The sequence below is a fragment of the Pseudomonas psychrophila HA-4 genome (assembly GCF_000282975.1).
GTDB lineage: Bacteria > Pseudomonadota > Gammaproteobacteria > Pseudomonadales > Pseudomonadaceae > Aquipseudomonas > Aquipseudomonas psychrophila_A.
Window position 1 is genome coordinate 1 of sequence record NZ_ALJC01000052.1, and the last position, 50,843, is coordinate 50,843.

At 50.6% G+C, this 50,843-nt stretch carries 32 protein-coding genes; 10 read left to right on the forward strand and 22 right to left on the reverse strand.

The genetic code is table 11. The annotated features are described in order from the left end of the window. Nucleotides 1-191 precede the first annotated feature (191 nt). The 9 genes from sucD to sdhC form a co-directional block, all read right to left on the reverse strand. The gene (gene sucD / locus B347_RS0106690) at nucleotides 192-1,073 is read right to left on the reverse strand and encodes a succinate--CoA ligase subunit alpha (RefSeq protein ID WP_019408932.1); all 882 of its coding nucleotides are present in this window, start codon (nucleotides 1,071-1,073) and stop codon (nucleotides 192-194) included. Next, nucleotides 1,073-2,239: an ADP-forming succinate--CoA ligase subunit beta gene (gene sucC, locus B347_RS0106695; protein WP_019408933.1), complete on the reverse strand. Its 1,167-nt coding sequence runs from the start codon at nucleotides 2,237-2,239 to the stop codon at nucleotides 1,073-1,075. The genes sucD and sucC overlap by 1 nt, the downstream gene beginning before the upstream one ends. Nucleotides 2,240-2,463: 224 nt before the next feature. Further along, on the reverse strand, nucleotides 2,464-3,900 hold the full coding sequence (gene lpdA, locus B347_RS0106700) for a dihydrolipoyl dehydrogenase (protein WP_019408934.1): 1,437 nt from the start codon (nucleotides 3,898-3,900) through the stop codon (nucleotides 2,464-2,466). 173 nt (nucleotides 3,901-4,073) lie between these two features. Continuing rightward, nucleotides 4,074-5,291 (reverse strand): 2-oxoglutarate dehydrogenase complex dihydrolipoyllysine-residue succinyltransferase, encoded by a 1,218-nt coding sequence (gene odhB, locus B347_RS0106705; RefSeq protein WP_019408935.1) that lies wholly within the window; start codon nucleotides 5,289-5,291, stop codon nucleotides 4,074-4,076. Between the two features lie 41 nt (nucleotides 5,292-5,332). Next, a complete protein-coding gene (locus B347_RS0106710; protein WP_019408936.1) occupies nucleotides 5,333-8,164 on the reverse strand; it encodes a 2-oxoglutarate dehydrogenase E1 component in 2,832 nt (943 codons plus the stop codon). A 260-nt stretch (nucleotides 8,165-8,424) separates the two neighbouring features. Then, nucleotides 8,425-9,129, reverse strand: a complete 705-nt coding sequence (locus tag B347_RS0106715; protein WP_019408937.1) for a succinate dehydrogenase iron-sulfur subunit — start codon at nucleotides 9,127-9,129, stop codon at nucleotides 8,425-8,427. An 11-nt stretch (nucleotides 9,130-9,140) separates the two neighbouring features. After that, nucleotides 9,141-10,916: a succinate dehydrogenase flavoprotein subunit gene (gene sdhA, locus B347_RS0106720; protein WP_019408938.1), complete on the reverse strand. Its 1,776-nt coding sequence runs from the start codon at nucleotides 10,914-10,916 to the stop codon at nucleotides 9,141-9,143. 3 nt (nucleotides 10,917-10,919) lie between these two features. Continuing rightward, the gene (sdhD, locus tag B347_RS0106725) at nucleotides 10,920-11,288 is read right to left on the reverse strand and encodes a succinate dehydrogenase, hydrophobic membrane anchor protein (protein ID WP_003446906.1); all 369 of its coding nucleotides are present in this window, start codon (nucleotides 11,286-11,288) and stop codon (nucleotides 10,920-10,922) included. Next, nucleotides 11,282-11,668 (reverse strand): succinate dehydrogenase, cytochrome b556 subunit, encoded by a 387-nt coding sequence (gene sdhC, locus B347_RS0106730; RefSeq protein ID WP_019408939.1) that lies wholly within the window; start codon nucleotides 11,666-11,668, stop codon nucleotides 11,282-11,284. The genes sdhD and sdhC overlap by 7 nt, the downstream gene beginning before the upstream one ends. Nucleotides 11,669-12,019: 351 nt before the next feature. Between sdhC and gltA the strand changes: the two genes are divergently transcribed. Next, complete coding sequence (gltA, locus tag B347_RS0106735; protein WP_019408940.1) at nucleotides 12,020-13,309, forward strand: citrate synthase; 1,290 nt, start codon at nucleotides 12,020-12,022, stop codon at nucleotides 13,307-13,309. A 215-nt stretch (nucleotides 13,310-13,524) separates the two neighbouring features. Here the strand turns inward: gltA and B347_RS0106740 are convergent, their stop codons facing one another. The 3 genes from B347_RS0106740 to B347_RS0106750 all read right to left on the reverse strand — a co-directional run bounded on the left by B347_RS0106740 (nucleotide 13,525) and on the right by B347_RS0106750 (nucleotide 16,569). Next, a complete protein-coding gene (locus tag B347_RS0106740; RefSeq protein WP_019408941.1) occupies nucleotides 13,525-15,183 on the reverse strand; it encodes a cation acetate symporter in 1,659 nt (552 codons plus the stop codon). Beyond that, nucleotides 15,180-15,491 carry a DUF485 domain-containing protein gene (locus B347_RS0106745; protein ID WP_019408942.1) on the reverse strand — a complete coding sequence of 104 codons (312 nt, stop codon included), beginning with the start codon at nucleotides 15,489-15,491 and terminating at the stop codon, nucleotides 15,180-15,182. The genes B347_RS0106740 and B347_RS0106745 overlap by 4 nt, the downstream gene beginning before the upstream one ends. Nucleotides 15,492-15,714: 223 nt before the next feature. After that, on the reverse strand, nucleotides 15,715-16,569 hold the full coding sequence (locus tag B347_RS0106750) for a glycine betaine ABC transporter substrate-binding protein (RefSeq protein WP_019408943.1): 855 nt from the start codon (nucleotides 16,567-16,569) through the stop codon (nucleotides 15,715-15,717). Nucleotides 16,570-16,850: 281 nt separating this feature from the next. Between B347_RS0106750 and B347_RS0106755 the strand changes: the two genes are divergently transcribed. Beyond that, nucleotides 16,851-18,407: a beta-1,6-glucan synthase gene (locus tag B347_RS0106755; protein ID WP_033387327.1), complete on the forward strand. Its 1,557-nt coding sequence runs from the start codon at nucleotides 16,851-16,853 to the stop codon at nucleotides 18,405-18,407. Between the two features lie 78 nt (nucleotides 18,408-18,485). Here the strand turns inward: B347_RS0106755 and B347_RS0106760 are convergent, their stop codons facing one another. Then, a complete protein-coding gene (locus B347_RS0106760; RefSeq protein ID WP_019408945.1) occupies nucleotides 18,486-18,851 on the reverse strand; it encodes a hypothetical protein in 366 nt (121 codons plus the stop codon). 234 nt (nucleotides 18,852-19,085) lie between these two features. Here B347_RS0106760 and B347_RS0106765 point away from each other — a divergent pair, with 234 nt between their 5' ends. The 3 genes from B347_RS0106765 (at nucleotide 19,086) to B347_RS24710 (ending at nucleotide 22,042) form a co-directional block, all read left to right on the forward strand. Further along, on the forward strand, nucleotides 19,086-20,384 hold the full coding sequence (locus B347_RS0106765) for a serine protein kinase PrkA (protein WP_019408946.1): 1,299 nt from the start codon (nucleotides 19,086-19,088) through the stop codon (nucleotides 20,382-20,384). Further along, a complete protein-coding gene (locus tag B347_RS0106770) occupies nucleotides 20,377-21,165 on the forward strand; it encodes an MlaA family lipoprotein (protein ID WP_019408947.1) in 789 nt (262 codons plus the stop codon). The genes B347_RS0106765 and B347_RS0106770 overlap by 8 nt, the downstream gene beginning before the upstream one ends. Nucleotides 21,166-21,421: 256 nt before the next feature. Beyond that, entirely contained in the window at nucleotides 21,422-22,042 is a 621-nt protein-coding gene (locus B347_RS24710; protein WP_019408948.1) for a response regulator, read from the forward strand. Nucleotides 22,043-22,146: 104 nt separating this feature from the next. On the opposite strand, the gene B347_RS24715 is transcribed toward B347_RS24710, so the two are convergent. The 5 genes from B347_RS24715 to B347_RS0106800 all read right to left on the reverse strand — a co-directional run bounded on the left by B347_RS24715 (nucleotide 22,147) and on the right by B347_RS0106800 (nucleotide 33,653). Continuing rightward, nucleotides 22,147-25,818 carry an RHS repeat domain-containing protein gene (locus B347_RS24715; protein ID WP_019408949.1) on the reverse strand — a complete coding sequence of 1,224 codons (3,672 nt, stop codon included), beginning with the start codon at nucleotides 25,816-25,818 and terminating at the stop codon, nucleotides 22,147-22,149. A gap of 149 nt (nucleotides 25,819-25,967) precedes the next feature. Continuing rightward, a complete protein-coding gene (locus tag B347_RS0106785; RefSeq protein ID WP_019408950.1) occupies nucleotides 25,968-26,444 on the reverse strand; it encodes a hypothetical protein in 477 nt (158 codons plus the stop codon). A gap of 45 nt (nucleotides 26,445-26,489) precedes the next feature. Beyond that, entirely contained in the window at nucleotides 26,490-29,474 is a 2,985-nt protein-coding gene (locus B347_RS0106790) for a hypothetical protein (protein WP_019408951.1), read from the reverse strand. A 63-nt stretch (nucleotides 29,475-29,537) separates the two neighbouring features. Next, nucleotides 29,538-31,832 carry a hypothetical protein gene (locus B347_RS0106795; RefSeq protein WP_019408952.1) on the reverse strand — a complete coding sequence of 765 codons (2,295 nt, stop codon included), beginning with the start codon at nucleotides 31,830-31,832 and terminating at the stop codon, nucleotides 29,538-29,540. A gap of 33 nt (nucleotides 31,833-31,865) precedes the next feature. Further along, nucleotides 31,866-33,653, reverse strand: a complete 1,788-nt coding sequence (locus B347_RS0106800; RefSeq protein ID WP_019408953.1) for a hypothetical protein — start codon at nucleotides 33,651-33,653, stop codon at nucleotides 31,866-31,868. 283 nt (nucleotides 33,654-33,936) lie between these two features. Between B347_RS0106800 and B347_RS24720 the strand changes: the two genes are divergently transcribed. From B347_RS24720 to B347_RS0106825, 5 genes are all read left to right on the forward strand, one after another. Then, complete coding sequence (locus B347_RS24720; RefSeq protein WP_019408954.1) at nucleotides 33,937-38,919, forward strand: RHS repeat domain-containing protein; 4,983 nt, start codon at nucleotides 33,937-33,939, stop codon at nucleotides 38,917-38,919. 239 nt (nucleotides 38,920-39,158) lie between these two features. After that, nucleotides 39,159-39,713, forward strand: a complete 555-nt coding sequence (locus tag B347_RS0106810; protein ID WP_019408955.1) for a fimbrial protein — start codon at nucleotides 39,159-39,161, stop codon at nucleotides 39,711-39,713. A gap of 83 nt (nucleotides 39,714-39,796) precedes the next feature. Then, on the forward strand, nucleotides 39,797-40,552 hold the full coding sequence (locus B347_RS0106815) for a fimbria/pilus periplasmic chaperone (RefSeq protein WP_081498264.1): 756 nt from the start codon (nucleotides 39,797-39,799) through the stop codon (nucleotides 40,550-40,552). Between the two features lie 35 nt (nucleotides 40,553-40,587). Next, nucleotides 40,588-43,098: a fimbria/pilus outer membrane usher protein gene (locus tag B347_RS0106820; protein ID WP_019408957.1), complete on the forward strand. Its 2,511-nt coding sequence runs from the start codon at nucleotides 40,588-40,590 to the stop codon at nucleotides 43,096-43,098. A 58-nt stretch (nucleotides 43,099-43,156) separates the two neighbouring features. Continuing rightward, nucleotides 43,157-44,254 (forward strand): fimbrial protein, encoded by a 1,098-nt coding sequence (locus B347_RS0106825; protein ID WP_019408958.1) that lies wholly within the window; start codon nucleotides 43,157-43,159, stop codon nucleotides 44,252-44,254. A gap of 48 nt (nucleotides 44,255-44,302) precedes the next feature. Here the strand turns inward: B347_RS0106825 and B347_RS0106830 are convergent, their stop codons facing one another. The 4 genes from B347_RS0106830 to B347_RS26855 form a co-directional block, all read right to left on the reverse strand. Then, nucleotides 44,303-45,829, reverse strand: coding sequence for a hypothetical protein (locus B347_RS0106830; protein WP_019408959.1), 1,527 nt, complete (start codon nucleotides 45,827-45,829; stop codon nucleotides 44,303-44,305). 175 nt (nucleotides 45,830-46,004) lie between these two features. Next, a complete protein-coding gene (locus B347_RS0106835) occupies nucleotides 46,005-48,212 on the reverse strand; it encodes an autotransporter outer membrane beta-barrel domain-containing protein (RefSeq protein ID WP_081498265.1) in 2,208 nt (735 codons plus the stop codon). A 177-nt stretch (nucleotides 48,213-48,389) separates the two neighbouring features. Further along, the gene (locus B347_RS0106840) at nucleotides 48,390-50,399 is read right to left on the reverse strand and encodes a hypothetical protein (RefSeq protein WP_019408961.1); all 2,010 of its coding nucleotides are present in this window, start codon (nucleotides 50,397-50,399) and stop codon (nucleotides 48,390-48,392) included. A 256-nt stretch (nucleotides 50,400-50,655) separates the two neighbouring features. After that, nucleotides 50,656-50,843: hypothetical protein (locus tag B347_RS26855; RefSeq protein WP_237719104.1), on the reverse strand; the 188-nt coding region annotated here is incomplete at its 5' end.

Below are 50,843 nucleotides of genomic sequence, written 5' to 3' on the forward strand. Positions count from 1 at the left end.
CCCAAAAAGTTGGATGGGTGTCCAACTTTTTGGGGGCAGTTCATCGCTGTAGGAGAGAGCTTGTCTCGCGATCTTTTTAAGATCAAAAGATCGCGAGCAAGCTCCTACCGTTGGTTTTATATATCGCAGAATGCACAAAGGCCACCCGAAGGTGGCCTTTGCTTGGTGTAGCGATCAGTTAAGCGCGAGGCTTATTTGATTGCCCAGCCAGTCAGCTCGGACAGAGCCTTGCCGATGTCTGCCAGCGAACGCACGGTTTTAACGCCTGCGTCTTCCAGAGCAGCAAACTTCTCGTCTGCAGTGCCCTTGCCGCCAGAGATGATTGCGCCCGCATGGCCCATGCGCTTGCCCGCAGGGGCAGTCACACCAGCGATGTAGGAAACAACTGGCTTAGTCACGTGTGCCTTGATGTAGGCAGCCGCTTCTTCTTCAGCCGAACCGCCGATCTCACCGATCATGACGATCGCTTCGGTCTTCGGGTCTTCCTGGAACAACTTCAGGATGTCGATGAAGTTAGAACCCGGGATCGGGTCACCACCGATACCTACGCACGTCGACTGACCAAAACCAGCGTCAGTAGTCTGCTTCACAGCTTCATAAGTCAGGGTGCCGGAACGCGACACGATGCCTACTTTGCCTGGCAAGTGAATGTGGCCTGGCATGATGCCGATCTTGCATTCGCCTGGCGTGATAACGCCTGGGCAGTTAGGGCCGATCAGGGTAACACCCAGCTCGTCGCACTTAACTTTAGCGTCCAGCATGTCCAGGGTAGGAATGCCTTCAGTGATGCAAACGATCAGCTTGATGCCGCCGAACGCTGCTTCAAGGATCGAGTCCTTGCAGAAAGGAGCCGGTACGTAGATGACGCTGGCAGTTGCGCCAGTGGCCGCTACGGCTTCTTTCACGGTGTTGAAAACAGGCAGGTCCAGGTGAGTGGTGCCGCCTTTGCCCGGAGTAACGCCACCGACCATCTTGGTGCCGTATTCAATAGCTTGCTGGGTGTGGAAGCTACCCTGCGAGCCGGTGATGCCTTGGCAGATAACTTTGGTGTCTTTATTGATCAGGACGCTCATTACTTGCCCTCCGCAGCTTTAACTACTTGTTGAGCAGCGTCGGTCAAGCTGGTAGCAGCGATGATGTTCAAGCCGCTTTCTGCCAGTACTTTAGCGCCCAGTTCAGCGTTGTTGCCTTCAAGGCGCACAACCACCGGGATTTTAACGCCGACTTCTTTCACTGCACCGATGATGCCTTCGGCAATCATGTCGCAACGAACGATGCCGCCGAAGATGTTGACCAATACTGCAGCGACATTGCTGTCGGACAGGATGATCTTGAACGCTTCGGTAACGCGTTCTTTGGTAGCACCGCCGCCAACGTCTAGGAAGTTGGCTGGCTTGCCGCCATGCAGGTTAACGATGTCCATGGTGCCCATGGCCAGACCAGCGCCGTTCACCATGCAGCCGATGTTGCCTTCCAGAGCTACGTAGTTCAGTTCGAACTTGGCAGCGTGCGCTTCGCGCGGATCGTCTTGCGACGGATCGTGGAAAGTTTTCAGCTTAGGCTGACGGTACATGGCGTTTGCGTCGATGTTGATTTTCGCATCGAGGCAGTGCAGATCGCCGTCAGTCTTGATAACCAGCGGGTTTACTTCCAACAGGGCCAGGTCGTGGTCCTGGAACAGTTTGGCCAGACCAACGAAGATCTTGGCGAACTGGGAAACTTGCTTGCCTTCCAGACCCAACTGGAAAGCCAACTCGCGACCCTGGAATGGCTGAGCGCCTACCAATGGATCGATCGTTGCTTTCAGAATTTTTTCTGGTGTGTCGTGTGCGATCTTCTCGATGTCCACGCCACCTTCGGTGGAAGCCATGAACACGATACGACGGCTGGAACGGTCAACGACAGCGCCCAGGTACAGCTCTTTAGCGATATCAGTGCACGATTCAACCAGGATCTTGGTGACCGGCTGACCATTGGCATCAGTCTGGTAAGTCACCAGACGCTTGCCCAACCACTGTTGTGCAAAGGCTTTAGCGTCTTCTTTGCTGCGAACCAGCTTAACGCCGCCCGCTTTACCGCGACCGCCTGCGTGAACCTGGGCTTTTACAACCCATTCGGTCCCGCCGATTTTGTCGCAAGCTTCTGCCGCCGCTTCCGGGGTGTCTACTGCATAACCCTGGGATACTGGCAGGCCGTACTCAGCGAACAGCTGCTTACCCTGATACTCGTGAAGATTCATGCTTTTTACCGTCTTCGTTAGGTACTGCGCATTCGGCGCTGCACTTTTATTAGTGCCGCACCACCTGTGACTGCTGCTTGTGCTGCTTTGACAAACCCGATTCGCACGCAGCGACTCGGGCATGGTTCAAACAAGACAAGACTGCGTCCGGCGGAAGTTCCGCGGTGAGGCTTGCTAGCAAGGCTCACGACGGGCAAACCGCCGTGGTTTCTTATTGTCTGGTCTTAACGTTTCTTACGGTTGGCGATGTGAATGGCGCCGCCATTCACTGCCAGCGCTGCTTCATGCAACGCTTCGGACAGGGTTGGATGGGAGAAAACCATCATGCCCAGATCCTCGGCACTGGTGCCGAATTCCATACCGATTGCGCCTTGCTGTACCAGCTCTGCTGCGCTCGGGCCAATCACGTGGACGCCCAGTACGCGGTCAGTTTTGGCATCAGCAATGACTTTTACAAAGCCACCGGTATCGTTTGCTGCCATGGCACGGCCACTGGCTGCGAACGGGAAGGTGCCGACGTTAACTTCAACGCCTTCAGCTTTCAAGGCCTGTTCGGTTTTACCGACCCACGCGATCTCTGGGTGAGTGTAAATAACCGATGGAATCAGGTCGTAGTTCATCTCGGTCTTGTGACCTTTGATGCGCTCGACAACCATGATGCCTTCTTCCGAAGCCTTGTGAGCCAGCATCATGCCACGTACCACGTCACCGATCGCGAAAACGCCCGGCACGCTCGTCGCGCAATGATCGTCAACAAACACGAAACCGCGCTCGTCGATGTTCACGCCGCTGTCAGCTGCCAGCAGTTCGGTGGTGACTGGACGACGACCGACTGCGACGATCAGCTTGTCGAAAGTAATGGTCTGTTCGCCATTGGCGTCGGTGTAGGTCACAACGACTTCTTCGCCGTTAACCTTGGAACCGGTCACGCGAGCGCCCAGCTTGATGTCCAAGCCTTGTTTAGTCAGGGTTTTGTAGGCTTCTTTGGACACGGCAGCGTCAGCAGCCATCAGGAACGTGTCCAGTGCTTCCAGAACAGTTACCTGAGCGCCCAGACGGGACCATACCGAACCCAGTTCCAGACCGATAACGCCTGCGCCGATAACACCCAGACGCTTAGGTACGGATTGGAATTCCAGTGCGCCGGTCGAATCAACGATCACGTTGTTATCAACTGGAGCCGGTGGAATGTCGATCGGACGCGAACCCGAAGCCAGAATCACGTTTTCGGCTTCGATGATTTCAACGCTGCCGTCTGGCTTGGTCAGCTCAACACGCTTGCCGGCCAGCAGTTTGCCGTGGCCTTGCAGGGAAGTGACGCCGTTGGCTTTAAACAGGGTCGCAACGCCAGAGGTCAGGCCTTTAACGATGTTGGCTTTACGGCCAACCATCGCAGGCACGTCCATGTTCACTTCACCGGTGGTGATGCCGTGGATAGCGAATGCATCTTTGGCTTCGTGATACTTCCAGGAGCTGTCCAGCAGCGCCTTGGATGGAATGCAACCAACGTTCAGGCAAGTACCGCCCAATGCCAGTTTGCCTTCCTTGTCGGTGTATTTTTCGATGCATGCAGTCGAAAGGCCCAGTTGCGCGGCCTTGATGGCGGCAACGTAGCCGCCAGGGCCGGCACCAATCACTACAACGTCAAATTTCTGAGACATGGGGAAAGAATCCTCTTTAGCTACAAGCTTTGAGCTGCAAGCCGCGAGTTAAAAACAAAACCACATCAATGGCAGATTTCAACTCACAGCTTGTCGCTGTTTCCTATGAAGTGAGTCTCAAGTCAAGCTGCTACAACGTGCAGCTTGTAGCTTGAAACTCGCAGCTGCTTCTCTTAAATATCCAGAAGCAAGCGTGCTGGGTCTTCCAGCAGGTTTTTGATTGCTACCAGGAAACTTACAGCTTCTTTGCCGTCGATCAAGCGGTGATCGTAAGACAGAGCCAAATACATCATCGGACGGATGACTACCTGACCGTTGATTGCCATTGGACGCTGAAGGATGTTGTGCATGCCCAGAATCGCGGCTTGCGGCGGGTTAACGATCGGGGTCGACATCATCGAACCGAACGTACCACCGTTGGTGATGGTGAATGTGCCGCCGGTCATTTCGTCGATGGACAGTTTGCCGTCGCGGGCTTTTTTGCCGTAGGCAGCGATGCCGCCTTCGATTTCAGCCAGGCTCATCAGCTCAGCGTTACGCAGGACTGGAACCACCAAGCCACGATCGCTGGACACTGCAACACCGATGTCGGCGTAGCCGTGGTAAACGATGTCGGTGCCGTCGATCGACGCGTTCACAGCCGGGAAGCGCTTCAGCGATTCGGTAGCAGCTTTAACGAAGAACGACATGAAGCCCAGGCGTACGCCGTTGTGGGACTTCTCGAACTGATCCTTGTACTTCGAACGCAGTGCCATGATTTCGGTCATGTCGACTTCGTTGAACGTGGTCAGCATCGCCATGTTCGACTGAGCTTCTACCAGACGCTTGGCCACGGTAGCGCGAACACGGGTCATCGGAACGCGTTTTTCAACACGGTCGCCAGCAGCGAACACCGGTGCCGCTGCTGCTGGAGCAGCAGCCTTGGCAGGTGCAGCAGCCGGAGCGGCTTTCTTGGCAGCAACAGCAGCTACCACGTCTTCTTTAGTCACACGGCCGCCTTTGCCAGTACCGGCAACGGAAGCAATGTTGATACCGTTTTCTTCAGCGATCTTGCGAGCAGCAGGCGCCGCCACTGGATCATCTTCGCCATCAGCAGCCGGGGCAGCAGCTTGAGCAGCCGGTGCAGCAGCGGCCGGAGCGGCAGCAGCAGCGCCACCTTCAACGATGGAGCCCAGCACTTCGTCGGACAGAACAGTGTCGCCTTCGTTCTTGACGATAGCGCCCAGTACGCCGTCAGCAGTTGCCAGAACTTCCAGCACTACTTTGTCGGTTTCGATGTCAACGATCAGGTCGTCACGCTTTACAGCGTCGCCTGGTTGCTTGTGCCAGGTGGCAACGGTGCCATCGGCAACCGACTCCGGAAATGTTGGGGCTTTGATCTCGATAGCCATGTTCTTTGGTTCCTTAAATTCGGTTTCAGTGCGCGAAGGCGTTAAACAGTGAACGCGTCTTGCAACAGTTTTGCCTGTTGCTCAGCGTGCATCGATGCGTAACCACAAGCAGGTGCAGCAGAAGCGTCACGGCCCGCGTACTCAAGTACGAGAGATTTATCGTGACCGCTAATAATGCGGCGCATGTGATGCTGGCTGCAGTACCAGGCACCCTGGTTCATCGGCTCTTCCTGACACCAGACAATATGCTTGGCGTTTTTGTACGGAGCCAGGACTTCAATCAAGTCGTCCTCAGGGAATGGGTACAGCTGCTCAAGACGCACGATGGCGATGTCATCACGACCTTCGGCACGGCGTTTTTCCAACAGATCGTAGTAGACCTTGCCGCTACACAGCACGATACGACCGACGTTGGCCGGATCTTGTGCATCGATTTCTGGAATAACGGTCTGGAACGAACCTTCGGCCAGATCTTCCAGTGTGGAGACTGCCAATTTGTGACGCAGCAACGACTTCGGTGTCAGGACGACCAGCGGCTTGCGCAGCGGGCGGATGACCTGACGGCGCAGCAGGTGGTAGATCTGCGCTGGAGTGGTTGGTACGCACACCTGAATGTTGTGCTCGGCACACAGTTGCAGGTAACGCTCAAGACGTGCAGAGGAGTGCTCTGGGCCCTGACCTTCGTAGCCGTGTGGCAACAGCATGGTCAGACCGCACAGGCGACCCCACTTGTGCTCGCCGCTGGTGATGAACTGGTCGATAACAACCTGAGCACCGTTAGCGAAGTCGCCGAACTGGGCTTCCCAAATAACCAGAGCATCCGGCGTGGTGGTCGAATAACCATATTCGAACGCCAATACCGCTTCTTCCGACAGCAGCGAGTCGTACAGGTCAAAGCGAGGCTGACCTTCGAACAGGTGCTTCAGAGGAATGTAGGTGCCAGCATCTTTCTGGTTGTGCAACACCGCATGACGGTGCGAGAACGTACCGCGACCGATGTCTTGACCGGTCATGCGAATCGGGTGACCTTCGAACGCTAGGGTCGCGTATGCCATGGTTTCGGCATAACCCCAGTTGATCGGCAGTCCGCCGGCTTGCATTTTTTGACGGTCTTCGTAAATCTTCGCTACCTGACGCTGAACCACGAAGCCTTCTGGAATTTCCAGCAGCTTGGCCGACAGTTCTTGCAGGGTTTTGAGATCGAAACGCGTGTCATGGCGCGCAGTCCAGGCGTGGCCCAGGTACGGACGCCAGTCAACGAACAGCTCTTTGTTCGGCTCTTTGACCAGACTTTTCACAACATGCAGACCATTGTCCAGCGCGTTGCGGTATTCGTCGATCTTGGACTGAACGCGCTCTGCGTCAACCACGTTTTCTTGCGTCAGACGCTCGGCATACAGCTCACGGGTGGTGCGCTGCTTGGCGATTTGCTGATACATCAACGGCTGAGTACCGTTTGGCTCGTCAGCCTCGTTGTGACCGCGACGGCGGTAGCAGAACAGATCGATAACCACGTCACGCTTGAACTGCATGCGGTAATCAATTGCCAACTGAGTCACGAACAATACGGCTTCCGGATCATCACCATTTACATGGAGGATCGGCGCCTGGATCATTTTCGCGACATCGGTGCAGTACTCGGTCGAACGAGAGTCTTCCGGGTTGCTGATGGTGAAACCAACTTGGTTGTTGATCACCAAGTGAACGGTACCGCCAGTCTTGAAGCCGCGGGTTTGCGACATCTGGAAAGTTTCCATGACCACGCCCTGACCTGCGAATGCAGCGTCACCGTGGATGGAAATAGGCAGTACTTTTTCGCCAGTAGTGTCGTTACGACGGTCTTGGCGCGCACGTACCGACCCTTCAACCACTGGAGAAACGATTTCCAGGTGGGAAGGGTTAAACGCCATCGCGAGGTGAACTTCGCCACCCGAGGTCATGACGTTGGAGGAGAAGCCCTGGTGGTATTTAACGTCACCGGAACCCAGCTCGATCTTTTTCTTGCCTTCGAACTCGTCGAACAGGTCGCGCGGGTTTTTACCGAAGGTGTTGACCAGTACGTTCAGACGACCACGGTGGGCCATACCGATAACGATTTCTTTGGTGCCGTAGTTGCCCGAACGCTGGATCAATTCGTCCAGCAAAGGAATCAGGCTCTCGCCGCCTTCCAGACCGAAACGTTTGGTGCCCGGGTACTTGGTGCCCAGGTACTTCTCCAGACCTTCAGCCGCAGTAACGCGCTCAAGCAGATGGCTTTTGATTTCGGCTGAGTAGCTCGGACGGCCACGTACGCTTTCGAGACGCTGTTCAAACCAGTGGCGCTGCTCGGAATCGACGATGTGCGTGAACTCGGCGCCGATGGTGCGGCAATATGTCTGCTGCAACGCTTCGAGAATTTCGCGTAGGCTCGCTTCCTCTTTGCCGATATACAGGTCGCCGGCACGGAAGGTCGTATCAAGATCGGCATTGGTCAAGCCGTAATGATTGATCGACAGGTCTGCAGGTGCAGGACGCTGCCACAGCCCCAGCGGGTCAAGCTGGGCTGCTTGGTGGCCACGCATCCGATAGGCCTGGATCAATCGCAGCACTTCAACCTGCTTCTTCTCATGCTCACTGCTCACGCTCCCGGCAGATACCGGTTGAGCGCGGCGCTGGTTCTTTGCCAGCAGCACGAAATGGTCGCGGATCGTGGAGTGCGAAACATCGTTGGCAGAGTTGCCGTCAGTAGGCAACGTCTGAAATTTGGTGCGCCATTCTTCTGGCACAGCGTTAGGGTCGTGCAGGTAGAGCTCATAGAGCTCTTCCACATAGGCAGCGTTACCACCTGAAAGATAGCCGCTGTTCCACATGCGCTGCATCACGCTTTCTTGCATGCTTGGTCACCCTCGGTTAGGGGACACCATCGGCGAAAACACCACAGCACGCTTGAGAAAGTCCGAATACAGCGACTAAAACAAGCCACTTAGGATCACGCTGATAGTCCGGGTACCAGCCCGGATGCCCCTGCTGGTCTCATTTCTTCAAAATAAGAGCCGCAACTTTGTGAGCTGCTGCTCAGGTTATAACTACGGCGCCGGTTGAAGCCTGCGCCGTAGCATCTACGGGTATAACGGTGTTGCGTTACAGCTTTGAATCACACGCCGCTATGCAGCAGCATGCTACGCACGTGACCGATGGCCTTAGTCGGGTTCAAGCCCTTCGGACACACGTTTACGCAGTTCATGATCCCGCGGCAGCGGAATACGCTGAACGGATCATCCAGTGAAGCCAGACGCTCGCTGGTCTTGGTGTCACGGCTGTCAGCCAAGAAACGGTAGGCTTGCAGCAGTGCAGCAGGGCCCAGGAACTTGTCCGGGTTCCACCAGAAGGACGGGCACGAAGTCGAGCAGCAAGCGCACAGGATGCACTCGTACAGACCGTCGAGCTTTTCACGCTCTTCTGGCGATTGCAGACGCTCAATGGCCGGGGCCGGAGTATCGTTCTGCAGGAACGGCTTCACCTTCTCGTATTGCTTGTAGAAGATGCTCATATCGACGACCAAGTCACGGATAACCGGCAAACCTGGAAGAGGACGAACGATCAACTTGTTACCTTTGACAACGGAGGACAGCGGCGTTACGCACGCCAAGCCGTTTTTACCGTTGATGTTCATGCCGTCGGAGCCGCAAACACCCTCACGGCAAGAGCGACGATAGGAGAAACCTTCGTCCTGCTCTTTGATCAGGGCCAGTACGTCCAACACCATCAGGTCTTTACCGTGGGTATTGACCTGAAACTCTTGCATGAACGGCGCGGAGTCTTGATCCGGGTTGTAGCGATAAACACTGACTTTCAACATATCGGCCACCCTTAGTAAGTCCGAATCATAGGTTCAAAGGTCGGAACGGTTTTCGGCGAGAAGTTCACCGCACGCTTGGCTACGCGCTTGTCACCCGGGAAGTACAGGGTGTGGCACAGCCAGTTAACGTCGTCACGATCTTCGAAGTCTTCACGGGCGTGAGCCCCGCGCGATTCTTTACGCACTTCAGCAGCGATTGCAGTCGCCTCAGCCACTTCGAGCAGGTTTTGCAGCTCAAGGGCTTCGATACGGGCCGTGTTGAACGCTTGGCTCTTATCGTTGATTTTTACGTTGGCGATGCGCTTGCGCAGATCAGCCAACTGGGCAATACCCTTCTGCATGTATTCGCCAGTACGGAACACACCGAAGTAGTTCTGCATGCAGCTTTGCAGCTCTTTACGCAGAGTCGCCACGTCTTCGCCATCAGTACGTGAGTTCAGGCCATCCAGACGTGCGAGGGCAGCGTCGATGTCGGACTGACGTGGGCGCGCGTAATCAACACCTGCTTTCAGCGTCTGCTCTAGGAAGAGGCCTGCGGCACGACCGAATACCACCAGGTCGAGCAACGAGTTACCGCCCAAGCGGTTAGCACCGTGAACCGATACGCACGCCACTTCACCTACTGCGAACAGGCCAGGGATGATCTGGTCGTTGCCGTCGGCGTCCTGAGTGATTGCCTGGCCATGAATGTTGGTGGCAACGCCGCCCATCATATAGTGGCAAGTTGGAACAACCGGGATCGGCGCCAAGGCTGGATCGACGTGAGCGAAGGTCTTGGACAACTCCATGATGCCTGGTAGACGGCTGTGCAGAACTTCTTCACCTAGGTGATCAAGTTTCAGCATTACGTGGTCGCCATCTGGACCGCAACCGTTGCCCGCGATGATTTCTTTAACCATCGAGCGCGCAACTACGTCACGACCTGCAAGGTCTTTAGCGTTCGGAGCGTAACGCTCCATGAAACGCTCGCCGTGCTTGTTGATCAGGTATCCACCTTCACCACGGCAACCTTCTGTAACCAGTACACCTGCGCCGGCAATACCGGTTGGGTGGAACTGCCACATTTCGATGTCTTGGACCGGTACGCCTGCGCGCAGGGCCATGCCGATACCATCACCCGTGTTGATCAGGGCGTTGGTAGTCGAGGAGTAGATACGGCCTGCACCGCCAGTCGCCAATACGGTGGCGTTAGCGCGAACGTACGAAGTCTCGCCGGTTTCGATGCAGATAACGATCATGCCGACAAAATCGCCAGCTTCGTTTTTAACCAGATCGACACCGTAGTATTCGTTGAGGAATACAGTGCCAGCTTTGAGGTTGGCTTGGTACAAGGTGTGCAGCAGGGCATGACCAGTACGGTCAGCAGCAGCGCACGTACGCGCAGCCTGACCACCTTTACCGAAGTCCTTAGACTGACCGCCGAAAGGACGCTGATAGATACGGCCTTGCTCGGTGCGGGAGAACGGCAGACCCATGTGCTCAAGCTCAAACACGGCTTCCGGGCCTACAGAACACATGTATTCGATAGCGTCCTGGTCACCGATATAGTCGGAACCCTTGACGGTATCGTACATGTGCCAGCGCCAATCATCGTTTGGATCCGCAGACGCGATCGCGCAGGTAATACCACCCTGAGCCGATACGGTGTGGGAACGAGTAGGGAAAACCTTAGTGATTACAGCAGTCTTATGACCGCCCTGAGCCAGCTGCAACGCAGCACGCATGCCTGCACCGCCGCCGCCAATGATGATGGCGTCGAACGAAAGTGTATTAACTGTGTTAGCCATGAATCAGATACCCCAAAGAATCTGCACACCCCAGACGAAGTAAGCGAACATTGCAACGCCGCAGACTGCCTGGAAGAGGAAACGTACTGCTGTCGCGGACTTGCCCAGCGCCATTGGCGTCAGGTAGTCAGTCGCGATGGTCCACATGCCGACCCAGGCGTGAGCGCCCAGAGCAACCAGGGCCAGCAGACTGAAGATACGCATCCAGTTGCTTGCGAACAGTTCGTGCCATTGGGCGTAGCCAATGCCAGGGTTCGCAACGAGGTATCCGATCAGGAAAATGAAATAAGCCGCTAGAACGACCGCAGACACACGCTGTGCCATCCAGTCATAGAGGCCCGAACGCGATAGGTTCGTAACGCTGGTTACCATATCCAAACTCCTGCCAGAACAATCATCACTACGGAAATGACGATTACGATTTTCGAGCCCAGCTTGCCGCCTTCCAGCGTCTCACCGATGCCCATATCCATGATCAAGTGGCGCACACCGGCAACCAAGTGATACAGCAAGGCAGATAGCAGGCCCCATGCAATGAATTTGGCCAGCGGGCTGGTCAAGCATGCCTTCACCTCAGCAAAACCTTCTTCTGAACCCAGGGATTTGCTCAATGCATAAAGCATGAAGCCCAGGCCGAGAAAAAGAATGATGCCCGATACGCGGTGCAGAAACGACGTAACGCCGGTGATGGGGAGTTTGATGGTCCTTAGGTCTAGGTTTACAGGTCGTTGGCTATTCACGGCTTTTTTCACACTGAAGAGCCCCTAACAATCAGGGCAAGTTTGTTGGGATGCGCACTGGTCAGGTACCCACCACCCGGGAGTGACGACCCCCATCTAAACAGGCCCAAAAGCCTCTGGCGGTCGGCTGCCGAGTATAGACAGTTAGGTCGCTAATGACAACGCAATCACCTCCCCCCTAATAGCTCATTGCGCTTGCGCTATAAAAGGCGTAAACGGCAGAGATATTCGCGGAAAATGACTCCCCAAAGCCTTGTACAGCAAGACTTTAGGCAAATTGACATTCAAATTTATCTCACTATAGTGGTGCGGGCCCTGCGTGGGGGGTCTGTCTGATGATTTCAAGCATAAATAGGAGGCCACATGGCTGACAAAAAAGCGCAGTTGATCATCGAGGGCGCTGCCCCCGTCGAGCTGCCCATTTTAACTGGCACCGTTGGTCCCGATGTAATCGATGTGCGAGGCCTGACGGCCACGGGCCGGTTTACATTTGACCCAGGCTTCATGTCGACCGCGTCCTGCGAGTCGAAGATCACCTATATTGATGGTGACAACGGTATCCTGCTGCATCGCGGCTACCCGATCGAACAACTGGCCGAACACTCTGACTACCTTGAAACGGCCTATCTGCTACTGAACGGCGAACTGCCGACCGTAGAACAGAAGGCTCAGTTTGTCAGCACCGTGAAGAACCACACCATGGTTCACGAGCAGTTGAAGACGTTCTTCAACGGCTTCCGTCGTGACGCCCACCCGATGGCGGTCATGTGCGGTGTAGTCGGTGCACTCTCGGCCTTCTACCACGACTCCCTGGACATCAATAACCCGCAGCATCGCGAAATTTCTGCGATCCGTCTGGTTGCCAAGATGCCAACCCTAGCAGCGATGGTTTACAAGTACTCCATGGGTCAACCCATGATGTACCCGCGTAACGACCTGAGCTACGCCGAAAACTTCCTGCATATGATGTTCAACACACCGTGCGAGATCAAACCGATCAGCCCGGTGCTGGCAAAGGCTATGGATAAGATCTTTATCCTGCACGCCGACCACGAACAGAATGCCTCGACGTCCACCGTTCGCTTGGCAGGCTCTTCGGGCGCCAATCCGTTCGCCTGCATCGCTGCGGGCATCGCTGCACTGTGGGGCCCTGCCCACGGCGGTGCCAACGAAGCGGTTCTGACCATGCTCGACGAAATTGGCGATGTATCCAACATCGACACGTTCATCGCCAAGGCCAAGGACAAGAACGATCCATTCAAACTGATGGGCTTTGGTCACCGCGTTTATAAAAACCGCGACCCACGCGCCACAGTAATGAAAAAGACCTGCGACGAAGTGCTTAAAGAGCTAGGGATCAAAAATGATCCGCAACTCGAACTGGCCATGCGCCTGGAAGAGATCGCTCTGACCGACCCGTACTTCATCGAGCGCTCGCTGTATCCGAACGTCGACTTCTACTCGGGGATCATCCTCAAGGCGATTGGCATTCCGACCAGCATGTTCACCGTAATCTTCGCTCTAGCGCGGACAGTCGGTTGGATCTCACACTGGAAAGAAATGCTCTCCAGCCCGTACAAGATTGGCCGCCCACGCCAGCTGTACACCGGCTACGAGTCGCGTGACATCACCAAGCTTGAAGACCGCAAGTAAGACCAGTCATTCCACGATAGCGTCTTAGCTGCACCGAATACGGCCTCTATCTAATAGAGGCCGTATTTTTTTGTGCCCACAAAAACCAAACCAATTTCGTAGAAGTTGCCATAAATGTCGCCGTAAATAAAAAATCCCCCTGCCTCACGACAGGGGGATCTCATTAAACAGACCGCTACTAACTTGCAGCTTGCAGCTAAAAACTCTCCGCTGCTTTAGTGATCAACCGCCCCGCTTGCCCCAAGACCGGTTTGCGAACGCACAAACTGCGGGAAGAACAACGCACGCTCTTTCTCTGCCGACTTTGACTTATCGGTAATAGAGAAGAACCAGATACCCGTAAACGCAATGATCATGGAGAACAGTGCTGGGTATTCATAAGGGAAGATCGCTTTTTCATGATGCAGGATCTGTACCCAGATGGTTGGGCCCAGGATCATCAAGCCAACAGCACTTATCAGACCCAACCAGCCACCAATCATGGCGCCGCGCGTGGTCAGGTTTTTCCAGTACATCGAAAGCAGCAGCACTGGGAAGTTACAGCTCGCCGCGATGGAGAATGCCAGACCCACCATAAACGCGATGTTTTGGCTTTCAAACAAAATGCCCAGGCCAATCGCCAGCACACCAAGAGCAACGGTGGTGATTTTGGAGACGCGAATTTCTTCTTTGTCGTTAGCCTTGCCCTTCTTGATCACACTGGCATACAGGTCATGAGAAACCGCCGATGCACCCGCCAGTGTCAGACCCGCAACCACCGCCAGAATCGTGGCGAAGGCTACTGCCGAGATAAAGCCCAAGAAGATGCTGCCACCCACCGCGTCCGCCAAATGCACGGCCGCCATGTTGTTACCACCCAACAAAGCACCTGCTGCATCTTTGAAGGCCGGGTTGGTGCTCACCAGAATGATCGCGCCGAAACCGATGATGAACGTCAGGATGTAGAAGTACCCGATAAAGCCAGTGGCATAGAACACGCTCTTACGGGCTTCTTTCGCATCACTCACGGTGAAGAAGCGCATCAGAATGTGCGGCAGACCAGCAGTACCAAACATCAGCGCCAAACCGAGGGAGAATGCCGAAATCGGATCCTTCACCAAACCACCCGGGCTCATGATCGCCTCACCTTTAGGGTGAATTTTTACCGCTTCAGCAAACAACGAGTTGAAATCAAAGTTAACGTGTTTCATCACCATCACGGCCATGAACGTCGCGCCGGAAAGCAGCAACACCGCTTTGATGATCTGCACCCACGTGGTTGCCAGCATGCCGCCGAACAACACATACAGGCACATCAGGATGCCCACCAAAATCACCGCAACGTGGTAATCCAGGCCGAACAGCAGTTGAATGAGCTTGCCCGCCCCTACCATTTGCGCGATCAGGTAAAACGCCACCACCACCAGCGAACCGCAAGCAGACAGCGAGCGGATCTGGGTTTGACCCAAGCGGTACGAGGCAACGTCAGCAAAGGTGTACTTGCCCAAGTTACGCAGGCGTTCTGCAATCAAGAACAAGATGATTGGCCAGCCGACCAAGAAGCCGATCGAATAGATCAGACCATCGTAGCCAGAGGTGTAAACCAGCGCGGAAATACCCAAGAAGGACGCTGCAGACATATAGTCGCCGGCAATCGCCAGGCCGTTCTGAAAGCCCGTGATCTTGCCGCCCGCTGCATAGTAGTCCGCTGCCGACTTATTACGCTTCGATGCCCAGTAAGTGATGCAAAGGGTCGCGCCAACAAACACGACGAACATGATGATCGCCGAGATATTAAGCGGTTGTTTTTGCACTTCGCCCGTCAGGGCATCAGCTGCCCAGACCGCCGGTGCAAAGGCAGCAATGCCCAGTGTTGCTAATAGACGCCCGATCATTGCCCCGCCTCCTTGAGAATCGCCTTGTTCAGCTCATCAAACTCGCCATTGGCCCGACGGACATAGATACCGGTCAGAATAAAGGCCGAAAGAATCAGCCCAACACCGATCGGAATACCCCAGGTAATAGACGACGTAGGGCTCAACTTAGCCCCCATGATGTGCGACCCATAAGCAATTAACAGGATAAAGGCGGCATACAACCCAAGCATGATTGCCGAGAGAATCCAGGCGAATCGTTCTCTTTTTTTGACCAGCTCTTTAAAACGCGGGCTGTTTTGAATCGAGAGGTAGATGCTGTCGTTCATTATTTTTGTCCTCGCAGCACAGATGAGATGGAACGGTTTCACTATTAGGGGGCTTGAAAATCTAAGCCAGACGACTTTAGTAGTAGAACCCCAAACTCTCTGTAGCCCTCGTATTCTCTAGTCTGCGTGGACGTTGACATCATTGCGCCAGCGTTAGACACAAAAAAACCGCCTGTTAAAAAAACCAGGCGGTTCTGTGTACTGCGAGCTAGACGCTTCGCGATTATTTAGCGGTCCACTCAGCGACGCGCTCAGGGTGTTTAGCAACCCAGTCTTTAGCGGCGGCTTCGGGCTTCGCGCCCTCTTGAATGGCCAGCATTACTTCACCAATTTCGTCTTTTGAATCCCAAGAAAAATTCTTCAAGAAAGCGGCCACTTCAGGGGCTTTTTTATTCAGCCCTTCACTGCCAATACTATTAACCGTTTCCGCGGCTCCAAAAACACCTTTAGGGTCGTCCAAGAAGCGCAACTTCCACTTAGCAAACATCCAGTGCGGCACCCATCCAGTGACAACAACGGGTTCTTTTTTAGCATAAGCACGCCCAAGCTCAGACGTCATTGCAGCTCCGGAACTCGCCTGCAACTTGTAACCCAAGCCATAGTCCTTGATAGCCTCGTCAGCTTTCAACATCACACCTGAACCGGCGTCAATCCCGACAATCTTATTTTTATAGCCTTTATCGTCTTTCAAATCGGCAATCGATTTGGCTTCAACATACTCCGGCACGATCAAACCAATTTTTGCGTCTTTAAAGTTGGGACCGTAATCAACCACTTTGTCTTTATTCTTGGCCCAATATTCGCCGTGCGTCACGGGTAGCCAAGCCGACAACATCGCATCAAGCTTGCCGGTAGCAACGCCCTGCCACATGATTCCGGTGGCAACCGGCATCAGTTTCACTTCATATCCCAACTTCTGCTTAATAACCTCTGCTGCCACAAACGTCGTGGCAACGCTGTCAGACCAGCCGTCCACATAACCAATATTGAGGGTAGGCTTGCTCTCGGCACTTGCCAAACCTGCACTCATCGCCAGCACCAAGGCAGCTCCCGCGCTCAAAAGTCGTCGCATCTTCATCTATGATTCCCCACAGTGCTGGGCCCGACGAGTGCCGGACCACTTCAGGATTTAAGGGTTATATCGGCACACCGACATAACATGCACCTTGATCATCAACCTCGCCCGCTTACCGTCCTGCTCTCACGACGACGCTTAGGCAGCCACGAGCGACATCACCAGCAACTCCCTGCACGTTGCTCGCACGCCCGACTGAACTTTGCATGTCAAAATTATACGGAGCCGCTCCCCTTCGCTGATTGCAGGTAAGATGCGCGGCTTTGTTCTTATACGGCCTGACCATGTCTGCGACTGCCCGATTTGCTGTGCTGCCTTATCTATTTGCCTGCTTGCTGGGTGTGTTTGCCATTGCCGGTTTTTGGTATGGGCTGGGTCAGCCAGTAATATTGCCCGATGCCGCCACCCCCACCCATAAGCTGCAATGTGCGTCCTATACACCGTTTGATAAGGACCAATCCCCGTTCGACCAGCCATTCGTGCCACGCATCGAACGCATGGATGCCGATCTGGCGTTGCTCGCTACGCGTTTTGAGTGCATTCGTACTTACTCGCAGACCGGCCTCGAAGCCTTGCCTGATCTGGCCCGTAAACATGGCTTGAAAATCATGAGCGGCATCTGGGTTAACGGAAATGAGGCTGACACTCAAAAAGAAATCAGCGCCCTAGTCGCATCCGCCAACGCCAACTCAGATGTCGTCAGCGCTGTGATCGTCGGCAACGAGACCCTGCTGCGCAAAGAAATCACGGCTTCGAAGCTGGTCAAATTGATCGAGCAAGTTAAAAGCCAGGTCAAACAACCTGTGACCTACGCCGATGTTTGGGAGTTCTGGTTGCAATACCCGGAGGTCGCACCAGCGGTGGACTTCCTGACCATTCACCTGCTGCCTTATTGGGAAGATGATCCTGCAGGTATCGAGCAGGCCATCAACCATGTCGCAGAAATTCGCCAAGTGTTTGGCAATAAATTCGCGCCCAAAGACATTCTTATCGGCGAAACTGGCTGGCCAAGCGAAGGACGCCAGCGCGAAACCGCCCTGCCGAGCAGAGTCAATGAAGCCAAGTTCATTCGCGGCTTTGTCACCCTCGCCGAACAAAACGGCTGGAAGTACAACCTGATCGAAGCCTTCGACCAACCCTGGAAACGTACCAGTGAAGGCGCTGTAGGCGGTTACTGGGGATTGTTCGATGCCGACCGCCAAGACAAAGGTATTCTTGCCGGCCCCGTCACCAACCTGCCGCACTGGCCGGCCTGGCTGGGCTTGGGCATAACCCTGTTTCTCGGCACCTTGATCATCGGCGGGCGTGCGCGTACCACTCGCTCAGCCCTGCTGCTGCCCGCTTTAGGCGCCGTGGCAGGATGCAGCATCGTGGGTTGGGCCGAATTAGCCTCGGTTACCAGCCGCTTCGTAGGGGAATGGACATGGGCCGGTGCGTTGATAGCGCTTAATCTGATCGTACTTGCCCACGGCGCTTTGGCACTAGGGCAAAAAGAGGGTTGGCGGGGGCGCCTGTTTAACCTGCTGGAACGCCATGGTGGCTGGTGGCTGGCTGCGGCGGGCTTCGCCGGCGCGGTCATGATGCTGGGCCTGGTATTCGAACCGCGTTATCGCAGCTTCCCAAGTGCCGCACTTATCTTGCCAGCACTGGTCTACCTGCTGCGACCCGTGACAGGACCGCGCCGAGAATTCGGTCTACTGGCGTTTATTATTGGTGCGGGCATCCCACTGCAACTGTACCGCGAAGGTTTGAATAATGAACAAGCCTGGGGCTGGGCACTGGTGTGCGTATTGATGGTTATCGCACTGTGGAGTAGCTTGCGCACGCCATCCCCGACATAAACCTGTGTAAGAGCGAGCTTGCCTCGCGATCTTTTGATCGTCTAAAGATCGCGAGCAGCGCCTGCTCCGACTCAATGTTTAAACCTTTGCCACCCGAACCAGACGCAACCCTGCAATCACAACTGCAAATACCGCCAAGCTGGCGTTGTACAACGCCAATGCCGGAAAGCCGAACAGCAAGGCCAGCACCGCCAACCCACTGCCAAAACGTCCGCGCACAAAAAAAGCAATGACTGACGTTACCAGCGCCGCCCAGCCCATGACCCTGAAATGAATCAACCAGCCCAGGCTCGAACGCAACTGGCATTCCCAGCGCATAGCCTCGGCAACACACGCCCCCACCCATTGAGGGTCTTCCATAAAGCCGTAACGCAGGCCATAACTGGCCGCTAGCCAAACAGGCAAGGCGATTAGCAGCAAGATCAACGGCAAACGAGGACGCATATAAAACTCCAATAGACAAAAAGCGGCGCCCAGCTTAATCGCCCCTATTGGGTATGCAACCCTTGCAAACAGATAACTGTTCACTAAAGTCATTCAACGTGTATCTTCAGCTAGCTATTTGCCTGCTAGGTACAGTCTTGGGGATATATTTAGTGTCAGATCATGGCACTTCGACTGTAGCCCTGCGGTCATAGCCTGCGAATCTTCTCCGCTCCTTCTCTAGGGATAGTCGTCATGCTTCGTTCTCTGCCCCTCGCCGCCTTGCTCTGCGGCCTTATTTTGAGTGCGTCCGCACAGGCGGTCGATGTCGACCCCGCAACGTATGGCTACCCCCTTAAAAATCCATTTGAGGCCACGATTGCCACTACTCCGCCGGAGATGCGCCCGCTGCTTCCGAGTGTAGATGACATCCGGCAGTCGGATTACACCCTGCAGTTACGCCCGGAGCGCGAGTTCACGCTGCCAGCCAACTTCTGGGCAGTTAAAAAGCTCACATACCGGATGGCCAAGCAAAACCACCCTGCACCCTTGATGTTTCTAATTGCAGGCACTGGCGCACCCTACGACAGCAGCCTCAACGAATACCTGAAAAAACTCTTCTATCAAGCTGGCTACCATGTGGTGCAACTGTCATCACCCACCAGCTATGACTTCATGAGCTCGGCCTCACGCTTTGCCACGCCGGGTATCAGCCAATATGACGCTGAGGACCTGTACCACGTGATGCAAGCCGTACGTGCGCAACAGGCCAACGTTCCGGTTACCGAGTATTACCTTGCCGGTTATAGTCTAGGCGCCCTAGACGCAGCCTTCGTCAGCCACCTTGATGAAACACGTAAAAGCTTCAACTTCAAAAAAGTTCTGATGCTCAATCCCCCGGTCAACCTCTACACCTCTATTAGCAACCTCGACAAACTGGTACAGACCGAAGTTAAAGGCATCAATAACAGCACCACGTTCTACGAGTTGGTGCTGAAAAAACTCACGGAGTACTTCAAACAAAAAGGTTACGTCGACATTAATGCCGCGCTGGTCTATGACCTGCAGAACTCCAAAGAACGCCTAACCAACGAACAGATGGCGATGCTAATCGGTACCATGTTCCGCTTCTCCTCGGCCGACATTGTGTTCACCTCGGACTTGATTAACCGCCGCGGCCTAATCACACCGCCCAACTACCCGATTACCGAAGGCACTAGCCTGACGCCGTTTCTCAAGCGCTCGCTGCAGTGCGACTTCGATTGCTACCTGACTGAGCAAGTGATCCCTATGTGGCGTGCCCGGACCGACGGCGGCAGCTTGTTGCAACTGATCGATCAAGTCAGCCTGTATGCCCTGCAGGACTATCTGAAAAACAGCCCAAAAATTGCCGTGATGCACAATGCTGACGACATCATCCTAGGCCCTGGCGATCTTGGATTTCTGCGTAAGACATTCGGCAACCGCTTGACCGTCTACCCGTACGGGGGTCACTGCGGCAACCTCAACTACCGCGTTAACGCCGACGATATGCTGGAGTTCTTCCGTGGCTAAACATCTTTTGCTTCTCGCCGCCTTACTCAGCGCCGGCTATGCCCAAGCAGATAACAGCAAGGCCAATACCGAACCAACCCATGATGTGGACGGCTTTACGCAGCCGTTAAAATTGTTGAAGTTCAACCCCGGTCTAGATCAGCGTGAGTTTGAGCGCGCAACCCTGAATGCGCTGAACGTCTACGACCCACTGGAATCGATAAATCGCCGTATTTATCATTTCAACTACCGCTTCGATCAATGGGTATTCCTGCCCGTAGTGGACGGCTATCGCTATGTTACACCGAGCTTTCTGCGTACCGGTGTGAGTAACTTCTTCAACAACCTTGGCGATGTGCCAAACCTGTTTAACAGCTTGCTGCAACTCAAGGGCCAGCGCTCGATGCAAACGACCGGGCGCTTGCTGCTGAACACAACCTTGGGAATTGGAGGACTGTGGGACCCCGCTACCGCCATGGGCTTACCACGCCAGAGCGAAGACTTCGGGCAAACACTAGGGTTTTATGGCGTGCCAGGAGGTGCGTACTTGATGCTGCCGATCTTGGGCCCGTCAAATCTGCGTGACACCACAGGACTGGTGGTCGACTATGGCGCCAATCAAGAAATCAACTTCCTGAACGTACCCCACGAGAGCACCCGGCATCCTGAAATCTGGGTGTTACAAGCCATCGATAAACGCTACAACACCAGCTTCCGTTATGGCCAATTCGATTCGCCATTTGAATATGACAAGTTACGTTACATCTATACTGAAGCACGAAAGTTGCAGATCGCTGAGTAACGCATAAAAAAATTTAGGCAGGCAAACACACTACCCCCCTGCCTAAAACCCCTCACAACGTCAAAGGAGCTAATGGCGCATCAACCTTTAAAATTAAAAACACAATAAAGGCAAAATCGCCATTTGCTTGTAGAAAAGGCTTACATAGACTTATAAATTTATTTGCTAAGGTGCACGCGATCATTTACTTATAGAACGAACTTTAAACGTGACTTTATCTCGAACACACGAAAGGTTTAGTCATAAGACTACACGGGTGATTATTGCCGATGATCACCCTGTTGTATTAATTGGCATGCGCATGACCCTAAGTACGCTGGCCAACCCGACTATCTGCATCACCGGCGAAGCGTCAACCCCTGAGGCATTGATCCTACTGCTCGAGCGCCAATCCTGCGATTTGCTTATCACCGATTTCTTTATGCCCTCCGACAAATATCCGGATGGATTGGCCCTGATAAGTTTTATACAACGCAATTTCCCCGGCATAAAAGTATTGGTCATGACCATGGTGAATAATCTCTTAATACTCAGACAGCTGCTCAAGCTGAAGGTAAACGGTCTAATCGATAAAAACTCCACACCTGTGGAATTAAGAAGTGCTGTTCGCTTGTCGCTCAAAGGTGACCGCTACGTGAGCCCAAGCTTCGGCCTATTATTGGAAAGCGCCAAAAAAGGTGAAATCACCCATAGCAATCTTTCCCCGAAAGAACTTGAAGTGGTGCGGCTCTTTGGCCAAGAACTTGCTGGCCGCGAAATTGCAAGACGCCTTAATCGCAGCGAAAAAACCATCAGTCGCCAAAAACGGAGCGCAATGAAAAAGCTGTCTATCAAAAGCAACGGCCAACTTGCTGTCTTTGGCCAGAGCTTTTTATAAATACTCCGCAGCACGCCATTTCCAGAACCTTTAAAAAGGCGCCAATCGCAGAGAATGGCGCCCTTATCAGCAAGCGAAGATCTATTTATTAAAAGCCCCGCAGGTTAATGCGCCGTATCACTGACAGACGTCAATCGGTTTAAGTCGTCATAACTCAGTATTCTGCCACGTTCGTCCAGGATCAAATTTCCATTCAAATCATACTTAAGTACGATTATTAACGGATCGACTGAAGCATGATTATTAGTGACACTCGTCAGTTGAACGGGATCTACCCCATCGTAAGCGTAGATGGCTGTATTAGACTCATCCCCAAAATCGGTTCTCACACGCGTGATATTATCCAGCGCATCAAATCTAAATATCTGCTGATCAATATAATTACCATAAGGATCAACAGGTTTTTGACTACCCGAGCATGAGTACTTGGTTAGCCGAGCTCGTGCATCGTATTCATAAGCCTCATCACGCAAGACTTCAATGACGTCGCCATTTTCATCCAAGGCACTCAACACACGCTGTACAAGATTATCGATAGTGTTATAACGCTGAACCAATTTTTGCTTAACACCATTCAAATCGAACGATCGCTCAATTTCACGACCAAATTCATCATATTGCAAACTAATCGTAACTGCCTGCGGATTAGCCGCATCTGTCGTATCGATGGTAGCGATTTCACAGGTTTGACCCAACTCGTCGTACGAGAAAGATGATTCGGTAGTACCCAATTTAGTCGAAGATAATCGGCCACCACGTTCAAAGTCATAAACATAGCTTTGAGTATTACCCAGCACGTCGGTATAGCCCAATATCAGCCCCTGCAGGCTGTAATTGTAAATCATCGTATACTCACCTTGAGACTCGGAATTTAGCTGTCCGGTGCTGAAATATGAACGACTCAAGGTAAGCCCTGCTTCAGTGCATTCATTGAGACGCGCATTTTTCGGGTCGTACGTATAGGTTGCCAACACTCCGTTTACCGTTCTCTTCGCAGGTTCTTCGCCTAAGAGCGGGTCATATTCATACTCAATAATTTGCCCACCGGCTGTGGTGACTTTATTGGGCTGTATTTGTCCAGGAGCATAATCGTAAGACTGGCTACGCCCTCCCGTGACAGAAGAAGACATTCGCCCTAATCCGTCAAAAGATTGAGTGCCTAACTCCGTACCGTCAATACTAATTAATACGGGTAAGTCCTCAGTACTGTGTGGCGCGTATGCACGTACTACCACAGCACCGCCTGGTAATATCGTTTGTGTCATCCGATCAAATGCATCATACCTATAGAGGGTAGTGTTAGATAATGCATCGATTTCTTTGGCAGTGCGTCCAAGGCCGTCATATTCATAAAAATGAGTACTGACTAACGTATTATTCAAGTCCCAGCGCTGTTCCTGCACGGGCTTTTCAAATAAATTCATCAGCGTCACGGTTTTACCCGTAGTCTTGGTCACTTGAGACGTGGTATTTGAACTTTGCTGCCAACGAGTCACCACAACACCCTCAGCCCACTGCGAAGTGCCTCGCGGGTCAGTAACTTCATATACTTCAACGCTATCCGGCGCGACCGTGCAGTACTGCTGCCCCCAGTCGTCATAACGGAAATAGGTGGTCATTTCCCGGTCTGCGTCATCTTCCCAATCAACGACTGTTTCGTTGACTAATTGACCCAGCGCATCATACGAGGCCGAGTAAGTAGGTCTAAACAGATCAGCCGCAAGTTTACTGTCAGCATTGATACGTGCTTCACCCACAGCACGGTTAAGTCCATCCATATAGGTTACGGTTTTGACGCCTTTCACATTAATCGATGTTTGTGTTGCCTGATCCCCAGCCTGTGCACACAAAACATAACTATATTGCCGCGTCGCTTCAGAAACTTTACCAGGCGCAACCGTCTCACTGACTACCCGCTGCAAGGCATCATACACATAACGAATTTCCACCCCGTTATCATCACGGGTCAGCAGCGCTTGCCCATTAAACAACGACGTTTCATTGGTCACCGATTTAGTATGTGCATCCAGGTCCGAACTCACCACCACCACAGTGCTTAGATATTCACATGCCGGCGCCTTACCCGGTGTCGGTACGGGGCCTAAATCATATTGATAAGACGTCGTCAGCGAATGTCCATTAAGCGTGACTACGTCACTGGCAACCCGGCCGTGTCGCAGGTTATCTGCTACGTCGTCAATATAATGATACTGGGTACTTTGCAAGATCCCTGAAACGCCCTCAACCTCTTCTTGCAATAGCTCTGTATCCACAACATGCCATGCGTGACTGACTGAATCGAAAGGGGCTAATGTCTTGTACTTATAGGTCGTGCTAAGTGATGGCGCACGATGTAAAGCAGTAGTGACAGGCGTAATGGTTTTATTTTTGAGGTGGCGTATAAAACCGGCAGGATCAGGCGGGCAATCATCCCCATCACCCGTAACGGGATAATAAGTAGAGGTTTCAGTTAAACCATTAGCCTGTTTAAGCAGCGTTAGGTTGCCCTGATTGTCATATTCGTTGTAGACCGTTTCGCTACGGATCAGCGCTTCATCGTCAAGGCGCCAACGCGTTATGACATTTTTAGGCAGTTGGCAATAAGGCAGTTGCTGAAGGAAGGGCACATCAGGATCAACGTAATACTCGGTAATAACTTCCTGATGATTTTTACCCTGAGTTGTTAATTCACTGATGAGCAAGTGAAAGCAGTTGAATGTGCGCGTAGTCACGCGAACGGCTTTGCCATCAACCAAGGAGGACTCTAACGTTTCGTACACGTAATCTGGAGCCGCCTGATACAGGTTGTCGACACCTGAACTGTCCCAGGTAATTGCACTGTCACCTGCACCTAGAAAGTTTTTAGTCGAATAACTGTATTCAGTCTCCAGCGTTGCCTGGCCAAAGCCCGGAACACTCGTGTGTTTAGACACCCGCGGAAGGGTAGATGGCGAAGCTCCAGCGGGCAATTGATGCCCTGTCCAGTCATAGGTAACTGACTCACTTCCCCCAACAGGCGAATGGGCTTGTGTGATAAACATCAGCCCCGTATTGGTGTCCTTTTGATAGGTGAAGCGCCAGGAAGCACGCTCGATAGTGGGCAGTACGACAGCGTCCACCACCCCATTAGCGCCCAACGTCAGTTCAAACTTCGCAAGTGGCGTACCCTGTTCACCTGCAAAGGGTTGTAGTAACACTTCAATATTAGTATTGGCATTACGTTTGACACTAAACAGTGTATTACCAAGCTCATCCTCAATACGTGTCAACATCAGTGGGAACGTAGGGGCCTCATAAAAAAACGAGACACTACGCCCACTAATTGCATATAACCGGATAGGCAACGCCATACGCGACGCCGAGCTACCCATGACTTGCAGCTCTTCAACGTCTCCAGACTTATGTACAATCCGATAGCGCTCACCACCTTCATCGTACAATTTAAAACCCAGGAGTTTCTGCTCCTCCATTGTGCAAAGCCCATCAGCATCAATGGCTGTAACTTTAAACGTCTCACCCGACCCCAAGGACACAATAGAGCGTTTCGGATCATATTCAGATCGCGGCAGGCTCCACCCTAGCCCCCAGCCGGCATCCTGTGTATTGAGCGGATTAAAATTCAGCCCTAATGATACGTCAGGGCCAGTAATATTATTCACCGCAATCGAAGGCAAACTGATTGCGACAGTATATTGACCTGTACGAGGGTCTACACCGCTTTGTAGATAACTCATGAAGTTGAACGCGTTGGAATGCACTGCCGTAGAGGTAGCCATTATAATCTCCAGAGAAATAACTGCCATGTTTATGGTAGTTATTAACGAACCGATTAAAAAACTGAAAGTTAATTTATTTGACATGTCAGCTTAAGACACAATACAAAATCTCAAGCGTATTCCATTAGATACAGCTAAAGGATTGACTATTATTCAGAGCGTATAATCTCCACACACGACAATTTCCCCCCAATTTTTTCGCCATTCCAAATTTTCTTGACCAAGCGCAATCCTGGCGCCACAACAGCACCTTCCTCAAAGGTGGGGATATTATTCAATTCAATTAACGGAACACTCGTTTCATACTTGATCGTTTTGAATTCAAAGTAAAAGTTTTCATTTTTACCGCACTCACCGGAATCCGCCATGATTATAGTGGCGGCAGATGGAACACTGTGCAGCATAAAACTGTATACCACATCATTCTCACACTCATTACCTTGCTGCAGCCTATATTTCTTTGTTATAAAATCAAGCGTGCAATTATTATTGTTTTGTCTATTGAAAAGCTCAATAGTGCCATTTTCTGCTAGTGGTTTTATAACAGATGCTATGGGCTCGCCCCCTACAGCTGCAGCGCCTACTGCCGACAATAAAATAAAACTTATCACAGAAAAAATATTCATTTTCAAGCCCTCAATTTAATTAACAAACAAGCCTAATTCATACCATCATTCGATAAATCTTAACTGCAACTGTTCGCGATCATGCAAATCTACCGGCGGAAAACCAACTTCTATCTTAAACCAACATCCATACTGATCCATTACCTGAGCGTAAACGTTATGTTGCAAGCCGTCGCGCGCAGTGATTTGATCTGGACTAACAGCATCACCAAAACGTACATCATCAGTTCGATGCATACTGAATATGACATTACCTGGCACTAAGACTCTGTTGACAGGCACCGTCAACCCGCCCTCTTTAACCACTAACAAATCTAGACTTTGACCAAACTGCAACAAGCTGCTTTCAATTTCACCAGACGGTATACCTTCTAATGAGAAAGGTTTCCACGCGTACCCTGAGAAACTGAACATAGTCTCTTCCTTTAGTAGAGACTCCCAGCGAACAGTTGATTTATAAGCAAAATTAAAACCCGCGCCTACACCTTCGGAGTAGAACTTTAAACTCACTATTTTTCGGGAAACAAGGGCGAGTTCATAATAGTCCAGCGTTACTAATTTAAGGTCATAATCTGTACCGGGCTCTGGATCTTGAGCTTTAACTTCAGCAGCTATTGTTGTACGGGCGTTCTTACCAGAAAGTGAATGAACTGGCGCCTTTAGCGTACCATCCGAAATAGCTGTCTTTAAAAAGGTATAATCGTTCACCGTCAAAGTAGGGTTATTCACGGCTGTCAAGTTCACCTTGCCCGTTTCTTCATTTAGGTCATCGGAGTAAAAGGTCTTATCATTAGAACCTCCCCTGAATGTCAAACGAAAGGTATCATTCGTTCTTGGCAGTGCAGTGGTATGAACATAAAACTCTAAATTTACCGTACTTTCTTCGTCAAGGGGCTCGGGTACAAACGTATCGGAAACAGCAATATTAGTCGCTGGATACAAATAAATTGAGTTGGCTAAGGTGTGCGTTGCCCACATAGGTGGAGCGTCGGGGCCAATGCCTGACTGTTCGGGCAGCAGTGGCTCTACGATGGAACCATTGCTGTGCAAAAGTCTAAGCGTTTGTAACTCTTCTGCCGAAGGGCGAACCGAAACTTCGCCTACTTTCTTAGTCTCAATTTCAACAGCCAGTTTTATTTGTTGTAATCCATTTCTATAAGCGAACCCCGTCGATGCTAGACTTCCGCCAGTATCACGCACCCTGACAGTGAAAGAATTCAACGCTGCCCATGAGGGTTCGTCTTCAAAACGATCAAATTCTACAGTGCTATAAAACGATCGAGTCGAACCTTGGTAAGTCCAAACACATTTTACGACAGTCACAGTCTCTGTAATTACATCGGGGGCGGTAAACACACCCACTAAAGGATCCTTAAACTGACCTGTACCGCTAATGACACTCCACACTTTCACCCCCACCGGGGCGTCGTCATTTATTTCAAAATTTAGTGTTTTTGAGCGCTTAATATGACGCGTATGCGCGGGTTCAACTTTATTAAGAGGATAGTCATTGAATAACAAAACTGTGCTTTCAACGTATTGATCCGTGAGCGCATCATGCACCCTGATTTTTTGTACGTTTTCGAACTCCGTTTGTTCCTGAATGGGTGGCGTATAAAGTGCAGTGTTCCCAGAGCACTCGAGTGTGCCCATATCAGGCAACGACAACGACCACGTTAATTGTGAACTCGCTGTGGTGGTAACACTCAGCATGACCGGCTGAGGCTTGATTTGGATAATTCGACTACTGAGTTGAGGTGCAATAACCATACCGTCAGTAGAAACAGTGACTCCCGCTGATACGGTGAACGTTTTACCTGCTTGAATCACCTTTCCTGTTACGACAACCCGTACTGAGTCAAACCCAATGTGCTCTTCAGCGGCAGCGGTATAAACACCGCTTGCACTGATGGTGCCATCGCCCGCCCGCGTACGGCTGTTTAAGTTTTTTGCTGTCCAGACGACACCCGAAACAGGTGCTCCTTTAGCATCCAAGACCCTGAAAGCCTCAGACTCGCCAGCCTGTAGCCTAGCCATCGAGGGCTCAATGGTTAACTGTGTACTCGCAGGATCAACATTACCGAAATTTATATAGTCGTAGGGTGTGGCATCGTCTTTACTTACAAACACTTCTGCGGCCGGAAACAACAAACGAGTTAATGTCGAAATCTGCTCGTCGCCCACATATTTTTTCCATTTTTCTGCAATCATGATCGCAGCAGAATAAATATTTTCGCCATCTTCCACGTCATCAGGTATCAAGTAAGGAAACCCTGAGTTATCTCCTGGTAACGTACCCATTTGTTCATCCGCCGCCACCCGAATAAATACGACTACAGCACCATCACCATAATTGGCTGAGGCCATTTTCCCGGCCTCCGGCGCGCGCTGAGTCAAAATAGCGAACTCCTTCGGAGCCAATGGATCATACGCACTGACATCGAGCATACCCAGCACAAACACGCGCTGATAAACAGGCAGGTTAGTAAAGTATTCTTTAAAAGCACCGCCAATTGCTTCTTGGTCCAGATAGTCGGGCAGCACATTACATGTGAAATCTACACCTTCCTTCAAATCCATTATGACCAGACCCTGATCATTAATAGAACCAGCGACCACGGATAACTTGATCCGAAGTTTTAATTGATAGCCTTGTGACTCTCGGATCCTAAGGCTTGTAGAGACGCGCGAAACGCGCTCCCCGGGCTGCATCATCAATACAGTGCCAGAGATCACATTCATACTCACCGTCGCGTAAGACTCATCAAGCGAGGCCTCATCAGCAAATGACAATAATGGCTTGCCCAGCACGATCGATTCTAGTTGAACGGTACCCGACGAACTCCCCTCCAGAGACACATCCCCTTTAAAGGCCGGTAGAAAACTGTACCCCTCCAAACGCGTTATATATTGTTGCTCTAAAAACCGATTGATTCGCGTACGATTAAATACTGTGATAGCTCCCCAGCCATAGGTCACAGATTTTCCATTCAATTGTTTTATAATTTCACTACGAGAATTAATTGACATGATATTTTTCCTGGCTAGGTAAATAGTAAGTTTTCTGCCATCTTTGTGCGATGATCACTAGGCCTAACCACTGACACTCAATGGCAAAGGAACCAGTATGTAAGAAATAACCTCACGGCCAAAATCAGACGTAACACAATTGACTAACGCAAAGGGGCTAACTATTTCTTGTGCTTGCGTATACAGACCCGTTTCATTAATAGTACCCGAGCCTCCTAGTAACACATTAAACGCAGTGAATGCTGTTACATCTTCCTTGCCCACTTTACATTGCAACTGGACAGTTGTTGCGGTTGAAGACCCTTCCGTCATAGCAGAGTTTACGCTCGTGCCATGATCAACCACGATGACGGCAGTTTGCTCAATTCCCGCGCTATCGGTCACAATAATTTCGTCCACAACATACGCAACATCGACTTGGTTATAAGGTCGCGGAGTATAGACATTGCTAAACCCGGTCGTGGACTCCAATGTACCTTCTAGACCGGTTTTTTTAAGTTTCCATGTGGGGGCATTACCATCAGAACTGTTGGTACTCAGCGTAACTTTATCCTTATCGCTAGGCACCTCACCGATGACTTTTACAGTCACCAAAGGGTTAACCGTAATGGTCTTTTTCAAGACGCTCACCAATGCGTAAGTTCTGTAGTTTCCGTAGGTTGCGATAACTCGGACACGTGCCTGGGTACCTTTATAACCGCGAATATCGGGGGCGGTGTACAGGCCGCTAGTTGGATGAATACTGCCAACGAACTCAGGGTCTCCTGAAGCACTTTCGACAGACCACGTGACAGCGGAGGCACCTTGCGGAGCTAGGGTAAACTGTTGGGTTTTACCGTGTAGAACAACGGCTTCCATGGGCGAAACTTCAAATGCCGATGCGGTCGGCCCGATGTCACCAAACATCACCAAGTCATTAGGCAGCGCGCATGAAGACAAGGACACGGTGTCTTCATTTTTGAATAAAATACTTTCCAGTACGAAGGAGTTAATTTCAGGAACAGGCTTAGCGACTCCTGAAAACTCTCTACTAATGATCGAGTAGGCATTAGCCTTATAATCAGATACTTCCAAGAAATGATGAACATAAGATCCAGCGATAGGATCATCTAAAACTGTAATGTAAAAAAAATCGCTATCTTCAATGTATCCCGCAGACACCACGCCACTTCCATCAGGGTTTACACTGTAAGTCGACGACCTCTCAGCCCCTACGCCATAAAGTGCCCTGGGCGTACAGTCGAAGCTGGTATATTGCACCCTTATGTATACGTAATTCTCGGCACGCCACCTAGCCATAACTTTTCCACTTTCAACGCCCACGTGCATATCGTTAGGAGGCCCATAAGTTAGTTGCAAATCAGGCAGATGAACAGTTCCTTGCGCAGTGCCTGTATCAACTTCAGCAGTTACAGCAGCAAGCGGTATAAAACCCTTTGTAAATCGCAACTTATACTGCTTTTCGGCCAATTCAATCTCTCCACCAAGCTCGCTTAATGGGACTTCAAAATTATTACCCACCACTTTTTCAAGCAACGTTGACTGCCCTAAAATTAAAGTGGCAGAATTACTAGCAGTCAAATACTCGAAATCAATCGGTAAAGTACTGCCTGCGACATCTCCTTCCATACCCACACATATGATTAATTCACCATCGGCAATCTCTGCTGCATCTTCATACTTGCGCACCTCTAGCTGAATATTCAAGGGCTTCAAGTATTCATTTTTACTGGTATCAATCTGACTTAAGGCCCACACTTTTTTATCATCAGGCACTTGATCCTCAAAGTAGGCTTTAAAGACCTTACCCACATCCACTTGATCCAAGTAGTTATCATTGACATCGACAGAAAAATCGGTGCCGTCCTGGATATTAAACATGACTTGTTGCTTGTCGTTAACCGTCCCCGTTTTCAGGTCCATGATCATTGACAATACTTGACCGTCCAAAGGGTCAAGTACACTGATAGAAGTGACAATTCCTTTTGCCGCTACCGTCATGTAAGACCCAGCGATGATCGGCATTCTTAGTACACAACGAGGCTCATTGCTAATGTCACCATTAGAATAGTTCTCAAATGAAATTATCGGCGAATCAAACTCATACCCATATAACTTTTTAGTCTCCCCACCGCCTATAACCTCCAGACTGACAGGTAATAAAATAGACTCACTATTAAATCGGCTTATATGTTCTTGCTTCAGCATTTTATTAGCCTTTTGGCGATCGTACGCCAAAATCGCACCCCAACCATAGGTTTGAGGCTTTTCTTTCAACCATGCCATCAATTGTTCTGATGCATTAGGCAAAGCCACTGCCTTGGTTAAACTGCGCACGGCCTTGAATACTTTTGTCATGATATAAATGCTCAGGTAGATTAATTAAAATTGTTAGTCCACAAGTGTGAGTTCAAGCAACCGGAAAGAGAGGTAAGTTTCACCGCCATCGAAACTAACCTTGGTAGACACAGTAAATTTGGATTTCAAGGTAAGTTTCTGCAGAAAACTTTTTGTCAGCACGGCATTAAATTGTCCAGCCGACACGTCTGCTTCTTCCACTTCGGCACCCTCACACAAGTACTCTTTAAGCGTCGGATCACTCGTACCGCCCTTGGCTTCAATGGTGACAAGCTGTCCTGCCGCCATAAACTTCCACTTGCTTAATACAAACGGTGCACCTGTGGCGGGTACTGATGCAAGTGATAGGGTATTAGATGGACCGCCCAGCGCGTGACTCAATAATGGAAATTGATTAGCTGGCAATCTTTTGATCTCAACGTTGAATAATTTTGAATAGTAAATCTCACCCTCTGCCTCTGGATTTTGTGGGGTGACGCTATAAGCCACATCTATCCGTTTACCCATAAAGGGTGCTATGTACTGCAGCGGCACATTGAACTCTCGCGGTCTATCTGCATAGGATGAACCCGTGTAGGCAGACACGTTGTTGGCAAAAGCCCACTCAACCTTGACCGTATCGCCAGCGTCAATAATTGCCGCATCGGGGATAATCACATCAATACCGGTAACCGACCCCTCGATGGCATCGAACCAAAACTGATCATTTCCATCTGGATAGGACGTCTTAACCATGGGTGCAATTAAGTCACGGGTTTGTTTTATCTCAAAAGAAAGAGCCTGTGAACTTCGTGACAGTTTCTGACGCCCCCATTGATAAAACAGTTCAATCGACTGCCAATTATTAGCCACTAACCATTCTGACTCGAAGATGCACTCAAGTCTGCCGCTGTCTAGGTTAGAAGGATCAATGCGCAGGGTGCGTAAAGTACTTAACGCCTGCACACTGCTTTTGCCATACACCCGTACGTCATCCCCTATACGAGCGCTCTCAAATAATGGAATGCTGACTGTAATGCCACCTGGGTAAGCATCCGGATTAAGTTCTAAACCACTGAAACCATTGACTGTAGGTTCCGGCAGTAACGGTTCTAGTGATGGGACAATTTCAAAACGCTGCTGGCTGGCATGTGATATCAAACCCACAGCGGGCATATTGTATTCCACGGAATAGTCCAGATAGCCGTGCCCGTCTTCTATAAAATCGAAATAGGTCTTTTCAATAAACCAAGTCAATGGTTGACCCTTATCTTTAGGCTGAACTATATATTCATAAGTGACCGGTTCTTCTGGAGAACTATCATCCATATAACCTGACCATACATAGGTCACTTTGTCTCCTGCAGCCATCGCTTGATACGGCAAGACTGTGACACTAGCGCCGCCGCCGGGAATATCGTCGACATCAAGACATAATGAATTGGACTCGGTAATTTGCGCGGGCGGTAGTTTTTGTGCCGGCCGTTTCCCAATATAAATAATCAGCCGTTTAGACTCGGCACCTCTGTCTGCTTCACCCACGCGTTTTACGGCATATGAATAAAATGCTTGCCCTTGATCAAGTGGTACCACCACGGCATTGGGAATAGGCACAGCCATTCCGCTACTGAAGTCCCCTACAACATCCACAAGAGAGTTAACACAGTCGACCACATCACCTGATTCACTGCACCCTCGCCAATTAGGGTATATCACGTCACCTTTAGCTATACCGTCATACCACACGTATGCTTGTAGCGGAGATGTTCCTAACGCAACGAGATCCAATACATTCTCGGCGTCAAGATCGTCGACTCTAGGCAGCGGAAAAATATAAACCACAACGTGTACTCCACTCAATAAGCATCTATAGATAAGCCATGCTGTTCTTTTACATGAACACGATGCAGATAGTTTTACACCCCAAAAAGGCCGACGGGTACTATCAGATATGCTAGGTACGCTGGGACGACAATACTGCTAGGCTGGCCAAAAGTACCTATGACCGATGACACTGCGCAGGTGCCCACTAGTCTTCAGAGCGTTTTATAAAACCCTATAGCGGTAGGTTATTTTTTGCGGTCGTAAAACTATTGTTTCCTTATTCAACAAGAGAACCTTACCCATGGTCGCCTCTACAGCAGTACACTCCAATGCGTTCAATTTCCTGGGTGCCCTCCAGAACGGCGTTGATCCCCGTACCGGCCAATACACGGTCTCGATTGAATTGCCCGACATCAAAACAAATTTTCTGAGCGGCCCAAGCATCCCGCTTGTTCTGAACTTTAATCCACTCCAATTGAGCGATCACGGTTTTGGATATGGTTGGGACTTGCAACTCACGCAATTCGATGTGAGTACGCAAATCATTTCATTGCACACAGGCGAAACCTACAAAGTTGACAGTTGGGACCCCGATTCAGGTCGCGCCATCATTCCGGAACAACGGCTTGATACGTTTCATTTATATGACGAAGGCAATGACACTTACCGTGTTATGCACGTGTCTGGAGAAATGGAAATCCTGGTTGATCAAGGGACTGTGGCAGTGCCTGAAGAGTATTATTCTGCGGAGGGGCAGAAAATCGTACTGGACTATACCGAATTTGATGGACATCCCTTACTTAACACCATTTCTGATGCTAACGATTTACTCGTGCTGTCAGTGACTCGTGAACCTGGGGAAGGCTTTATACACATTGATTTGTATCCATTTTCCGCAGAAGGGGGCAAACCCGTAGCGCGGTTCAGTATGGAGCTAACAGGCGACGAAAATTGGGTCACACAGATTCATTTACCTTCTGAAGATAAAGCCTTATGGGCGTTCACCTATAGAAGGATTTTTGGGTGCCTGTGCATTGAAAGTGTGAGTTCACCTGCAGGAAGCAAGGAAGAGATTACCTATGACACACAAGGGCATGAGCACCCCGCGTCTGGATCACAACAAATTCCCCGAGTCTTCAAGCACCTTGTGCTTCCACGCTTTGAGCAACCTGCGTTAGAACATCACTATACGTATAGCTCTGAAAATTTTTTAGGGTTCGGGGCGGGGGGCTTTGAATGGGAAGACGATGGTCAGGATAACCTCTATAAGGTCTTGACCGATTACACCTATACCAGCACGCAGTCTCTGATCGTTAATGACATCGCTGTACGTACTCAAACGCGTACCTTTAACCGCTATCACTTATTGGTTCTGGATGTGACGGCGCAGAATGGGCACGTATATCGTGTAATAACAGAATATGCCATAAACGTGAACCAGCCTTTTCATCAACAAAGGGCTTACTGCCAACTGCCTGTTAAATCAACACAAACATGGTATTTGGAAGATGACATCAATCAGCTACGAAGTATCAGGCATTCATCCACATACAACAACAGAGGCCTGTTGACTAGCCAGACTTACGACACAGGTATGGTTGAACACTACACCTATTACAGTCCGGATGGCGAAGACTCAGAGGACTACTCTTGCCCGGCTGATAGGGAGGGGTTCGTGCGATATATGCGCGACAAAACAGTGATTCCTGCACGAGACATGCTCGAGGCCGCTCCACCGACATTATTGACCCGCTATTCATACGCCTCTCTCCCTTCGTTAGCGTCCGATCGAGTAGACACATTTATATATTCCTGCGAAGAGACGCTGCTCGAACTTCAGGGCGATCAAACCCTCGAATTGCAAACGTCACGTACCTCCTATTTTGATGAGCTCAGTGAGCCTTTTCTTCATGGACGCTTGAAAAACAAAACGGTTACTGTAGACACGACGACGCAGAGTACCGAATACACCTACCAATTGGGTGAAGATCCTTCTCTCCTTGTCATCAACAAGACCGACACCACTCACGTTATTGATCAAGCACCACTGACGCTTTCTTTAATCAGCCAGATTTCTGTCTTTGACGGTAACCCACGTTCTACGAAAGAGGGTTCAATTGTTCAAGCGTATCGCTACGACGCATTGGGCAGAGTCATTCAAGAATCAACCGCACCCGGTACAAATGTTGAGGCTTCAAAGTATTACACTTATGCACTGAGTGTTGATGGTTCTCAAGCCAAGCAAGTCGTGACGAATGTTGATGGTGTTGAAACTCATACCTATTTTGACGGACTTAATCGCGCTGTCCGTGAATCACGACTAGACCCGGCTAGCCGTTTCATGGCTGAAGAAGTCCAGACCTATCATGCCCAATTCGACGCACGGGGCAATTTGGTTAAAGAGTCCACTTATGACTGGCTGGACGATAAGGAGCACATGTTCAGTCGCTCATTTGACTATGATGACTGGGGTCAACAGTACTCAGTTACCGGACCGGACGGTACACGGGTTGTGGACTGCAGCGACCCTATCGGTATCGATGCGGGCACTCCAGCGGTTAAACATCCAACGCTCACACACTACTTGCAGAGTTCAGACAACCCGGCACTCATCAGTAACTTGACTGTCACCCTACTGAATTCATTCGACAAGCCGCTATGGGCCAAGTCTCTTAATGCGAACCGAAAATTACTCGCCATCAAGAACTTTTCATATGACGGTTTTGGACGTTGCATTGCATCCAAAGATGAATCCGGTCGAATCACGCGCTATAGCTATGACAGTAGATCACGTCTTTTGACCACCACACTGCCTGACTTAACACGCGTGACCAACACATATGCTCCCCACGCCACACAAGGGCTTCATTCTTCGATAACGGTAACACCCAACAATCACTCAGAACCTGAATTGCTAGTGGGTAAGCAACAGTTCGATGGCTTTGGGCGACGCACCTTAATGACTACCGGTACGCTTACCGAGCAATACGACTATGTGGAGGGGCAAGCTCAAGTCAGCCGTTTGACAAGAGCCAGTGGCAAGTGGATTGATTATAACTATGATCTGCGACTGACAACGTTACCCAGCGCCGTTCAGCCCCAAGATGAGACGTCGTGCACCTTCAAGTACAACCCACTTAACGCTTCAATGACCGATGCTTTTAACACTGACGGCTCTACCCGCTACGAATACGACAGTCAGAGACAACTGGTCAAAGAAACGCGCAAGAATAGCTCCGGTCATGAATTGATCACTCACTATACCTACTCGATAAACGGTCTGGCATTAAGTAAAACAGATTCTACCGGCATGACTAAACGCAACACTTATGATGCCTACGCTCGGCTTGCAACCGTACAACAGTATGACGGTGATGAATCACGGGGTTTAAGTGTTGCGTTCACCTACAACAGTTGCGGTCAGCTTTCGCGCACCATTACAACTGACAGTGCAGCGAACACAACACTCACTGTTGACATTGAATATGACGATCAGGGTCGGGAAATTCTTCGTACTCAAACATTAAACACTGAGGCACCGAGAATACTTTCACAGTGCTGGTTACCCAATAATCTTCTAGACGCCCGCGAACTGATGGTCGCAGGTGTTTCTCAACTCTTGGAGAGATTCGAATATGACGCCAGAGGGCGGCTTTGCAAACACACCTATACGGGGCCAGCCCTACCCAAGGACCGCTACGGCAATGAAATCACCCGCCAGGTATTCCGATTCGATGCCCTCGATAACATAAAACGCTGTTTGAGTACTTTTGCAGACGGCCAGTCCGATCTCGCCCTGTTTACCTATGCAATTGATGATTCGTGCCGCCTGCTTAGCGTGAGCCATGACCATGTAAGCTACCCGGCATACCAAGCATTCGATTACGACGCAGATGGCAATATGCTCAATGATGAGCAAGGTCAACGCTTGATCTATGACACCCAAGGCAGACTGTTACGGGTTGAAGCCGCCGATGGTGGACAAACTGTCTGCCGATATCGTTACGATGCGCATAGTCATTTAATGTCGACACAGGTGGGCGCGCAGACAGAAACCTTGCGCTTTTATGAGGGCAACCGTTTAAGCCTTGCTGTGCATGAAGGCATAAGCACTCATCTGCTCACTGTTAATGAGCAACCCTTCGGCCAGCAACAATCTGGGGATGAGAATAAAACACTGACATTACTCACCGACGCCAGCCACACGGTCGTGGGAGAGTGCCTGCAAAACCAACTGCTTACAGCAGCCTACACAGCCTATGGTGAACGCAGTAGCGAACAGGCACTTCACAGCATGGTGGCCTTCAATGGGGAAGTATTAGATGAAGCCAGTGGCTGGTACTTGCTGGGTAAAGGCTATCGGGCCTATAACCCGCACCTGATGCGATTCCACAGCCCTGACTCTATGAGCCCATTTGGTGCCGGCGGCCTGAACCCTTATGGGTATTGCCTCGGTAATCCAGTCGCTTTGCGAGACCCCACTGGTCATGCAGGGACAGGGCGTAACAGGCGACCTGAGCGTCCGGTCCCTACACGTTCGCCGGGTGTTCTTGACTGGCTGGGGGTCATCATTGGCGTTTATCTGGTGGTGGGAGCTATTGTTGCTACGGTGTTTTTCCCACCTGCGGGTGTTGTCGCTGCGTCTGTAGCCTCCACGGTATTTGGCGCTGTTTCTGGAACAGTAGCGGCTCTGGGTGCAAGTACTGCAGCGGCTGCAGTTATAGCTCAAGCTGCCGCTGCAGTGTCGTATGGAACGACCTACTTGCTCTTCTCTGCACTCCCAGTACAGGGTCTTTTCGATAAGATGTTCTTTCTTGCTGATATAGGGCTTACAACTGCTGAAGCGATAGCTGTCGGAACGAATAACTCACAAATGTTAAACGCTGTTGGGACCGCGGCCTATATACCTCAGATTGCAGGGCTTGCAATGGGAGTGGCAGGTTTAGCTTTATTTGCAGGGAAATGGACGAGTCGAACGTTAAAGAGAAGTGCCAGTGCTTCTAGAGCGTCCCTCAAAGAGAGTATTTTTTTGGATGATTTGGCAGATGTGGACCATTCAATATTTCTTCAGTACTCAACTGCTCCAGCTCATACTCCTCATACTGCTACTCGTTCTTATACCGCTGGCAGGCCGCCATCAGAAGTAGCCACTGAGTTTACACAACCAGCTACCACGACTGCCGCACCTGCTATCAAAGCACATCCGCCTGTATCAATTGCACCCAGGGTGTTCTCGTCAGAGGCAGGTGTGCGCGGGACAGCCAATAACGCTGTCCGCAACTAGCAGACTCTCGTTCACGCGTCACGAACGACGCGTGAACCCGTTGAACGAAGCCTCACATTGTTAGGCATATACTCTCGCCCCTTCATAAATGAGAGTTATCTCATATCACTTACCCGCTAATAGAATCAGACTCCTGCCCGTTCAAAAGAGTAACTGTACACACCCATTCTTTGATGCACTTACATGGCATTATTTCGTGTCATTCGCGCCCTGCATCTCTTTCAAAAGGTTTTAACTCCATGAAAAAAACGCTGATACCACTAGCGCTAGGCCTCCTGACGGGCATGGCCAGCACTATCGCCACTGCAAACACTGGCACGATCAACTTTGTCGGCAAAATTGACAGCTCAACTTGCCCAATTGAAGTTGTTAACCCAGGCAGCGGGGCTATTGGGAACGAAGTAAGTATGGGCTCAATATCGCCTTCACGCTTTACTGCAGTCGGCCAAGAATACCCCGGCAATGACTTTATTCTTCGTGTACCAGCAGATGCAGGTTGCAACCTCGACCCCGCTAACCCAAATACGGGAACTGTTACGTTCACCGGCACGGCGGATACCAGCGGTGACTACTATGCAACCAAAAACTTTACCGGCGCAGCCACTGGAGTTGCGATCGTTATCAAGGACAACACCGGCTTTGCCGTTAAAAACGGTACGGCATCCAACACCTACCCACTCAGTGCAACGGTGGCCAGTGACATGAAGTTTGATGCTTATTACCGCTCAACAGCAGCCACTGTAACCGCTGGACCTGCAGATGCCGACGTAGCCTTCCTCGTCACCATCAACTAATGCCCCACCGCTTGCCCTTGCCAGACAGGGGCAGCACCTACCTAACTCGCCAACACTTTACTTTGCCAACAGGTCCGCACTCCATGTTCGGTTTCATCAGAAAGGTCAACGGTTCAAGACCCGCTTTACGCGTGATGGCAATGGTAACAACATGTGTGCTCTACAGTGCTACCAATCACGCAGCCCTCGTTATAAATGGCACACGCGTTGTGTATGACGGCGATAAACGCAGTGTGTCCGCTATTATTTCTAACCCCAGCAAGAAACCGTTTGCGGTTCAAACCTGGGTCAATACTGCCAGCGATGACAGCAGCACCACGGTGCCTTTTATTCCGTCACCTGCCTTATTTCGACTTAACGCAGGCAAAGAACAACATGTACAAATAAATATGCTTCCGCATCAATTACCTGACGATCGTGAATCGGTGTTCTATTTCAACATACAAGAAATCCCTCAAACTACAAAGATTGAAGGTGGGGTGCTGAATATTGCTTTACGCACACGTATTAAGTTGTTCTATCGCCCGTCCTTGATTAAGGGTAACCCTCAAACTCGCTTAAAAGAATTGCAATGGTCTATAAAGAATATCCAAGGTAAACCCTACCTTGAGGTTTACAACCCAAGCCCCTACTTCGTTTCCTTTATACGCCTGGATGTCAGTTCAAGCGGACACACGCAGTCCCCTAAAAACCCGCCGATGGCCGCCCCACTGTCACGTCAGGTTTACCCACTGAGTAACATCAAGCTCGGCGCCGATATACGGGTCCTGTTCTCTGCAATCAATGACTACGGCGGCTTCAGCACACCTTTGACTGCTCCTGTGGCGCCCGCCAACTAAAGCTAACCATTGCATTGACCTGCCAGGAACTCACCATGATCTGCTCACCCGGCTTGCGCAATGCCTCTGCGCGCCTGAGATTTACCAGGTTGGTTGTCATCAGTGCCAGCTTCAACCTGACAACTGTAGCCTTTTCATTCGCCAGCGGGGCAACCCAATTTCAATCCAGCTTCATGCGACAAGACCAAGGCCAAGCCACGGAAACGGGCAACCTCGCACTTGAGGCCCTGTCTAAAGGCCATGACCTTAGTCCAGGCCGTTATTGGGTGCTCATTCAAGCCAACTCACAGGTGTTTGAACAACAGCTAATCCACTTACAGCTGAGTACCGATGGCGAAACACTCCAGCCCTGCCTGCCTGCCAGTTTACTGGCGTTAATCGGGGTCAAACTTGACAGCGTTCAAGACCCCGCTTCTTTACAAGCAGCCTGCGTGGATCTTTTAAACCTGATACCCGGTTCAAAAGTGGATTTTGACAACAGCAAAATGCTGCTGGATATCTCAATCCCGCAGATTGCGTTGCGCCGTGATGTTGTGGGGCATGTTGACCCCAAACGCTTGGATACCGGCATCAATGCTGCCTTCATCAACTACCAGGCTTCGGCACAGCAGAGCTCAAACCGCTACAGGGGCGAGAGTAGCAGCCAGGATTTACTTCTCAGCACTGGCATCAACCTTGGCGAGTGGCGTTTTCGAAGCAGTCAATCCTTTCGGCAGGATGACTCCGATGATGACCAGTGGACACGCTCATTTACTTACCTGCAACGCGATATTCCGGGCACCCGCGCAAATTTGACGCTAGGTGAAGCCTCAACTGAAGGTGATATTTTTCGCAGCATTCCTATCCAGGGGGTCGTGCTTCGCTCAGATCCCGGGATGCTGCCAGACGTCCTGCAAAGTTACGCCCCGATCATTCGGGGTGTGGCGCTGACTCGCGCCAAACTCGAAGTGCGGCAAAACGGTTACCCCATTTACTCAACCTATGTGAGTGCCGGTCCTTATGAGATCGACGACCTGAGCACTGCAGGCGGCAGTGGCGAACTCGAAGTTGTGCTCACAGAAGAAGACGGTCAGGTAAGACGCTTTACTCAACCTTATGCAACGCTAAGCAATCTATTGCGCGAAGGCGTCTGGCGTTATAGCGCTGCGGGGGGCCGTTACAACGCAGCAACCCACCTGAGCGAGCCAATGCTATGGCAAGGCACATTAGCGATGGGCACAGCCTGGAATTCCACGCTGTATGGCGGTGTCATGGGGAGCAATTTTTATCAGGCCGGCACCGTGGGGATCGCTAAGGATCTGGGCGCATTCGGCGCCTTGGCATTTGATGCCACTCGTTCAAGTGCACAGATCAATTCGAGTGATGTACAGAGCCTCCAGGGTTTGAGCTATGCCATCAAATTCGGTAAATCCTTTAACTCGGGCACTAACCTGCGATTTGCCGGTTATCGCTATTCAACCGAGGGCTACCGAGACTTTGACGAAGCGCTGCGCCAGCGCAGCCAAGACTCGACGTTTTTCGGTAGCCGCCGAAGCCGTATAGAAGCTTCGATTTATCAACGTTTAACCACTCGCAGTTCCCTCAACCTTTCGCTGTCACATCAAGATTATTGGGGGACGAACTACAAGCAGCGTCAGTTTCAATTCAGCTTCAATACCCAATACCAGGACATCACCTTCAACCTATTTGCATCGCAGTCACTTAGCGACACCTACGCCAGTGATCGACAGATAGGCTTAAGTATTTCGATGCCTCTGGACTTTGCCCGTGCCAGCAATGTCACATTTGATCTGCAAAAAAATGCCAACCTCTACAGTCAGCGCGCAAGCATGAGTGGCAGCGCCTACGACAACACTCTCAATTATCGGGGCTCAATCAGCCATACCGACCAACAGCAAGAGTCCGTAACGTTATCGGCCAACTACCAGGCGCCATTTGCCAGCATGGGAAGTGGCATCACCGTGGGTCGTGAATACCGCAGCCTGTCTTTGAATACCAATGGCGCGATCATGCTTCACGACCAAGGCATCACGTTCAGCCCCTATTTAGGTGAAACCATGGCCTTGATTCAGGTCCCTGAAATTGCAGGAGTGGGTGTCGCCAATGCTGGTGCCATGCGCACCAATGACAGGGGGTTTGTATTGGCTCCTTACCTGCGCCCCTATCGGGTTAATTATCTGGAACTCAACACTGACGACCTGGGCCCAAACATAGAGATCGAGAACGCAACCGCCCAAGTGGTGCCTCGCCGAGGCGCAATTGTTAAAAGCGTGTTCTCTGCCCGAAAAGTTAACCGGCTCCTGATAACGGCCACGACAGTCAACGGCCAACCCCTACCTTTTGCAGCTCAGGTCAGCTCACTCACGGGTGAACAAATGGGCATTATTGGCCAGGCCGGCCAAATGTTGCTGTCCACAACGCTGCAGTCGCACACATTGAACGTACGCTGGGGACCTGCTGAAGAGCAAAGCTGCAAAATGCAGACAGAACCGACAACAATGCAAGAAATCAACGGATTTCATGTGCAGAAACTGGTTTGCCAATGAACAGCCCTCTCCAAGTACGGCTATTCAATGAACCGCCCGGTCAACCTGGAATGACTCAATGAACACGAACACGTTTACACAACGGTTAATAGGCCTGATTGGACTCGCTCTCTGTTTCGCGATGTCCACGGCAACTGCCGCACAAGCAGTAAACACTTGTTACTGGACATCGGGGGCAGGCCCTCTCTCATTCACACCCGATGTGGGCGCCGTTTATGTTCCCAGAGATGCGCCCTTGGGTAGCATCATTGGTACCGTTAAAAATTTGTTCACGGACAACGCTGAGGGTGGAGCCCTCGGATGCACAAACGACAGTCTGACTGGCACGGTATTAAGCTTCAACGCCATTGCATCGGCGCCCATATTCATGGGCCCCCTGCCGCCCATGCCAGGTACAGTGCTGCACACCAACATTCCAGGCGTTGGTATCAGAATCGAGTTGCAAAGGCCTTTGGTCAAAGAGGGTGCAGAAGATAACTCGTTCATTGCGCTCAATGGTCCTTATGTGCCGATGGACGCAGAACACAGAGGCACAATGGGCAGCGCTAACTTCGCCATGTCGAATCTAAGGCATCAACTCACGTTGATTAAAATCGGCACCCTCGCTCCCGGCGTACACACGCTTAATGGCGCTCAGTTGTTCAGCGGTCACTTTAGCGGCATAGGCAAGGCATTTACGTATGGCGTTACCGGTACTGTTGTGCAAGCTCAATGCAGTTTGTCAGGCAGCCCCGTCAGCGCAGATCCTGTGCAACTAGGCAGTTGGGACAGCACGCACTTTACTCAAGAGGGCGACGTCACAGATGCAGTCGATTTTCACATCAATCTGATTAACTGTGAGGCGGACCCGACGAACACAAATATCGCAACTGCCAATATTCGTCTTGAAGGGGCCAAAGGATCGATGGTGTTTGATGCTGCTAAAGGGATATTTACACTGGCTTCTAGCGCCACGGCAAAGGGGGTAGGTATTCAAATGCTCAGGGCCGATGGCCTGACGCCAATAGCTCTAGGCGTAGAAGTCCCTGTCATCGCCATTCAGCCGGGCAATACGGTTATGGACTTCAAGGCCCGCATGTATCAAACCCATCCAGCTGATGAAGTTGAGTCCGGGTCGGTGGAAGGAGCCTTGAACTTCACTCTTACTTATAAATAATACGACCCCCGCTTTTCCATATAACTAAAAAGCGGGGGAAACAATAATCTAGCGTGTCAAATTCGCCCACAACGGCCTAAAGTTATACCAGTAGGCCTTATTATTAAACGTCACTTCCCCTTCAAAAAAAAGATTAACGCCCACCTTGAATTTCTCAAGTTCTGCCTTAGCCAATGTGGCACTTACCTTCTTATCTGCCACATCCCCGGCAGTCACTTTATGCTCAAAGAACATTACTTCCAAGTCCTTATCATCAAGTCCCAAACCAACCAGTTTAAATTTGATATGTTGATCATCCGCCATAAATGGCCAAATACCAATACTCACTTCCGTTCCCGAGGCGGGTACTTTTGAGAGACTCAATATATTCCCATCTACATATGAGCACTGCACGACTGGATAGTTCATTGCTAATATATCAGTGATAACCAAGCCATAGATGGCTGACGTCGCGACCACTTCAAGGCTTACACCATCGAGAACCTCATAATAGACCGGAATAAAATCTACTCCTTCGGCCAAACTGCTTTCCATATGGGCTGCAATATTTTTTCTGGGTACGTTAAACAATAAAGGATCGTCCGGATCGGCGTTGCTCAGAGTAACCGCATTAAACGCCAGGGGATCAGCCCATTGAAGTCGGACCTTCTCGCCCTCATAAATATCAGCAGCGACAGGAAGATTAACAGCAATACCATCTCCAGGGCCCTCCCCTACAAAATCGATATTCAGTTTCCCGTATTGAGATGAGCCGCTAGCGCCTTTAACTTTTACGTACCCAAGAGAACGGGGCGCCATGTCCACTTCAATGGGCACTGACTCACTCAACGGGCTACTATTACCTGCTTTATCGATAAGTTGGTACTCGGCATAACACTCACCGTTCTTCGCAGCTTCAATCTGAGCACGGGTATAGACTAACTCTCGGTTGGCGGGTACCGGTATCTGATCAATGAGTTGACTGCCCGAACTGGTCCGCCAAAAATAAACCACTTCATCGCCGTCTTGATGATCGGTATATTCCGGTATAACACAGACAAATTTATCGTCGTTGGCTTCAAAGAAAGGAATAGTAATTTGCGTGGCGGGAAGCAGTAATGCACTGGGTTTGGCATGCTTATAGGGAGGTGTCCGGTCAATGACCAAGGGGACAATTTTAGAGTAGCTTAGAGTCCCACCATTGAAACTGACTATGTGGTACCTGATGTCAAATGGTCCCTCTTCGAAGTCCAACTTTCCTGCATCAATATCAAACGATAGCGGGAAATCAGCCTCTGCAATTGGCCCCTTAACGTCATAGCTTTGAAGCATATTAAAAGCATTAGCCGTATTTTGTCTGCGCCATTCAAACGAGAGTTTATCAACCCCTCCAGCCGGAGGAAGGTCAGTCCATACGGGCACCTCAATAGATAATGGACTGTTCAGCGCAGAGGCCGGAATTAGTCCTTCAGGCAATCCTGGCAGAACCCCCTGTATCTGAGGCTCTTCCAGGTCATCATCTTGTGAATTCAAATCAGGTGTGCCTGTCAATCCTGTAGCCGCGTTGACATTTTTCTTGCTATAAATATCAGTCATAACCGATGCTCACTAAATTTCAATTGATTCTTAATCTGGCTAGCAGAGTTAAATTCAACATCTTACTTTGCACGCACAGCGCTTAAAGTATATTTAGCACGCATTTCAATCAGCCCGCTACTAGCAGAACTACTAGGCACCCTGTGTTATCTCTGAACAACCAGCCTATTAACACCTACCAGCTGTAGTGAAGCCCTACAGAACCACCCAATGGCTGCTCAACGTTATCGCCTTTACTGTATTCAAGGTCGGCATACAGTTTAATTTTCTGATTTAACGTCATCGTCATACCGGCGCCTAACTTTCCTCGCGAGCCTGACAAGTCATTGTTAAATACATTATCGTTCACCTTAACTTCATTGTTTTTTGAGAATTCATGCAGATAGGCGACACGGACATATGGTTGAACGGTCTGACCACTCGCCAATTCGAAACTTCGCCCCGCGGTAGAGCCTACTTCGCCCAATAACGAACGCGTCCGATCACCCTCAGCACGTAACCCGTTATCCAGATCGTAATGTTTGCCTTGAATCACAACACTCGATACTTGGGCGTACGGCTCAAGAAAATAGCCTTTATCAAACTTTACATGGCGACCAAATTCTGCTGAAGCACCCACGCCGTAGTTGTTATAACGGCCGTTGGTGCTGGTGTTATCACTCAAACTGACATCAGACTTATTCTGAAAACGGTTAACCTTAACCACACCATCAAAGTAATAACCGGTTTGCGCATCAAGCCAAGTGGTGTAGGCACCCGCGTAATAGCTGTTTACCGTACCTGAAGTCCCTTGATCCAAGTCGAGATCAGATTTGCTGTAACCTGCCATCAAGCCTGCCAACCACTGACCATCGCCAACTGGCAGTGGTGCATCAGCCCCGAATGTTAACCCCTGCTGATTTTGCTTATAGCCAACTCCCGAGGAATCTGACACCACGTACTTATTGCCATAGGCTCTAATCCACGCGCCGGACTGGCCCGACCCCATGCGCAACTCACCCATGCGCGAGCGCAGTGTGGTCAATTCCCCATACCAGACGGTAGGTGCAGTGTTAAACAATGCCATCACCGATTCAGCGCCCGGGCTGATCGTTTTACTTTCAGGATTCAAATACCAATCGGTTGCGCCTGAATTTTCAGTGCTTGCCAGCTCATATGAGTATGCACCTACATCAACGCGGTCATTAAGCAGTGAAAATTTAGCATCCCCTGCTGCCGTGTGAACAAGATAAAGCTTATCGGCATTGATTGGATCTGCGCCAGAACTGGTGACCACCAATTGGTGATCACCCGTAGCCGTGCCTGTCACATCAAGCTTATCGGTCTCCCCAGTTGAAAAATCCGAAGCCATGTGGAAAGCGCCATTACCACTAAGATTCCCTACCGATAGGGTGTAATACGCCGAAGGATCACCAAACTTAACTGAACCGCCATTCATGGACATGTCGGCCACAGTGCCGTCTTCAACCATGACCCACTGCGCCTGATTATTGATTGTTAAACTTTCAAGATTGTTGAGGCGACCTGTCAAGGTTGCCTGATTATCAAGGATGACACTGGCTTTAGCACCCGATGCGGCAATCACATCGCCAACAAGATGAGTATTGCTGTCACTGATTTTAAGCGTGGCTGATGCAGTTGCTAGAACATCCAGCAAAACACCGTTGGCACCTGAAAGTGTAGAACCATTGAATACATTAATTTGGGCGTTATTAGTGCCGAGGCCGAAGTTATCTACAACAATTGCTGCGCCCCCTTGCCCCACGACAGTCGAGCTGTCCAGGTTGATGACAGCGTTACCTACCGTGAACACATCAATCACTTGAATGCCATTGAGGCCACCGGTAATCGTGCTGGCAACAGCGTTGACTTTACCATTAAATACTTCGAGGCCCACCCCATCGGCTCTCGTGGCGACCAACTTCGTTTCAGACAGGTTGAGACTGCTAAAGTGGTCGACTGTTGCCCCACGCGTTACGCCAGTGATGGTGCTTCTGAAAATATCCGCTGAAGAGCCAATGCCAGAAGAAGACCCAGCGGCTTGCAGTCCTACGCCAGTACTATTAATAAAACTATCAGTGATCGTCGCCTTGCTTGACGCGAGCCCCAAGCCAATGCTGGAGCCTGTACCGTTGAGTGTTGAGCCGTTGAGCACGACTTTTGATCCAGTAGCGACGATGTTTTGAGTCGTGGCCCCATTCGCCGTCAATGTGAACCCGTTTAGCACTCGGTAATTATCAAGAGGACTGTTTGACCCATCAATAGTCAGGTCTGAGCCATCGACCGTTATGGTTTCGCCATAAATACTTGCAGAGGTAAACACACTGGAGCCCAACGCAACCAGACAGAAGAAATGCGGTATGGGTGAGCGAAATATGAGCATGGAATATCCTTTGGAGAGGCAGCTGAAAATATAAAGAATCCTCGTAGGAGGATTCCTCATAAAGTCTTACAAAGACTGGCGCATACTACGCACCTCGACCCACAATCTATGTAGGACTACGCCTACTTGAATTGTAGTCGTAATCCTGAGATTGTCAGACTGCTGCTACAAATTCACTCAACTTATGATGGGCGGCGGTATTGGGCATGAGACACCAGCGCCCCACATGGCTATTTCGACCGTTGTCGTGCCTGTATAAAGCTGACCCGCCACCTCCAGCGTGTATTCAACTTTACCACTGCCATCATTGTCAGCATCAAACCCATAAATAGGTAAAAAATACGTCTCATAGGGTCTGACCCAAAAGTCCAGACCGTTATCTTGCTGGTCTTTAGAAACAGTGAGCTCACCACTTTCGAGTTCACCACCCGTAAGCGGCACAGTGTTCGAAGTATCTGTATAGCTGGTCCATTTAATATTGATTTTTTTACCTTCAAGCAAATATGCCGATGCCGGAATATGCACACGTACGCCATACGATCCATCGTCGGTCAATTCCAGTGAAGGGCAGTTCAACCAATTTAATTGAGTGTCAATTTTAGGGAACACCGGATCCGGCAGTTTCACATCAACAGCAGTCACATCAACCTGCTTGGATTTCGAATGTTCAGCGTTAATAAAATCTGGGTGTGAGACTTTAAACCAGACATCCACCAGACCGTTGCCGCCTTTTTCTATATCGGCCCACGCCACGGAAATCTCTATATCCGGATCGCCAGGTTGTTCTGCGTCGACGGTATGGCTACCGACAAGTGCTCCAGCCCAATACAGTTCAATAAGCTGATCTTTGTCTATGCCCACATACGGAGCCAATGCTGCCGTAGCGCTTTCTCCCCGATCGGCCAACACAATTTTGTCCGTTTCATTGGTAAAACTTGTCACGGTCACTAACCCCAGTGCAGGGTTTTCGGGGTTAGGCTCACCTGGATTTTCCGGTCCCACCTTAGACAGGTCGACCTTAATAGTGACCTCCTCAGAGGGGAACGGCAGCGAACCTCGTACAAGGCTGTACTTAACAGCGGTATCTTGGGAGTCGCCGGCAGTGAAATCGTACTGTCCCTTCATTGTTAGCCACGGCACAGGCACACTCACTGGAAATCCAATTATTGGGTAGGGTAGCAAAGTAGCCCCCTCCCACTGCACCACGATAACGTCACCGATTTTCCAGTTACTAATTTCCGTATTTATATCGACAAACACACCCGCGAATGCATCTTCCCGATCGATGAGATCATCAGAAACATCATCGGCATGGCGAACGGTAGGCGCCGCAAGTGGAGGCGTCGGCAAAGGGCCTAGCGCAACTTGCATAAGGTGCGACTTGCCAATTCGGCTGTCATTTCCGGCTTTATCAAGCAGAATGTAGACCGCAAAGAAATCACCGTCGCCGCCCGCTTTAATAATGGCTTCAGGTATTGAAAATACTTTATCTGTGGGAACATCCTGATAACCCCCGATGGGTGTTAGTCCAGAAATATCATCAGGCACATCACCTTTAATCCAGAAAACGCCAATTTTGTCACCTTCCGCCTGATCGTCATAGGCTGGTATGTCGGCTTTAATTGCACCAACATTAGTATCAATAACAGGCCCTACCGGTAGCACCAAATCTTCGGGATAACCCGTGCTGCCGTAAGGAGGGATAGTATCGAGTACTAACTGAACAGGCAAAGACGAACTAAGCAGTCCGCCATTAAACGATTTTACACTGTATCTAAATTCATAAGCACCATTGAGGACATTACCATTAGAATCTGTAAAAGACTCAACAGGTATAAAGAACTCTAAAAGCGTTCCCGCGGCAGGTGCAGGACCTGGAACTTTAATACCGTCAACCTCTAACTGAAGATCTTTATACTCACCATCGCTGCTGCCTTGTGGACGCCACTGCAAAAATACATAATCGAATATAGTATCGCGAGGGGGGAAATCAATCCACACCGGAACTTTTATTTTTAAAGATGCTTGAAGTAAACTGGCAGGCAATAACCCTAGTGGATTTCCAGCCAACACACCCTCTATCTCGGGCGAGGTCAAATTGTCAGCTAACAGCCGGTCGACTGACCTCTTTTTAAAATAAGCGAGCCTAGCGTTTCGGGCAGCCAATCTACGGTCATACATATTCATGCCACAATCCTCGACTATGCAAAAAAGAGAACCCACCGCCACGAAACCCACAATAATGCCTCTATCGTCAGTTTAGGGAAAACCTGAACTCAAAGAATGACCGCCCTATCAGGCAGGGGAACGACATATTAAGTAGTGAACTAAGCGCCAGTTATTTTATATTTCTTTATAACTACTCAACAGCCCTAGTCAAAATTAAAGGCTTTTTCCATCGTTCTGTATACTGTCAAAAATGACAGGTTTTCAAGAAACCCCCTCATTTACCTACTACCGCAAAAATTAACAAAACCAAACTATCACCGACAATGCAGCAAAGAGTGGACGCATCAAAAACCATGAGACCCGAACTTGCCATCCCGCTGTTTCGTATGACAATTAGCGTCCAATCATGCAAATTTCCCGAGAAAATCCCGCGCGGTTTCGCCGCTGCAAATCGGGGGGGGG

Coding starts and splice junctions, on each gene's coding strand:
- B347_RS0106840 (WP_019408961.1), bottom strand. CDS start 50,399: ATGAATATGTATGACCGTAGATTGGCTGCCCGAAACGCTAGGCTCGCT.
- B347_RS0106755 (WP_033387327.1), top strand. CDS start 16,851: ATGTCTGCGACTGCCCGATTTGCTGTGCTGCCTTATCTATTTGCCTGC.
- sdhD (WP_003446906.1), bottom strand. CDS start 11,288: ATGGTAACCAGCGTTACGAACCTATCGCGTTCGGGCCTCTATGACTGG.
- gltA (WP_019408940.1), top strand. CDS start 12,020: ATGGCTGACAAAAAAGCGCAGTTGATCATCGAGGGCGCTGCCCCCGTC.
- sucD (WP_019408932.1), bottom strand. CDS start 1,073: ATGAGCGTCCTGATCAATAAAGACACCAAAGTTATCTGCCAAGGCATC.
- B347_RS0106795 (WP_019408952.1), bottom strand. CDS start 31,832: ATGACAAAAGTATTCAAGGCCGTGCGCAGTTTAACCAAGGCAGTGGCT.
- B347_RS0106740 (WP_019408941.1), bottom strand. CDS start 15,183: ATGATCGGGCGTCTATTAGCAACACTGGGCATTGCTGCCTTTGCACCG.
- B347_RS0106710 (WP_019408936.1), bottom strand. CDS start 8,164: ATGCAAGAAAGCGTGATGCAGCGCATGTGGAACAGCGGCTATCTTTCA.
- B347_RS0106760 (WP_019408945.1), bottom strand. CDS start 18,851: ATGCGTCCTCGTTTGCCGTTGATCTTGCTGCTAATCGCCTTGCCTGTT.
- B347_RS0106745 (WP_019408942.1), bottom strand. CDS start 15,491: ATGAACGACAGCATCTACCTCTCGATTCAAAACAGCCCGCGTTTTAAA.
- B347_RS0106750 (WP_019408943.1), bottom strand. CDS start 16,569: ATGAAGATGCGACGACTTTTGAGCGCGGGAGCTGCCTTGGTGCTGGCG.
- B347_RS0106715 (WP_019408937.1), bottom strand. CDS start 9,129: ATGTTGAAAGTCAGTGTTTATCGCTACAACCCGGATCAAGACTCCGCG.
- B347_RS0106830 (WP_019408959.1), bottom strand. CDS start 45,829: ATGACTGATATTTATAGCAAGAAAAATGTCAACGCGGCTACAGGATTG.
- lpdA (WP_019408934.1), bottom strand. CDS start 3,900: ATGTCTCAGAAATTTGACGTTGTAGTGATTGGTGCCGGCCCTGGCGGC.
- B347_RS0106820 (WP_019408957.1), top strand. CDS start 40,588: ATGATCTGCTCACCCGGCTTGCGCAATGCCTCTGCGCGCCTGAGATTT.
- B347_RS0106810 (WP_019408955.1), top strand. CDS start 39,159: ATGAAAAAAACGCTGATACCACTAGCGCTAGGCCTCCTGACGGGCATG.
- odhB (WP_019408935.1), bottom strand. CDS start 5,291: ATGGCTATCGAGATCAAAGCCCCAACATTTCCGGAGTCGGTTGCCGAT.
- B347_RS0106765 (WP_019408946.1), top strand. CDS start 19,086: ATGCTTCGTTCTCTGCCCCTCGCCGCCTTGCTCTGCGGCCTTATTTTG.
- B347_RS24720 (WP_019408954.1), top strand. CDS start 33,937: ATGGTCGCCTCTACAGCAGTACACTCCAATGCGTTCAATTTCCTGGGT.
- B347_RS0106785 (WP_019408950.1), bottom strand. CDS start 26,444: ATGAATATTTTTTCTGTGATAAGTTTTATTTTATTGTCGGCAGTAGGC.
- B347_RS0106790 (WP_019408951.1), bottom strand. CDS start 29,474: ATGTCAATTAATTCTCGTAGTGAAATTATAAAACAATTGAATGGAAAA.
- B347_RS24715 (WP_019408949.1), bottom strand. CDS start 25,818: ATGGCTACCTCTACGGCAGTGCATTCCAACGCGTTCAACTTCATGAGT.
- sucC (WP_019408933.1), bottom strand. CDS start 2,239: ATGAATCTTCACGAGTATCAGGGTAAGCAGCTGTTCGCTGAGTACGGC.
- sdhA (WP_019408938.1), bottom strand. CDS start 10,916: ATGGCTAACACAGTTAATACACTTTCGTTCGACGCCATCATCATTGGC.
- B347_RS0106835 (WP_081498265.1), bottom strand. CDS start 48,212: ATGCTCATATTTCGCTCACCCATACCGCATTTCTTCTGTCTGGTTGCG.
- B347_RS0106825 (WP_019408958.1), top strand. CDS start 43,157: ATGAACACGAACACGTTTACACAACGGTTAATAGGCCTGATTGGACTC.
- B347_RS0106815 (WP_081498264.1), top strand. CDS start 39,797: ATGTTCGGTTTCATCAGAAAGGTCAACGGTTCAAGACCCGCTTTACGC.